This is a genomic window from Bradyrhizobium sp. CCBAU 11361 (assembly GCF_028128935.1).
Taxonomy (GTDB): Bacteria; Pseudomonadota; Alphaproteobacteria; order Rhizobiales; family Xanthobacteraceae; genus Bradyrhizobium; species Bradyrhizobium niftali.
The window spans coordinates 226905-284575 of the sequence record NZ_LBJZ01000198.1 but is presented as its reverse complement, the minus strand read 5'-3'; the positions used below and the strand labels follow the sequence as shown (position 1 = coordinate 284575).

Below are 57671 nucleotides of genomic sequence, written 5' to 3'. Positions count from 1 at the left end.
ACGTCTGCGCCTTGAGCAATCCGCCAACATTGCTGCTAGCCGAAATCAGGTTTCGTCACCGCAGCAAGGTCGCGTTCGCAACCAAGAGAAGCATATCTAGCTTTCACCACATTAGGTTAAGCTGTGTCAAAACCGGAAGACTACGGCTCCCGAATAGGACGAGGATGCCGACCTATTCCCGCTTGAAGTCAGCGCGCCGTTGGCGCCGATCGAACGGCGGCGCGGCTAACGCCCATTCCGGAGCAGCTCTTTCGCGTCTTCGACTTCGGGAAGACTTCGCTCCGCATCGAATTCAGCGAGGACGGGAGCGAGCAATTCGAAAGCCGCACCCGCTCGGCCATTTGCCTTGTGCAGGCGCGCAAGTCCAAGGGCGCTGCGCAGCTCGAAAGTCTTCGCCTGCTGGTGTCGTGCGATTTCCAGCGCTCGGTTGAAGGCATTTTCGGCGCTGGAACCGTCCGGAAGGTCATGACGCGACAAAAGCTCGCCCTGGACGCGATGCAGCTCCGCATCAAGCCAATGCTGACCGGATTGTGCCGCCGATGCGATCAATTCGCTCAAGATTTCCAGCCCGGTTTCGAGCTGGCCCACCTCTGCATCCGCCATCGCGACCTGCATCCCCCAAAACGGTTCACAGAGGTAGCAGTCATTCTCGCGCAGCATGGTCCATCCGCGACGCATTTCCGTCAGTCCGGCCATTCGGTCGCCGGCACGCCAGTTGGCCAGGCCGTTCAGGTAGGTACCGGCGGCCACATACAGCGGCATCGTATGGTCACGCGCAAGACCGAGCGCCAGGATGGTGTCCGTTTGCTGCAACAGGCCCCCGCATAGTCCGTCGAACACAGCGCGATGAACGAGTGCATTGGCCTGGGAAAGCGCCCGTTTTTCTCCTGAAGCGCCCACCGCTTCGGCGGCGAGCCGGCGCGCGCGAGCGATGCTGCCAAGCGGCCAGAGCACCAGAGCAAGAAACCTCATGATCACGAACGGGAGATCCAGCGCCGAGGGCCTGAATGTCGCGGGATCCGGCTCGGCACCATAGATCGCCAGTGCCTGCTCGAGATGCGTTCTCGCGTTCAAATAGTCGCCCCCGAACCAGCAGGTGACGCCGCCCGTCCAATGCGCGACGACGGCGGCCACTGCCGCGTCCGGTCGTCGCTCCGCGGCGCTCAAAATAGAGTCCGCCAGCTCCCGCATCGGGGCAAGTTCGCCGTGGGTCAGGCAGGCATTGAAGAGGCCGGAATGGATCGGCGCAAGTTCAACCGGATCATTGATGTCGGCCGCGAACTGCCGGGCGCGCGTCCATGCAGCGACCGTTTCAGGGGCGCTGTGCCCGAGGCCGCCCCTTAACGCGCGGCCATATGCGATTTGAAGATTCAACCTGCTCATCATCCGGCGAGGCTCATCAGGCAACTCATCGGCGATGGCAATCGCCTTGCCGAGATGCGCAATGGCCTCGGAATAGGCCGAGCGCTTCAGCGCCTGTTGGCCCGCCTTGCGCCACCACTCGAGGGCGACCTCGTTCAGCCCAGCCTCGGTGAAGTGGTGCGCCAGAACTTCCGGCTCGGTCTCGGCCACGACTGGAAACTTTTCGCGCAGGACATCGCCGATGCGGGTGTGAAGCACCTGCCGTTTGCTCTTGAGCAGGCTCTCGTAGGCCGCTTCCTGAACGAGAGCGTGCTTGAAACTATAGTTTGCTTCGGGCGGAGTCCCGCGACATACCAGCAGTCCGGCCTCTTCGAGTTGCCCCAGCGCAGCGCTCAGCGTCAGATCATCGCGTCCCGCCACATATCTCAGCAGCGCGTACGAGAAGTCGCGGCCGATGGCGGCGCCTATCTGCGCCACCTCCTTGACCGGAGCCAGCCGGTCGAGCCGCGCCATCAGCGAATCCTGCAGCGTCGCGGGAATGGCCAGCGGCGGGAGCGGACTCTCGAGGCGATAGCGCCCGGCACCTTCGACCAGCCATCCGGACTCCAGCACCATCTTGGTCAATTCCTCGACGAATAGCGGGACGCCATCCGTCCTGTCGATGATCTGCTTCATCATCTCGCGTGGCAGCTGGCGACCGACGGTCACCTGCTCGACCAGCGCCCGCGTGTCCTGCCGATCGAGCCGGTCGAGCCGCAACAGACTGACGTTGGCAAGGCCCGACCAGGAGGGCTCGAATTCCGGCCGCGATGTCATGAGCACGAGTATCGGCAGTCTCCGGATCCGATCGACCGTGAGATCGAACAGTTCAAGTGTCGTGGCATCGGCCCAATGCATATCCTCGCAGACAATCAGCAGGGGCTGCTCTCGCGCCAATCCCTCAAGCTGATCGAGAAGGGTTGCAAAGGTCTGTCGCCGCTGCTGCGCCGGGCTCAGACCGAGCGGCGGGTAGCGGTCGTCGGTTGGGATCGAAAGCAGTGCCGCAATGAGCGCTGTCGCCCGGGCGACCTGCTGCGTTCCAAGCGCCAGCGTCGCCTCGAGCTTGTCGAGCTTTTGCCCGGGCGTGTCGTGCGAGCAAATGCCGGCCGCGCGCTCGAGCTGCGCGACAAAGGGATGAAGCGCACTGTTGGTGTGGTAGGGCGAACACTGATATCGCACCCGGCGGTGCACTCCCAACGCGGGGCTTTCGGACAGCGTTGCGACCATGCGCGACTTGCCGATGCCGGCTTCGCCGGAAATCAACACCATCTGGCCCTGCCCCTGCCATGCCAACCGCTGGCGCGAGAGCGCGAGTTCGATCTCCTCCTTGCGGCCGACAAAGCCGATCGAGCGCGCCGCGTGAACCGCCTCGAAGCGACTCTCCGATGCGGCCGCTCCCTCGACCGCCCAGACTGCGATGGGTTCGGATATCCCCTTGACCTCGCGGCGGCCGAGGTTGCGAAAAGTGAAGAGATCACCGAGCAGCCGGCGCGTCGACGAGGCAACGACAACCGCTCCCGGCTCCGCCAGGCTCTGGAGCCGGGCAGCGAGGTTTGGTGTGTCGCCGACCGTTGCGTGCTCCTCTGACGCATCTCCGCTGATGAGGTCTCCGACCACCACGAGCCCGGTCGCGATTGCGATCCGCAGCTCAACCCGTTCGTCGCCGCTCGTCTTGAGCTGTCTCATCGCAGCGATGGCGTCGAGGCCCGCGCGCACTGCGCGCTCCGCGTCATCCTCGTGGGCGCGCGGATAGCCGAAATAGACGAGTATTCCGTCGCCGACGAACCTGGCTATGCTGCCGTCATAGGCGGAAATGACCCTCGCGCAGGCGGCGCGATAGGCCCGGATCACTTCCCACATATCCTCGGGATCAAGACGCGCCGAGAGTGCGGTCGAGCCGACCAGATCGCAAAACATGACGGTGAGGTGGCGCCGCTCGGCGTCGTGAGGAGGAGCCGGCGATGCGATCAACGCGGCGGGATCGAGGTCGGCAATAGCACGCAGCATTTTACGGCGATGGCCGAGCAGGACTCCGAGCTTGTCGAAGTCCTCGTCCATCAGCTCGGGAAGGACGCCCATGTCGACGCCATTCTGGGCGAAACGCTCTGCGTATTGCCCAAGCCCCAGCTTCTCGAGCCACTCCGCAATCTGCATTGGCTCCACCGATCGTGTGGTTGGCGGTTAGCAGAATTTTGGACCACGGCGCGCGGACGATATCCCAACATCGCCATGATGGCACGTCTTGTTTATTGCGCGATAATCTAGGTTACTTAGTACCGATACGGCTTCCAGGCAGCGACATGCCCGATGCGAACGGCGACGCCACCAAAAATCGTCAGCACGCAGCGTTGGACGACAGAGGTTGCGATGAGCGTGGCTACTCATTCCATACCTGAAGCCCGCTCCAACACCGCGGCTCGCGCTCGCGTCACAACGCCAGGCAGACGTTTTCCGCGAGCGCAGTCCTTCATTTCTTGTCCATGTACGCTTCGTTGTTGCGAGCCATCGTGCCCGCCGCAACTTGAAGCGAAGAACCAACCACCCAACAGCCGGCAACAAATGCCACCAGGCCATTGGGAGGGTTTTGATCAAGGACAAGGATGCTGACGGACAGAGCTGCGGCAATTGCGGCGCCGAACGTGCCGGCCGCACTCATGATCTCAACCGGCTCGGAACCGTTCCATTCTTCCGAGATGCCCGAAATCGACTTCCGCGCGGCGCTGCCCGATAGATCAATTCCGACATAATAGCTGAGCGCTCCGTAGAGCATCGTTATCAGCACGATCCAGCCGCTTTCAAACAGTCCACCCTTCTCACGCAACAGGGTCGCACCGACGTAGAGGCCGCAAGAGGCCCCAACGGCTGCAAGCCCAATTCTTTCAAGAAGATGGGCAGACTTGATCAGACTGGAACGAGCAATCCGAAGATTGCTGGCGTGCCTTGTTAGAGAAAATGCGCTGAAAACTTCACTGCTGATCTTCATCGGAGGGTCCTTCTCGAGTAAGTAGCGGCCTACCGGCCGACCCCGAATAGAGGGCTGCCTCGTGGACGCGATTCGCGATTCCCTTGATTCCAATTTCTGAAAAATCTGTGCTGAGTGAAGGGCTGGCTTGCTCGTGAGCGAGACGAAAGCCAATCCAAAAAAGCTGCGAGCACGCGGCTTCGCAGGCACTGCATCTCACCCGTGTCTGTCAGGTCCGGGTGCGGCAATTTCTTGCGGGATTGGTAGCTCAGGAAGAGAGTGACGGAGTATGAGATCGTTCACATTCCCGCAGTTCCCTATTGCTCGACCCGGTCACAATTTCCGGAGGACGAGTCTGCACCGTCGCATGACCTGGGAGCGCGCGAGCGGGCGCTGAAAGGTGCGGTCAGTTGGCAAGCTGTCCGGCGTTTCGCCGGCATCCAACCTATCTACACTTGCCTGCTTCCTGCACTTCAACCCATGGGTTCGGACACGTCATCGGAAACGCGCCGCATCCTGCGCGTCTCAGGCCGACCACTCCTCGCCCCACACCTGGACGACGTGACCGGGCGAGACCTCGCGATATTGCCGCACTGGCGGCTGGTAGTCCGGCGCACGCACCGGGCTTCTGATCTCGTCGTTTGCGACCTCGCGCTTCGTGCCACGGCGCGCGGGGTCGGGCACCGGCACGGCCGCCATCAGTTTCCTGGTGTAGGGATGCTGCGGATTGCCGAACAATGCCGCGCGCGGGCCGATCTCGACGATCTCGCCGAGATACATCACCGCGACGCGATGGCTCATGCGCTCGACCACCGCGATGTCGTGGGAAATGAAGAGATAGGCAAGGCCCATGCTGGCCTGAAGATCGAGCATCAGATTGACGACCTGCGCTTTCACCGAGACGTCGAGCGCGGACACGGCCTCGTCGGCGACGATCAGCTTCGGCCCAAGCGTGAGCGCGCGCGCAATGCAGATGCGCTGGCGCTGGCCGCCTGAGAACTCGTGCGGAAAGCGCGCGGCCATGTCGGCGGTCAGGCCGACGCGCACGAGCAGGTCGGCAACCTTGTCGCGCGCCTGCGACGCCGAGGCGAGGCCGTTGGCCAGCAGCGGCGCTGCGATCGACGTCCCCACCGACATGCGCGGATTGAGACTCGCGAACGGATCCTGGAACACGATCTGCATCTGCTTGCGACAGTCGCGCAAGGTGCGGCCGTTCATGCCGAGCACGTCCCGGCCGTCGAGCAGAACCGTCCCGCCGTCCGGCTCGACCAGCTTGAGGATGGAGCGGCCGGTCGTCGACTTGCCGCAGCCGGATTCGCCGACCAGCGCCAGCGTCTCGCCCGCGTGCAAGGTGAAGGAGACGTTCTCGACCGCGTGGACGCGGCCGGAGACCTTGCCGAACAATCCCGAGCGGATCGGAAAGCGCGTGGTGAGATTGGCGACTTCGAGCAGCGGGCGCTCGGCGATCGAGACCGTGTCAGGGGTCTCCGTCGGCTCGTCCGAGGTGCCGGTCACCTTGTCGACGATCGGAAAGCGCATCGGCCGCGGACGCCCGTCCATGGAGCCGAGGCGCGGCACCGCTGCGAGCAGCGCGCGGGTGTAGGGATGCGACGGCGCCGCGAAGATGCGCGAGGTCGCATCAAGCTCGACCGCCTGCCCGCCATACATCACCACGGTGCGGTCCGCGATCTCGGCGACCACGCCCATGTCGTGGGTGATGAAGAGGATCGACATCCCCTCTTCCTGCTGGAGCTCTTTCAGCAGCTCCAGGATCTGGGCCTGGATGGTGACGTCGAGTGCCGTCGTCGGCTCGTCGGCGATCAGGAGCTTCGGCTTGCAGGCGAGCGCCATCGCGATCATCACGCGCTGGCGCATGCCGCCGGAGAAGCGATGCGGATGCTCGTGGAAGCGCGATTTCGCGGCGGGGATGCGGACGCGGTCGAGCAGGCGCACGGTCTCGGCCTCCGCCGCCGCGCGCGACAGGCCGCGATGCTGGATCAGCGCTTCCGCGATCTGGAAGCCGATGGTGAGCACCGGATTGAGGCTCGTCATCGGCTCTTGGAAGATCATGGCAACGTCGTTGCCGCGGATATCCTTCATGCTCGCTTCGGGCAGCGCCAGGAGATCGCGGCCGGTGAGCGTGACGCGCCCCTCGATGCGGCCGCTCTCCTTGGGAATGAGCCGCATGATCGACAGCGCGGTGACGCTCTTGCCCGAACCGGATTCGCCGACGATCGCCACGGTTTCGCGCGGCGCGACGTCGAACGACACGCTGCGGACGACGGGGATCCATTGCCGCTCGCGCATGAAGGACGTGGTGAGGCCGGCGACCGACAGCACCGGCGCCTGTGCTTCGGCGATCACTTGGTCAGATTTGCTTGCGCCGATGCTCATGCGAGTGTCCTAGTAGCCGCGCGAACGATCGACGAGCCCCGGCAGATCCTCGCCGCGGCGGTGACGTGCGATGACGTCGAGCACATAGTCGACGGCCGTATCAGGCGTGGTCATGCTGGCATTGTGCGGCGTCAGCAGGATGCGCGGATGGCTCCAGAATGGATGGCCCGCCGGCAGCGGCTCGGGATCGGTGACGTCGAGGACAGCCCCCGAGAGCACGCCGCTGTCGAGAGCCGCGAGGACATCGGTCTCGACGAGATGCGGGCCACGCCCGACATTGACCAGAGAGGCGCCGCGCGGCAGGCGCGCGAACAGGTCCGCGTTCAGGATGCCGCGGGTCTCGTCGGTCAGAGGCAGCAGGCAGACGAGAATGTCGGTCTGCGCGAGGAAATCGGGCAAAGTGTCGATGCCCGCATAGCAGGTGACGCCCTCGATCTCGCGCGGCGAGCGGTTCCAGCCGAGACGCGGAAAGCCGAACGCCTCGAGGCGTTCGAGCACGGCCTGGCCGAGCTGGCCGAGCCCCATCACGCCGACACGCCGCCGCTTCGCCGGCGTGATCCGGATCTCGCGCCAGACCTGTTGCTTCTGCTGGCTGATGAAGTCCAGGAGATCGCGATGCAGGGCGAGCACGGCCATGGTGACATATTCTACCATGGTCTCGGCAATACCGGGCTCCAGCATGCGCACCAGCGGGATGTGCGGTGGAAGTTTGGTGGCGTCGAACTGGTCGACGCCGGCGCCGACCGAGAAGACCAGCTCGAGGTTTGGAAAGGTCGCCGCGATGTCATCAGGCGGCACCCACGCCACGAGATAGCGCACCTCGGCGGGATCGCCGAAGTCGGGCCAGAGCCGGAACGGCAGATGCGGCGCGCGCTCCGCGAAGAAGCGCGCCCATTCCGCACCGCGCACCATGTTGGCCTTGTAGAGAACCGTCATGCGGCCAAGGCCCTCAGAACGGGCTGACCGGCGCGAGCCGGCGGCCGTCGATCATGCGCTTGTGGCTGTAGGCCGCCGGATCGACCAGCGGCGTCGAGCCGGTCACGATGTCGGCGGCGAGCTTGCCGGCCGCGGGGCCGATGCCAAAACCGTGGCCGGAGAAGCCGGTGGCGAGGAAGAAGCCCGGCAGCGCATCGACCGGCGAGATCACCGGGATCGTATCGGGCGTGCAGTCGATCGTGCCGCCCCAGGCTTCCGCGATCTCGATGTCCTTCAATTCGGGGTTGGACTTAATCAGCGACGCCAGCGCCGCGCTGACCAGCGACATGTCGGGCGCGGGATCGCGCACGCGCTCGGTCTCGAACGGCGACGGCTTGTCGAGGCTCCAGCTGGTGCCGCGCATGAGCTGGTCGAAGAACGACTTGCCGAACGACATCTTCAGTCCGTTGCGGCGATGCAGATAGGTCGGCCAGAAGGTGCGGGCATAGCGGAACAGGTCGGGCGACAGCTCGACCGTGCCGCGATTGCGCAGCGCCAGCGTGAACCCGCCGTCGAGGCGGCGGCGGATGCAGAAGAAGTCGGTGCCGAGCGCACCCGACGTGATCTCCGGCGCCGGCGTGGTCCGGCACGCGGTGGCGTTGACGAGACCGATCGGCAGCTCGATGCCGTGACGGCGGCAGAACAGCGACGACCAGGCGCCGCCCGACAGCAGCACGGATTGCGTGCGGATGGTGCCCTTCTCGGTGACGACGGCGCTGACCCGCCCGCCTGAAGTCTCCAGCCCGCGCGCGGCGCAGCCCTGATGGATGGTGACGCCGTGCTTTCGCGCGGCGGTCGCGAGCGCAGGCACCGCCATCGACGGCTCGGCGCGCCCGTCGCTCGGCGTGTGCAGGCCGCCGACCCATTTGTCGGCATTGCCGGGCAGGCGCTCGGCGACCTCGGCCGGCGTCAGGACGGTGGAGTGAACCTGCTGCTCGCGCGCGATCGCGGCCCAGCGCTCCCAGCCGGCGAGCTCGTCCTTGCTCTTGGTCAGGAACAGCACGCCGGTGCGGCGGAAGCCGGCATCGACGCCGGCGTCGTTCTGCATGTCCTCCCACAGCCGCAGCGCCTCGCGCGCCAGTGGAATCTCCTCACGCGCGCGCCCCTGCTGGCGGCACCAGCCCCAATTGCGGCTCGACTGCTCGCCGCCGACATGCCCCTTCTCGACGAGCGCGACGGAAAGCCCCTTCTTCGCCAGATGATAGGCCGCGGACACGCCGATCACGCCGCCGCCGATGACGACGACATCCACCTGCGTCGGCAGGCGTTCGTCGCTATTTATACGGTTGAGCGGCGGGGACATGGGGCACTCCTGGTCTTCAGTTCGATCGAAGCTCGTCGGCTCGTCATGGGATGTTCATCCTGGGATCGAGCGCGTCGCGCAGGCCGTCGCCGAGGAAGTTGAAGCTCGTCACCGCGAGCGTGATGGCAAGGCCCGGTGCGATCGCGAGCCACGGCGCGCTGGTGAGATAGATCTGCGCATTGTTGAGCATGTTGCCCCAGCTCGCGGCCGGCGGCTGGATGCCGTAGCCGAGATAGCTGACATAGGATTCGAGCAGGATCGCCTTGGCGACGTTCAGCGTCGCCGCGACCACGATCGGCGCGATCGCGTTGGGCACGAGCTCGCGGAACATGATCCGCAGGTTCGACGAGCCGAAGGCCAGCGCCGCCACCGCGAATTCGCGCTCGCGCAGCGAACGCACCTGGGCCTCGACGACACGGGCGACGGCCATCCAGGCCGTTGCCGCGATCAGCACGGTGGTGGTGACGAGGCCGGGCTCGGTGAGCGCGGCCAGTGCGAGCAGGAGGAAGATCGTCGGAAAGCACAGCACGGCGTCGACGAGCCGCATCAGGACCGCACCGACCACCCCGCCATAGAAGCCGGCGAAGGCGCCGACGGCGATGCCGACCGCCATCGCGATCACCATCGCGACGATGCCGATCGAGAGCGACACCCGGCCGCCCATCATCAGCCGCGCCAGCACGTCGCGGCCGAGCTCATCCGTGCCGAGGATGTGCGCGCCCGACAAGGGCGGCGCGAACCGCTTCATGATGTCGATATAGGTGTCGTCGAACGGGAGGAGATATGGACCCAGCGCCGAACCGAGGACGAGGACCAGGATGATCACGGCGCCTGCGAGCGCGAGCCGGTGCCGGCGAAAGCGCCGCCAGGCGGCCTGGCCGGGCGCGAGCTGGTCGGTGGAGAGAACCGCGCTCGTCATCGCTAGCCCACCCGGATGCGCGGATCGACGACGGCATAGAAGATGTCGGCGAGCAGCGAGCCGATCAGCACCATGGTCGCCGAGAACATCAGGATGCCCATCACCACGGGATAGTCGCGATAGCCGATGGAATCGAGGAACAGACGCCCCATGCCGGGCCAGGTGAACACCGTCTCGGCGACCAGCGCGCCGCCGAGCAGCGTCGGAAACTGGAGGCCGGCCACCGTGATCATCGGCAGCAGCGCGTTGCGAAGCGCGTGCACGGTGAGGATCCGCCATTCCGGCATGCCCTTGGCGCGCGCGGTGCGGATGTAATCCTGGTGGATGACCTCGAGCATCGAGGAGCGCATGAAGCGGCCCCACATCGCGGTCTCGACCAGCGCCAGCACCAGGGCCGGCGCGATCAGGTGATGCAGCAGATCGAGGAAGGAGCCGTCGCCGACGGTCTCGCGGTTGCCGGCCGGCAGCCAGCCGAGCTTCACCGAGAAGATGTAGATGGTGACGAGGCCGAACCAGAAGGTCGGGATCGACAGCGCGATCATGGCGCCGACGGTTGCCAGCGTATCGAACAGCGAATAGCGGCGCAGCGCGCCGAGCACGCCGATCCAGCAGCCGAGCAGCACCGCGATGATGGTCGCCGTCGCCATCAGCTCCAGGGTGGCGCCGAGATGCGACGAGATCACGGACAGCACCGCCTCGCCGTCGCGATAGGAGCGGCCCCAATCGCCCTTGAGCATGCGGCCGAACCAGTCGAGATACTGGATCGGCAACGGCCGATCGAGGCCGAGCTGCTTGGTGACGCGGTCGAGATCCTCCTGCGTCATCTGCGCGGAGGCGGCAAACTGCGAGAGCGGACCGCCCGGCGCAAGATGCAGGATGGCGAAGCCGATCGCCGAAACGATCACGAGCAGCATGATCGCCTGCGCCAGGCGATTGGCGACGTAGCGGGCCATCTCAGGCGATCCAGCGCGCCGGAGACATCAGGCCCAATACCATTCGCGCATGTTCCAGGTGTTGATCGACATGTTGATGTTGGGACGGAAGCCTTGCAGCCCCTCCTTCACGCCCTCGGCAATGAAGCTCTGGAACAGCGGCAGGATCGCGAGGTCGTTGCGGATGAGCTTTTGCAGCTCGCCATAGGTCGCCTTGCGCTGCGCCAGGTCGAATTGCTTGGCGCCTTGAGCAAGCAGCCGGTCGGCCTCCGCGTTCTGGTATTGATAAGTGTTGTAGCCGCGGCCGCCCTTGGCGGGAATAGCACCGGAGCCGAAGCGCGGCGTCACGTCGGGGTCGCTGCCCAGCATGAAGTTCACGCCGACGATCACCGAATTGAACTTCGATTGCTGCCAGAAGTCGCCCCAGATCACGGCCGCCGGCATGTTGTTGACGCGCATCGTTGCGCCAATGGCCCGCCAGTCCTGGATCAGGAGCTGCTGGCACTGCTCGCGCACGGCACTGCCCGCCGTCGTCGAGTTGGTGAATTCGAGCTTGACGCCGCCTTTCTCGCGGATGCCGCTGGAGCCGCGGACCCAGCCCGCAGCGTCGAGCAGCGCATTGGCCTTGGCGGGATCGTATTTATGCTGCGGCAGCCCTTGCTGAAACGACCAGGCCTGCTGCGGCACGAAGCTCTCGGTCTGCGTCGGCAGGCCGTAATAGAGCGCGTCGATGATCGCCTGCTTGTTGATGCCGAGATAGAGCGCCTCGCGCACGGCACGGTCGGCAAAGGGACCGAATTCCAGGTTGGGCGCGATATGCTCCACCGAGGAGGTCGAGGAGACGAAGATCTTGCGGCCCTTCAGCGTCTTCGCTTCCTGAACGAAGTTCGGCAGGATGCCCGCGAGGCCCGTATAGTCGACCTGGCCGGTGCGGAACTGCGTGTAGAGCACGGTGAGGTCGGGAATGTATTTGAAGACCACGCGTTCGACGTACGGCCCCTTGCCGTGATAGCCGGTGTGGGCATTCAACTGGATATGATCGCCGGGCACGCGCTCGCCCCAGCGGAACGGGCCGGTGCCGACCGGCGCATTGTGGAACGGCGAAGCGTTCGGATCGGACACCTTCTCCAGGATGTGCTTGGGCACGATGAAGGTGAACGACGCCAGGATCGACATATAGGGCGAATAGGGCGCTTCCATCCGCCAATGGATCTCGTCGGGCGCCACGACGGTGATGTCCTTGACGAGGCTATGGCCGACCCGGCTGCGCGCGCGGAAACCGGGATTGTTGATCAGCTCGATGGAGAATTTGACGTCCTCCGCCGTGAACGGCGTGCCGTCGTGCCACTTCACGTCGCTGCGCAGCTTGATCTTCCAGGTCAACCCGTCGGCCGACAGGCCGCCATTCGCGATGGTCGGGACTTCGCGGGCGAGGTCGGGAACGAAATTCCCGTCGGGATCGATGTACCAGAGCGGCGAAAACACCTGCCAGCAGATGCCCTGATCGACCTCGATGTTTGGCATCAGAGGATGGAAGACGGTCGGCTCCTGCGACAGCGCCGCGATCACCTGCCCGCGCGGCTTGTCCGGCGGATTGGTCGGGCGCTCGGTCTGCGCGAAGGCGCTGCCTGCAAGGCTCCATCCCGCCGCGGCGCCGGCCCCGAGCTGAAAGAATTGACGGCGATTCGGAATGCCGAGATGCACTGCCCCAACGCCGAACTTGCCGGTGTCGCTTGCCATGACCACTCTCCGTTGTCGCACGCGGCACCGTCTCCCGCGCCCCCAGACCCCGGCAGAGGGACAGGAGTGGGCTTTAGTGCTTCTAAATTTTTCAATCAAAAGTTCATCATGACTAAATACAGCTGTCAATGACATTGCTAGGATGCGCGACCTTTTCACTCCGATTGAAGTCTCGGACCGATGCGGTCCAAGGCTGAGATGATGCATGGGAGAGCGACATGGATGGTCGCGGCGATACCAACGGCCCGAAGGACGCTCCAACGGTCGAGGCCGATGATGCCGTCGACCAGCGCCTCGGCGAAACCGTCCGGCTGCTGCGTCAGCGCGCCGGCCTCTCGATCCAGGACGTCGCCAACAAGACCGGCCTCTCCAATGGCATGATCAGCCAGCTCGAACGCGCGCGCGCCATGCCGTCGATCCGCACGCTGCGCCTGCTCAGCATCGCGCTCGAGGTCCCGATCTCCTATTTCTTCGAGACCACCGATCCCGGCGACGTGCAGCGCTACATCGTGCGCAAGAACAGCCGTCGCCTGCTGCGCCTCACCGCCAGCGGCGTCGTCAAGGAAGCCCTCACCCCCGATGGCCAGGGCCAGCTCGAACTTTACGAGCTCACGCTCAATCCCGGCGCCTCGTCCGGCACCGACTTCCTCCAGCACACCGGCGAGAAGGCCGGCTACATCCTGTCCGGCAGCCTGCGGCTGTGGCTCGACAACCAGGCCCATGTGCTCGAGGCCGGCGACAGTTTTCGTTTCCCGAGCATCGTGCCGCACATGTTCGACAACCCGACGCAACAGGTGGCGCGCGCGATCTGGGTGACGACACTGCGCCAGTCCGACTCGCCGGCTGGTTGAAGCCCGAGGCAGGGCGGGCCTCGTCTCCGGGACGGCCGGCCGCCCCGCGCCACCGGAAATTGCCTCTCGACGGAAACGCACGGAATCTGTAGCTCACATGAAGCCGGCCCCCTCGACAGGGCGGGGCCGCGACGGTCCGCGGCTGGCGTCTTGGGTGTGAGACCATGAAACTCAGGGGGGTTGTGACATTTGCGATGGCCGCCCAGGTCGTCGTGACCGCCGCACTCCTTCTCGCCTCCTATGCCGTGACCGGCACCGCCGGCCCGCGCGGGTTCGGCATGGCCCAGCTCATCGCCCTGATGGCGAGCGGTGTCGTTGCGGTGCTGCTCGCGCGTCTCTGCACGCGCGCGATCGCGACGTCGCAGGCCGAGCGGGCTTCCGCGCAACTGGCGAAGGCCGTCGCCGAGAGCGCACAGATGACGCAAGCCATCATCAAGACCGCGCTCGACGCCTTCATTCAGACCGACGAACGCGGCATCGTCGTGGAATGGAGCTTTCAGGCCGAAGCTCTTACCGGATGGTCGCGGCAGGAGGCCATCGGCGCCGACGTCGTCGACCTCCTCGTCGCCGAGCCGCTCCGCGCCGGCTTCAGGCAGCGCATGATGCGGCTGTTGCCGGAACTGTCGGATACGCCGATCGGCATCCGCATCGAAGTGAGCCTGCTGCACCGGAACGGCGATGCGATCCTGGTCGAGGCGTCGAGCACGGCACTCCGGCTCGGCGGGCGCACCATCATCAACAGTTTCGTCAAGGACATCACCCAGAAACGCGCCGCCGAGGAGCAGCTGATCCAGGCTCAGAAGATGGAGGCGGTCGGGCAACTCACCGGCGGCATCGCGCACGAATTCAACAACATGCTCACCGTGATCACCGGCACGATCGAGATCCTTGCCGACGCCGTGAAGGACAATCCGCCGCTTGCGACCATCACCAAGCTGATCAGCGAGGCCGCCGATCGCGGCGCCGCGCTGACCTCGAGCCTGCTGTCCTTTGCAAGGAAGCAGGCGCTCCAGCCGAAGGAGATCGACGTCAACGAGCTGCTCGAAGAGCTCGCAAAACTGCTGCTGGCGACCTTCGACAAGAAGATCGAGATCGTGACGAAGCTCGACAGCAAGGTCTGGCTCGCCCTCGTCGACCGCGGCCAGCTGAGCTCGGCGCTGCTCAACCTCGCGATCAACGCCCGCGACGCCATGCTGGACGGCGGCAGGCTGAGCCTGACGACGCGCAATGTCGTGTTCGGCGTCCGCGAGGCCGTGGCGGTCGGCGCCGGCTATGCCGGCGACTATGTCGAGATCGAAATCGCCGACACCGGCACGGGCATGCGGCAGGCGATCCTGGAGCGGATCTTCGATCCTTTCTTCTCCACCAAGGAGGTCGGCAAGGGCACGGGGCTCGGGCTCAGCATGGTGTTCGGCTTCGTCAAGCAATCCGGCGGCGGCATCAAGGTCGCGTCCGAGGAAGGCCGCGGCACGACATTCACGATCTACCTGCCGAAGGCCGAGACCAGCACGATGCGCCCGGCCGGCTATGACGATCGCAAGGTCGTGGGCGGGCGCGAAACCATCCTTTGCGTCGAGGACGATCGCGACGTCCGCCAATACGTCACGGTCCAGCTCGAGAGCCTCGGCTACAAGGTCATCCCCGCCGCCAACGCCACCGAAGCGCTCGCCATCGCCGCGGAGGGGAAGGCGTTCGACCTGCTGTTCACCGACATCGTGCTGGCCGGCGGCATCAACGGACGCGAGCTCGCCGAGCAGATGGTGGCCGCGCGGCCGTCCCTGCGGGTGCTGTTCACCTCCGGATACGCCTACGACTCGCTGAACGCGCAGGGCCGCGCCGCGATGGGCGCACCACTTCTGACAAAGCCCTACCGCAAGGCCGAGCTCGCGCGCATGCTGCGCCGCTCGCTCGACACCGCCGTCGATTCCGTGGGCGACCCGATCCCGACGCCCTATTCGGTGCAGGCCGATGTCGAGGGTTTTCTACGCAGGCAGGCGGCTGAAGACAGCGGCACGACGCGGTCGCGAAAGTAGGTCTCCGCGCTAGCTCATCCTTCGCCGCAGAGTTGCCGACGGCGTCTCGCCAAATTTTTCACGGTAGGCGCCGGCCATGCGGCCGAGATGCGTGAAGCCGAGATCGAAGGCGATCTCGGTGATGGAGGCATCGGGCGGGGCCTGCGCGAGCCGGGCGTGCAGGCCAGCGAGGCGCATGTCGAGCAGCATCTCCGAGATCGACACGCCGAAATGACGGCGGAAGCCGAGCTGGAGCGCGCGGATGCCGATCCCGGCCGCGCAGGCGAGCTGCGCAAGGTCGAGCGGCTCGCCGGCATTGTCCGCAAGACGGTCCCGCGCCACGCGGAGCGCCCGCGGCAGACGTTCGGCTTGCCCTGAGAACGTCCTGATCGCATCCGACAGGCCATGACGCTGGCCGTTGAGGAGGTGATCGAGCAGCGCCTCCCGCCAGTCGGCCGTCGCGACCGGGGAAAGCCTGCCGGCGGGACCAAGACGTTCGGCGAGCGTCATCAGCCCGGCAAGGCTGGTCCGCAAGGCCTGCCCGGACGGCGCGTCCAGGTCGATCATGGGATCGAATTCGACCGGGCCCGCCACCCTCCCTGACAAGGCCGCGGCGCGCTGCTCGACCATGCGGCGGTCAAGCAACAGGATCACCTGGGCACAGTCGCTCCACATCATCCGGGTCGGGATCGTCGGCGACAGCAGCGACGCCGTCCGGTCCGGTACGGCATCGAATTCGCCGGCGCCGGCCCGAATGCGGGCGCCGCCCGTGAGCGGGACCTGCACGAGGAAGAAGCGCTCGAGGCACCCGGGGTCGATGCTGACCGATCCGCCATAGGCAACGTAGTTGATGGAAAAGCCGTCGAATGCCGCGCAATTGTGCCGGGCGGAGAAGCCGGCCGCCCGCGCCTGTGCCGGCTTGAGATCGTGCGGACAGAAGATGCGTCCGATCTGCTCGGCCGCCTCGTCGACATCATCAGTGGCGACGCGGGCGAAGCCCGCAAGCCGTTCAGCTGCGGACGCACTTGCGCTCATTTCCAGCACGGCTGCGGACATCGTCGACCACGCTTCGCGTCACGGAATTGCTTTAAGCCTATAATGGTTCCCCGGACGCGGAAAGGGCCGCGTCGCAAAATCGTCGTGCTGCATGGCAAAAGCTCCATCCGGATTCGTTTAGCGGATAGACAGGCAGCCGGTCGTTGGCCGAAGCTCCATCCTCGCCGGAATCCATGAGGAGCGAGCCATGACTGCACTCGAAAAGGGCATAACCGCTGTCGGCACTGGCTATGGTGGCAAGAGCTGGAACATCCTTGGTCAGGTCTATTTCCCCAAGGCCGTCACCGACTCCACCTTCGCGTTCGAGACCAACAGCGATCCCGGCCAGTTCGTGCCGGTGCACATCCATCCGACCCAGGACGAGTTCATCCTGGTGCAGGAGGGCACGCTCGATCTCAAGCTCGACGGCCAATGGGTCAAGGCCCATGCCGGCGATCTCGTGCGCATGCCGCGCGGCATTCCGCACGGCTATTTCAACAAATCCGACAAGCCGTGCCGCGCGCTGTTCTGGGTCTCGCCGATGCAGAAGCTGGAAGCGCTGTTCAACCAGCTCCACAATCTGACCGACCCTGCCGAAGTCGTACGCATCTCGGCGCTGCACGAGGTGGACTTCCTGCCGCCCGAGGCCAACGAGTAGGCGGCCGCCTCACCGTCCACTTTCATCTGCTTGCAGGTCCGCCGGCCGCGCATTGCGGCCGAGCGTGGCCGCATGCGCACGAAACACCCTGATTGCGAGCAATCCCATGGTCAGTCCCAAGCATGTTTGCGTGATCGGCGCCGGAGTCTCCGGTCTTGCCGCCGCAAAGGCATTCTCCACCCGCGGCCACCGCGTCACCGTTCTCGAGCGCAGCGGCGATCTCGGCGGCGTCTGGGAGCCGGCGCGCTCCTATCCCGAGGTGCAGACCCAGAGCCCGAAGGATCTCTATCGCTACACCGACCGCGCCATGCCGGACGCCTATCCGGAATGGCCGACCGGGCCGCAGGTCCACGCCTATCTCGCCGATTACGCCAAGAGCTTCGGCCTCGACCGCATGCTGCGCCTCAACACCGAGGTCGCCGGCATGGCGCGGCGCGCCGACGGGAAGCCGGGCTGGACGCTCGCGCTGACGAACAGGGACGGCACGACCACGAACGAGGATTTCGATTTCGTCGCGGTCTGCACCGGGCAGTTCAACGAGCCGCGCGAGCTGCATTGCCCGGGCGAGGACGGTTTCCTGGCGCAGGGCGGCCAGATCCTGCATTCATCGAAATACAGCGACTCCAGCCTGGCGAAAGGACGCCGCGTCGTCGTGCTCGGCGGCTCGAAATCGGCGACCGACATCGCGGTGAACGCGGTGAAGTCAGGTGCACGCGAGGTCACCATCGTGATGCGCGAGCCGGTCTGGCGCATCCCCTATTTCATCGGCGGGCTCGTAAACTTCAAGCGCATCCTCTACATCCGCGCGCAGGAGGAGATGTTTCCGGGCTGGGGCGCAAGCCCCATGGCGCGGCTCGCGCTTCGTCTCGCCGCGCCGCTGATCTGGGCGAACTGGCGCGGGCTGGAGAGCCTGTTGAAGGCGCAGCTCAAGCTTGGCCGGTGCAAGATGGTGCCGAAGGAGCGGATCGAGGACGGCGTCAACTGCTCGGTGCCGATCGCAACGCCGGGCTTCCATCCGATGGTCGCCGACGGCCGCATCAAGGCGGTGTTCGGCACGTTCGACCATTACGAGGGCGACAGCATCGTGATGAGCGGCGGCGAGCGCATCGGTGCCGACGTCGCGGTGCTCGCGATCGGCTACAAGCTCGGCGTGCCGTTCCTTCCCTCAGCCTATCAGCAGAAACTGGTCGATGCGGACGGTCAGTACCGGCTCTATCGCCTGATCGCCAACCCTGATCTGCCGGAGATGGGCTTCGTCGGCTTCAACTCGTCGTTCTGCACCGTGCTCTGCGCCGACCTCGCCGCCAACTGGCTGGTGCGCTATGCCGACGGCCGGCTCGCGAACCAGCCGACGGCCCAGGCGATGCACGACAACATCGAGATGATGCTGCACTTCAAGCGCGTCGAGCGGCCGGCCGCCGGGGTCTATGGCGGCTTGTGCGTCGCGCCCTATCACTACCGCCATTTCGACGAGCTCATGGCCGATATCGGCGCCAAGGACCAGAAGCGCGGCGGGCTCGCCGGACACTTCCAGCCGCCGGATGCGGATGCCTATGCGAAGTTCCTGGCGACGGCGCCGGATTACCGGGCCGCAGCGTGAGGTCGGAGAACCCGGGCTGAGCGGGATTTGCAACTCGCCAGTCCGCGCGTTTGATGTTTACGATCCCCATGACCGACGAATCTCCGGCACATGGGAACCCGCCATGGGACTACGATGTCACGCCGCCGCAGCCATGGCGGTGCTTGGGCTGATCGTCACGACGTTTGCGGTCAGCCAGGCACAAACGCTTAACGCAAAGCAATCGGAGGCGCTTGCGGCCTACGATCGCGCGCTCGGCGATTTCAAATCCATCCTCGCCGAGCGGCGCCCACAGATCGAGGCGAAGGAGCCGCTGCCGAATTTGCCGGGACAGGCGCTCTATCTCGCACGCGTCGCTGTCATTAGTAGCTACAAGGATCTCACCGACGCCATGCCGTCGCGGATCGGCAAGCCCAACAAGTTCGAGATTCCGCCGGCCTATTTCGATGCCGAGATCGAGCCGCTGGTCGACGAATACGCTGGGCTGTTCGACATCATGGAGGCGCCGCCGGCCAATGCGCAGAACTCGCCGACGCCGTTCAAGGACGTCGTCGATCTCGCCGTCGCGATTGCACGCGCGAAGGGTCTTGCAGCTGAACACGCCGAAGCTGCCGGCCGCATCAGCCTCGGGCTGTTCTTTGCGGAGACGAACGGCAAGCAGAATGTCCGCAACGGGCGCTCGAACACCTATATGGGCAGCTTCCAGACCGGCCCCTCCGAGGACCGCAACGGCCGCAGGAAATGGGAGGCTATCAAGGGAGAGATCGCGGCGGCCGATCCCGAATTGAGCGCGCGCGACGACAAGGAAGAGGCGCGCGCCCGCGGCACCGATCACCGCTTCAACCACTGGACCAACGTGCGCGACGGCCTGATGAACGCGCATGCCGATGTCTTCCGGGAGATCCCCGCGATCGTGAAGACGCTGCCCGACCCGATCGACCAGATGAAGCTGTTCGAGCTGATCCAGATCGTTCCCACTCCGACGCGGTCCGCGCTCAAATCAAGCGATCTCCTGAACTACCGGGTGTCCAGCCCGACGATCATGAGGCACCTGCGCAACAACAGCATCTTCGCCTTTGGACAGGCCGACAGATCGCGCAGCTCGGCCAGCTTCCGCGAGATCCTCGCTGCGATGTGGCTGTTCAACCGCAAATTCGAACGCGCGATGGCGAAATACGCGGAGATCAGGGCGCACTGAGCGACCGGTTGCAACCTGCCCTGCGCCGCCTGCCCTATTCGGTGCGGATCGGCGAGTCCTTCAGGCCATTGTTGTCATAGGCCTTGCGCAAGGTGCCGTTCGTCGTGGCGTCCGTCATGAACGTCGTCACGAACGCCAATGCCTGGCTGTGGCCGAGCCGCACGGCGACGGCCGTCACCGTCTTCTTGAACGTCTCGTCCAGCACCTTTGTACCGGGAATCTTCTGCGCCATCTTGTTGAGCTGGTCCCGCGATAGCGCGAAGGCGTCGATCTCGCCGCTCTTCAGGAGGCCGAAGATCTCGTCATAGGTCTGATAGCCCGTGACCTCAGCGTTCTTCAGATGCGCGATCGCGCCACGCATGGTGGTGGTGGCGTTGACGGCCGCGACCTTGATGCCGGGCTGGTCGAGCGAAGCGAAATTGGTCACGCTCGAACCAGGCTTGACGATGTAGGTGGCGTCCGCGACCTCGTAGATCGGGCCGAACATCATCTTGCTCTCGCGCTCGGGGTCCTTGGGTAGCCAGGTGACGTCCCAAGCACCTTTTTCAAGAGTGCCTTTGCCAGCCGCGTCGGTGATCTGCCCGGAATTCTGGTGCACGACATATTCGACGCCAACGCCGAGCCGGGCCGCCATCTCCTTGCCGAGGTCCACCGGCACGCCGGCATAACCGGCTTCCGTCTTGGTCGACCAGAACGCGCCGCCCGCGGGGCTGATTGCGATCGCGACCCGCAGCTTGCCGGTCGGCGCGATCTCGTCCTTCAGGCCATCGGCTAGCGCAGGCATGGCAACCGCCGCTGCAAGGAGGAGGCCGGCAAGGGCCGATCGAAGCGAACTGGGCATGTCATGCTCTCCTCACCTTTTCTTCTTGGCTTCTTGGCTTCCTGGCTTCTTCTCTTCGTCCCGGCCGCTTCGCTTTCGTGACACGGCCATTGACACAATTCTGGTCGATCGTGCGCGCGGTGAAAAGCGGTTTGTCATGACAAACCTGTCAAAGGCCACACCGCCGTTTGCAGTGCAAGGCCGGTGACTGCCATGGCTATGGTGTTCCACGGCCGGGCATTTGTTGCTAGCCTGCCGCACCGACAGACAGCAATCGGGGGCCACCGAATGACCTGCGCGAATCCCGCATCTCCCGCCCATCGCAACGACGCGTGGAGACATGTCGGACGGGCGCTGGCCGCCGCGAGCGCCGTGATCGCGCTCGCCGGCTGCGAGGACAAGAACGCCTACGTGGCACCGCCGCCCCCCAAGGTGGACGTCGCAACACCGGTACAGCGCCCGGTGACGCGCTATGTCGAAGCCACCGGCAACACCGCCCCGATCAAGAGCGTCGACCTGGTTGCGCGCGTGCAGGGTTTTCTGCAATCGATCGACTATCAGGACGGCACCTTCGTCAAGCAGGGCACCCAGCTCTTCACGATCGAGCCGGAGACCTACAAGCTCAAGGTCGAACAGGCGAAGGCCGCGGAGGTCGGCGCGCAAGCCACGGTCAAGCAGGCCGAAGCCGATTTCAAGCGGCAGGCCGAGCTCGTGCAGCGCCAGGCGGTCTCGCAGTCCACCCTCGACACCTCGACATCGACCCGCGACAACGCCCAGGCCAGTCTCCAGCAGGCCCAGGTCAATACCAGGCTCGCCGAGGTCAATTACGGCTACACCAATGTGACCGCGCCGTTCGACGGCGTGGTCAGCGCGCATATGGTCTCGGTCGGCGAGCTGGTCGGCGTCTCCTCCCCCACCCAGCTCGCGACCATCGTCGCGATGGACCCGATCTGGGTGAACTTCACGGTCAACGAGCAGGACGTCCTTCGCATCCGCGCCGAAGCGGCCCGCCGCGGGCTGACCGTCAACGACCTCAAACAGTTGCCGATCCAGGTCGGCCTCCAGACCGAAACCGGCTATCCGCACGAAGGTAAGCTCGACTACGTCTCGCCGACCCTCAATCAATCGACGGGCACGCTGGCGGTCCGCGGCGTCGTCCCCAACGACAAGCGGGTGCTGCTGCCCGGCTATTTCGTCCGCGTCCGCGTGCCTTTCGACCAGGAGAAGGCCGCGCTCCTCGTTCCCGACACCGCGCTCGGCAGCGACCAGGGCGGCCGCTATCTGCTGGTGGTCAACGGCGACAACGTCGTCGAGCAGCGCAAGGTGCAGATCGGCCCCGTCGACAACGGCCTGCGCGTGATCGAGAGCGGCCTGAAGCCTGACGACCGCGTCGTGATCGCAGGCCTGCTCCGGGTGATCCCGGGCCAGAAGATCGACCCGCAGGTGACGAAGATCGGACAGCCGCAGGCGTCTGCCAAGTAAGGAGCGCCGGCCATGATCTCAAAGTTCTTCATCGAGCGGCCGGTCCTCTCGAACGTCATCGCACTGCTGATGATCCTGATCGGCGGCGTCGCGCTGTTCAACCTCGCGATCGCGCAATATCCCGACGTGGTGCCGCCGACCGTGCAGGTCACCACACGCTATCCCGGCGCCAGCGCCAAGACGGTGATCGACACCGTGGCGCTGCCGATCGAGCAACAGGTCAACGGCGTCGAGGACATGCTCTACATGCAGTCCTACAGCGGCTCCGACGGCACCTACACGCTGACCGTGACCTTCAAGATCGGCACCGATCTCAACTTCGCGCAGGTGCTGGTGCAGAACCGCGTCTCCAGCGCGTTGTCGCAATTGCCGCAGTCGGTGCAGAACCAGGGCGTCACCGTGCAGAAGCGATCGACCTCGATCCTGCTGTTCGTGACGCTGACCTCGCCGGATTCCCGGTATGACAGCCTGTATCTGAGCAACTACGCCACCATCAACATCCGCGACGAGCTCTCGCGCCTGCCCGGCGTCGGCAACGTCACGGTGTTCGGCGCCGGCCAGTATTCGATGCGGGTCTGGCTCGATCCCAACAAGCTGCAAGTCCGTGACCTCGTGCCGCAAGACGTCATCAACGCAATCCAGCAGCAGAGCCAGCAGGTCTCGGCCGGCCAGGTCGGCGCGCCGCCGACGCCGCCGGGCCAGGCGTTCCAGTACACGCTCAACGTCAATGGACGGCTCGACGACACCAGCCAGTTCGAGAACATCATCGTCAAATCAGGCACCAGCGGCGACGTCACGCGGGTGCGCGACGTCGGCTGGGTCGAACTCGGCGCGCAGACCTACAGCCAGATCTTCTCGCTCAACAAGCAGCCCGCCACCGGCATCGGCGTGTTCCAGTCGCCCGGCGCCAACGCGCTCCAGGTCGAGCAGGCCGTCGAGAAGAAGATGGCGGAGCTCGCCAAGCGCTTTCCGGAAGGCATCAAATACGACACGCCGTTCGACACCACCAAATTCGTCGAGGCCTCGGTGCACGAGGTCTATATGACGCTGATCGAGGCCGGCCTGCTGGTGCTGGTCGTGATCCTTGTTTTCCTGCAGGACTGGCGCGCCATGCTGGTGCCGGCGACGACCGTGCCTGTGACCATCATCGGCGCCTTCGCCGCGATGGCGGCGCTCGGCTTCACCATCAACATGTCCACGCTGTTCGCGATCGTGCTCGCGATCGGCATCGTCGTCGACGACGCCATCGTCGTGGTCGAAGGCGCCGCGCACAACATCGAGCAGGGCATGAACGGCCACGACGCCGCGATCAAGGCGATGGACCAACTGTTCGCGCCGATCGTCGGCATCACGCTGGTGCTGATCTCGGTGTTCCTGCCGGCCTCGTTCCTCGCGGGCCTCACGGGCCGCATCTACTCGCAATTCGCGCTGGTGATCGCGGCGACCGCGCTGCTCTCCGCCATCAACGCGGCGACCCTGAAGCCGACGCAATGCGCGCTGTGGCTGCGGCCGGCGGTGCCGCCGGAACAGCGCAACTTCTTCTATCGCGGGTTCAACAACGTCTATGACCGGGTCGAGCGCGGCTACACACGGCTGATCACCTTCCTGGTCAGGCACGCCACCGTGTCGGTCGCGGTCGCACTGGTGCTGATCGGAATCGGCGGCTACGGCCTGTCGCGGGTGCCGACCGGCTTCCTGCCGATCGAGGACCAGGGCTATCTGATCGCTGCCATCCAGCTGCCCGACGGCGCCGCGCTGGAGCGAACCCAGACGGTGCTCGACAGAGCGAGCGAGCTCATCAAGGACACCCCGGGAGTCCAGCAGGTCATCACCATCGCCGGCATCTCCGCGCTCGACAACAGCGCGAGCCTCGCCAATGCCGGTGTCGCCTACATCATCCTGAAGGACTGGGGAGCCCGTAAAGGGCCCGGCGAGGATCTGCGCTCGTTGGTCTTTGGACTGAACGACAAGCTCGCGACCATCATGGAAGCCCGCACCATCGTGCTGCCGCCGCCGCCGATCCAGGGCATCGGCAACGCCGCCGGCTTCTCGATGCAGGTCGAGCTGCGCGACGGCAACAGCGATTTCGCCAAGCTGCAGGCCATCACCGGCGCGGTGGTCAGCAACGGCCAGAGCCAGAGCGCGCTCCAGCGCGTCCAGTCCTCGTTCCGCTCGTCGGTGCCGCAATTCAACGTCGAGATCGACCGCGTCAAGACCCAGACCTTGCACGTCACCACCGATCAGGTGTTCTCGGCGCTGTCGACCTATCTCGGCTCGTCCTACGTCAACCAGTTCAACAAGTTCGGCCGCGTCTTCCAGGTCTATACGCAAGCCGATCCGGCGTTCCGCGTCACCGAGCGCGACATCGCCAACATGCAGGTGCGCAACTCGAACGGCGACATGATCCCGATCGGCACGGTCGCCACGATCACGCCGGCCACCGGCCCGTCGCTGATCAGCCTCTACAACCTCTATCCATCCTCGACCATCATCGGCCTGCCGGCGCAGGGCTACTCGTCCGGCCAGTCGTTGAAACTGATGGAAGAGATCGCGGACAAGACGCTGCCGCAGGGCACGGGTTATGAATGGACCGCGATGTCGTATCAGGAGAAGGCGGTCTCGAACCAGATCTACTGGGTGTTCGGCCTCGCCATGCTGCTGGTCTATCTCGTGCTCGCCGGCCAGTACGAGAGCTGGTACGCGCCGATCTCGGTGATCCTCGCCGTGCCGCTGTCGCTGATCGGGCCGATGCTGATCCTCAACGGCCTCAAGATCGACAACAACCTCTATTGTCAGATCGGCCTGATCCTGCTGATCGCGCTGTCGGCCAAGAACGCCATCCTGATCGTCGAGGTCGGGCTCGAGCTGCACGGCCGCGACGGCAAGCCGATTCTGGAATCGGCGATCGAGGCGGCCCGCGCCCGCTTCCGCCCGATCCTGATGACCTCGTTCGCCTTCATCCTCGGCGTGGTGCCGCTGGTGATCGCAACCGGCGCCGGCGCCAGCGCCCGCAAGTCGATCGGCATCACCGTGTTCTCGGGCATGCTGGCCTCGACCTGCCTCGCGGTGCTGTTCGTGCCCGCCTTCTTCGTGGTGGTGCAGCGGTTCGAGAACTGGCTGGCGTCGAAGAAGGCGCCGAAGGCGCAGCCGGTGGCCGAGGTGAAGCCGTAGTCAAACTCGGGCACCGACCGGCGCACCTGACCCCCGACCGACAGCATGGCGGTGGCGTTGACATCGGCTCATCCATCGCCGGCACGATCGCTGCAAGACCAGCACCTGATCTTTGTGGTGCGCCCAACGGGGTCCGCGGTGCTGGTGGACAAATAAGTGTCACATTCGCTCCGCGTGCGTTGTTGAAAAATTCGTCCAGAGGGTGAACCGGAATGCTCCGTGCGCGTTGAAGGTGCTTCCGTGCGCCGATTCTGGAGCGCTGATGTCTGACTCAGCCAGCCTTGCCGAAGCCGCCGACTTCTCCAAGCCGGTGATCGACACCGGCATCGTCGCACTGGCCATCCTTGCAGCGGTCCACGAAAAGCCCATCGACGTCGAGCAGACGCGGCGCGAACATGTCGAGCCTGGGGCGTTCGCCGACCGCGACGACCTGCTGCGGGCGGCGAAGGCCGAAGGGTTCAAGGCGCGTTACATCACGACCGATTTTGCCCGGCTCGCGCGTTCACCGCTGCCGGCGATCGCCGAAGCGGTGGATGGCGGTTTCTTCATTCTGGCGCGGGTCGATCCGGACGGCGTGCTGGTGCAGGAAATCGGCAAGCCAACCGCGCGTTGGACCGAAGCAGAGCTGGCGTCGCGCTGGCGTGGCGGGCTCATCGTCGTCACCTTGCGCGAAGCTGCCGGCGGCGGATTTGCCCGCTTCGGGATGACCTGGTTCCTGCCGGTGATCGTCCGCTTCAGGCGCGTGTTCGGCGAGGTGCTGCTGGTCTCGCTGTTCATGCAGATCGCAGCGCTCGCAACGCCGCTGTTCTTCCAGGTCATCATCGACAAGGTGCTGGTCCACAAAGGCGTCAGCACGCTGACCGTGGTGATGATGGCGCTGGCCGGGCTGGCCGTGCTGGAAATCACGCTCAGCGGCGTCCGCACCTACCTGTTCGCCCACACTACCAGCAGGATCGACGCCATTCTCGGCGCCAAGCTGTTTCGACACCTGGTCGGCCTTCCGATCGCCTATTTTGAATCTCGTCCGGTGGGCCAGACGGTGGCGCGGGTCCGCGAACTCGAGAACATCCGCCAGTTCCTGACCAGTTCCGGACTGATGCTGATCATCGACATCGTCTTCACCGTGGTGTTCTTCGCGGTGATGGCGCTGATCGCGCCCATGCTCACCTTGATTCCGCTCGCCGCCATCCCGTTCTACATCCTGGTCTCGATCGTCGTGACGCCGATCCTCAAGGCACGGATTCAGGAACGTTTCGCGCGAGGGGCGCAGAATCAGTCGCTGCTGGTCGAGATGCTGACCGGAATGGAGACGGTGAAGGCGATGGCGATCGAAACCCAGGCGCGGCGGCGCTGGGAGCGTCAGCTCGCGGGCTATATCACCGCCTCGTTCCGCACCGTCAGTCTCGGCACCGTCGGCTCGCAGAGCGTGGCGCTGATCAACAGGCTCTCGATGGCCTTGATCCTGTGGCTTGGCGCCTCGGCCGTGATGGACGGCAGCCTGACGATCGGCCAGCTCGTCGCCTTCAACATGCTGGCGGGCCAGGTCAGCCAGCCGATCGTCCGGCTCGCGCAGATGTGGCAGGACTTCCAGCAATTCCGCATCTCGATCGAGCGGCTCGGCGACATCATCGACACGCCGGCCGAGACGGTGCGCGCCAGCGTCCGTCACGATCTGCCGCCGCTGCGCGGCGACATCAGGTTCGAGCACGTCGTGTTCCGCTATCGGCCGGCCACGCCGCCGGCGCTCGAGGACGTCTCGCTGAAGGTCTCGCCGGGCGAGGTGATCGGCGTGGTCGGCCGCTCGGGCTCCGGTAAATCGACGCTGATGAAACTGGTACAGCGCTTCCATATCCCCGAGGCCGGCAAGGTGCTGGTCGATGGCGTCGACGTGGCGTTGATCGATCCGGCGTGGCTGCGGCGCCAGATCGGCGTGGTGCTTCAGGAAAACGTCCTGTTCAATCGGACGGTGCGCGAGAACATCGCGCTTGCCAATCCGGCGATGTCGCTGGAGCGGGTGATCCAGGTCGCCAAGCTCGCCGGCGCGCATGATTTCATTCTCGAGCTTCCGCATGCCTACGACACCGTGCTGGAGGAGCGCGGCGCCAACCTGTCCGGCGGACAGCGCCAGCGCGTGGCGATCGCCCGTGCGCTCGCCACCGACCCGCGCGTCCTGGTTTTCGACGAGGCGACATCGGCGCTCGACTACGAGAGCGAGCGGATCATCCAGGCCAACATGCGCGCGATGTGCCGCGGTCGCACCGTCCTCATCGTGGTGATGGATCGGGGCCGCTGCGTCGAGCAGGGCACCCACGAGGAGCTGCTCCGCCAGGGCGGCTTCTATGCCGGGCTGGTCCGTCAGTCAGCATCGGATCGTGGCGATGAGCAGGGAGGGCAAGCCGCGTGAAATTGCAGTAGCTCGTCCGTCAATTCGCGCGGCCAGCACGCCACGACGCGCTGGAGCGGGCCTTCCTGCCGGCGGCGCTGGAGATCGTCGAGACGCCGCCGTCGCCGACCTGGCGCGTCACTGGTCTGGTGATTGTCGGGTTTCTCGCCGGCTCGCTGTTCTGGGCGGGGCTGAGTCACATGGACATCATCGCCGTGGCCGAGGGCAAGTTCGTTCCGGTCGGACAGGTCAAGGTGGTGCAGCCGCTCGAAACTGCCGTGGTCAAGGCAATCCATGTCGAGGAAGGGTCGCACGTCCGCCTGGGCGACACCTTGATCGAACTGGATCCCACCGACACGTCGGCAAATCTCGGCAGCCTGCGCTACGACCGCAGCCAGGCGCTGCTCGATGCCGAAGCCGCACGCATCCTGCTGGCGGGTCGCGGCGTCGACGGGTTTACCGCACCCGAGGGTGCGAACCCGGTGCTCGCCGCCGCGGTTCAGGACCAGACCCGCGAGGAGCTCGCCCGCTTCGACGCCTCGATGGCGGCGATCGATGCGCAACGCCTGCAGCGTGAGGCAGCGATCCGCTCCGCGCGCGCACAGCAGGATGTGCTGGCAGAAGTCATTCCGCTGCTCACCGAGCGTTATGAGGCGCTCAAGGGATTGTTCGAGCGCGGCAACGGCCCGAAGCCGCCGGTCCTCGCCGTGCAGCAGGAATTGACCGAGAAGAAGGGCAATCTGATCAGCCTGCAACAGCAGGAACAGCAGGGACAGGCCGACCTCGTCGCGTTGGAGGCCACCAAGCGCGGCACACTCACCCAATTCCGCGCCGGCGCATCCGATCGACGCCTCAAGGCGTTGCAACGCGCGACCCAACTGGAGCAGCAGATCGCCAAGGAGGAGATGCGTGACGAGCGTCGGCGCCTGGTCTCACCGGTTAGCGGCACGGTGCAGGAGCTCAAGACCCATACCGTGGGTGCGGTGGTCACGACCGCGGACAAGCTGATGATCGTGGTGCCGGACGGCACGCCGCTGTTGATCGAGGCCTATGTCGAGAACCGCGACATCGGATTCGTTCGCGAAGGACAGGCAGCCGCAGTGAAGATCGATGCCTACCCGTTCACGCGCTACGGGACGGTAGAGGCAAGGCTCGATCAGATTGGCAAGGACGCGGTGGAGGAGAACGGCAAGGGCCTGCGCTTTCCAGCGCGACTCGTTCCCGCCAGCATGGAGATTCCGATCAATGGCGAACTGCGTCCTCTGATGCCGGGCATGAGCGCAGCGGTCGAAATCAAGACCGGGCGACGCACGGTGCTCGATTTCGTACTGGCACCGATCAAGGAGACGTTGCATGGCGCCGGCCATGAACGTTGACCCGATGCGATTGGCCGCAGGAACCGCGAGCAGATCATGGCTTCCATGCAGATCGATATTTCACGAAACCGCCCTTCATTTCCCGCGTTCGTCAGCCAAGACGGTTGGGTCATAAGATCGCGCGATAGCTGGCAAGCGGCGGTGGGAGAAAACGCAGATGGACGAAGTGAGCGACAGTTCAAACACTTCCGCGCCCGAGACGACCGCGATGGGGGCGCGACCTGCTTCAACCGGCCAGTTGCGACTGTCATCGCAACAAGACCCTTCGAACGGCAGCGACCTGTTTGATGACAGATTCTTGACGGGCACGTCCGCCGACGGTGGACGTGCCTTACCCTTAAACGGTGATGGCGGTGTCAACGCGCTTGCCTTGGGCGCTGCGACGCCAGGCGCGACCGAGCTGCGCATGGCAGGTGACTTGGCAGGTGACGGAGTGTCGTCAATTGGCACAGCCCAGGATCAGGTCTTGACCATAACCGACTCCTCGGCCTCGCGCCTTGGCGACATGCTTCAGTCCGGGCCGGTCGCAGCGCCATTGCTCGGCGACGCGCGGGCATCGCGACACGCGCCCACCTCGACCTCCCTTGTCGACCGCACCACGGCGGCGAATGACGTGTTGGATCCGCCATCGACCGGGCCGGTCAACCCATCACAGCATGCGGACCATCCAATATCTCCGGCGCACGACGTTCTGCCGCTGGACAACATCCTTGACCCGGCCCCGCATCACAATTCCGCAGCGGGTGATCACCATAACGCGCCAGCGAATGACGATGCGAAGCCTGCACACGCCGACGTATTGAAGATTGACAACGCGGCCAAGCCCTCCGGTCACGTCAACGCCAATCCCAACGACGCCGCAAGCTCCGACGCGACCGTGCCGGCTTCCGATGGCGCAACGATCCATCAGGCACAGACAACCCCACCATCCACCGGCGCGCTGGTCGAAGACGGCACCAAAGCGATCCTGCTCGCAACGGACGAATCGCCAAACCGGATCGGGCCACACGCGAGTGCGGCGGATTTCGCGCTCAGTGCCGGGCCAGGCCACGTCCATTCTTCTGCCCATGCAACTGCGGCGTTCAGCCCAGGCGTCATCGGAGCGCGCGACCAGCTTGCCTCGGCGATCGCGACGGCGACACAGGAGGCCGCGGCCATGACCACATTGCCGCCGCCTCAGATGACCGGCGCGGGGATTCCGACGCTCGGCGGCGACATGCACGCGCTACCGAAACATGCCGCCTGAAGCATGATGCGGAACGGCGGGAACGACTCCTGAAGGAAGGTCATGTTCAAACAATGAACCGAGCGGGATTTCAGACATGGCCATTCCGCTCGTGACAAGATTAGGCTCAAACTCGGCCATCATTCGTGGCATAAATGGCCGGGGGCCCGCTGACAGGACGCCGACCGCAACGACAAGTGGTTTGAGATCGCGAGCCTCCCGGCAATTCCCGACGCGGGACACAAGAGGACGTAGATATGATGGATCGTCACCTGGCCTTCGCCCTGTTCGAGCGGCCCGTCGTCCTCGATCTTGCGGCGATCGTCGATGTGCTGCGCAAACGACATCCCGGAATTGACATTGACCTGCCCGGAGCGGCGCCGGGAGCAGCGGCGCCGGTGATCCGTTGTGCCGGTCAGAATATCGTGCTGATGGTCATGCCGATGCCGGTCCCGCGCGAGAGCTGGGATTTGCCCGGCCGTCGCGCCGCCGCGACCTGGCCGGCGGCGCTCGATGTCCTCGGCGGGCATGCCGCCCACGTCGTGGTCTCGACAGTCGGACAGGCCGAGACGCCTGCACAGCAACTCCAGGCCGCGCGCGCCGTGACCGCGGTCACCGGCGGCTTGATTGCGCCCATCCCGGCCGCTGCGGTCTTGTGGAATGGGCTCGTTGCGCATTCCGCCGAACGCTGGGAGCAGCTGTCGCGCGAGGCCTTCGCCGGATATCCGCGCATTCCGTTTCCGCTGTGGGTCAGCATTCATCCCTTCCGCGACGGCCAGATCGTCGGCGCGATCACGTTCGGCCTGACGCCGTTCGGCGGCCGGGAGATCGAGTTCGAAGGCAAAGGCGCCGACCCGAACGAGATCCTGACCAAGGTCGCCGGCCTCATCGTCTACGTGCTCGAACATGGCGCCGTGCTGCGCGACGGCGACACGCTTGGCGCCGGCGAGTCCGATCGCATCCGGATCCACCACGTGGTCTCGCGTCGCGTCGAGGGGCTGCCGGTGTTGCAGGCCACCGTTCCTGCCGCGGCCTAGGGGAGCATCAGCGATGGCGAAGGCACCACGACGGGTCTACGAAATCACGCCGGCATGGCCATTCGGCACGCCGGTGGTGGTGCAAGTGGCCGGTTGGAACGTGCCGCTGACGGCGTCGGTCGGTTTAGCGGAGATTGAACGCTGGTACGACAAGCCGCTTCCCTCCGAGGCACGCTTGCTCTCGAAGCCGCGCAAGCAGATCCCGGAGTTGATCCTGACCGGCGCCAGGACGCCGGTGGTCAGCGCCGGAATGAAATCCGTGCTGGAGCGCGACGCAGCCGGGCAGAGCGAATTCCGCCCCTTCACCCTGCAGTGGGAAGACGGCACAGCGGTGCCGGGCGAATGGCATTTATGCAACTTGCTCAAGCGCATTGATTGTTTCGATTACGCCACGATGAAAATGGAGCCACCGGATCCGGTGGCCGTCGAGAAATCGCTTGAGCAAAAGCGAACCGACCCGATGAGCGCGGAGGAATACTGGCTGCGCGAGGGCTACATCAATCGAATGATGGGCCCAAGATATGTCGACCTCGCGGCCATAGGCGACGCGCAGATCTGGCGGCCGAGGTGGCATCCGGCGTCGATCTTCGTCACCGACAAGCTTCTGGCCGCGCTCAAAGCTGCCAAGGTTCGCGGGGTACAGGCGGAACGGCTCGGCACGCGCGAGGAGCCGCTTCCGACGTTGGCAGAGATTCGCGACAAGGCGAAGTTGGCCGGCCTGAAGCCTGAAAAACCATCCACCAAAACGGAGGCCTGATCATGCCCAAATCCGTGCGTGGCTTTAACGGTCTGCTCGACATTCCCACGGATTATCAGGCCCATCACCGGATTCCGCTGCAATTGTCCGAGGATCCGTTCCTGAAGCAGCTCGGCGGAGCGGTCGATTTGCACGACTTCAGCACCAACGGCATCGCGCTGCCCAAGGATGTGGCGACGGCCTTGGCGGGAGGCCAGACCCCCCATCTCGGCTCGCATCCGGCCTACACCGATTTTATCCGGGGCCTGCTCGACACGGCGGCATCGAAATACGATGTCAGCGTGCCGCTGACCGCCGCGCAAAGCACTGAGCTTGCCGGCCGCGTCAATACGATCCAGGCCTATTCGCGGATGGCGCTGTCCGGCCTGCTTCCCCGGATTCAAACGTTACGTCGAGCGGACGCGTGCCGTTGAACTCCCGGGATCCGATGATTTTATCGAGCGACCCGGCAGAGGTCAGGGCGTTTTTTGATGACTTGCGAGGGGAGCTGCAGAGCAAGGGCATTACAACACCGGAGAGCCTCGACGGGCTTGTCGATTTTCCGCGCTATGAACTGCTCAACCAGGCGGATGCTTTCAATCCGAATCTGACGGCAGCACAACGAAGCGATCTTGTGCGCAACGTCGATGACGTCCGCGCCTCGCTCGATGCCAGCGGGCGGACTGATCTCACCAGCGCGCTGAACGACGCCGGCCGCAGTCGCTACACGCTGGGCGGGGCGACACAATCCACTGGCCCAGCCGGTGCCAGTCCGGAGCTGCTGCAAGGGGTCGAGAGCGCGACCGGGCGATCCTTCGCCACGGGACTGACCGCCCCGGAAAGTTTCGGAACGACTGCAACGCCCGATCTTGCGCCGCTCCCATCTGTCACATCGCCCGACGTAGCGGCGCTGCCGCAAATCGAGCAGCCCGCGCCGTTGCCGGACGCGGCTCCCATCGTCCAGGACAATGCTCCCATCATCCAGGACAATCCGGTTGTCCCGGACAATCAGGCGCCAGTGCGGACGACAACCACGGAGCTGCCGGAGATGCGCGCGCCTGGCATTGCGGAGGTGCCGGAGATTGGTTCGGCGCTGCCCGAGGCCCCCGCGTCTTCGGAGCTTTCGCCGACCACCTCGCCGGCGCGTGAAAGCGCGTCCGTCCCCGACCTGACGAGGGCTCCGGCGTCCGAGCTTCCGGCGGAAATCACTGGCGCTGCGACCGGACGGTTCACGCCGAGCTTCGTCGGCGTGATCGGCCAATCGCCGACCGCATCGAAGATCTTCACCGGCGCCGGCGTCCTTGGCGCAGTCGGCCTCGCTGCCGACGCCGGGATCACCGGCTACAACGCCTATCAGATGTACGATCAGGGCGACACGCTGGGAGCGGGCCATGAGGTCGCCGGTTTCGGCGGTCGCCTCGGCGGCTCACTGACGGGTGCTTATCTGCTCGGTGAAGCCGGCGCGCTTGGCGGACCGTGGGGTGCGCTGGGCGGGGCGATCGTCGGCGGCATCGGCGGCGCCATCCTCGGCGACAAGGGCGTCAAGTCGCTCTACGACAGTCTCACCGGCTATCAGCCGCCGGCGGCGGCCGCCGCGCCGACACCGGCCTGGCCGGATCAATTCGCCGCCGAGTTCGATCTCAGCAATGGCGGCGGGCCGTTCAGCGATCCGATGACCGGCTTCCAGGTGGAAAGCCAGGCCGACTACGACGCGCGGCGGCAAGCCTACGTCGATTCCAAGATGGCGGATCAGCAGACCCAGGGTCAGCAGATGCTGGATACGCTGAGGCTGACGCCCGGCGTTGACCCGAACGCACTGCCTGCCTACCCCACGGCGAACCCACTTCCCGCGGCGCCGACGGCGCCGGTATCGGACGCGCCGCTGGATACGCCTGCCGATACCGGCTCGTCCCTTACGCCCTCGAACGCGGAGCCGGAAGCAATTGACGGGCTCACCCCCACCTCCATTGGTTTTGACGGCAATCTCGGCGGCGTGACGACGGCGGCGCCTGCTTCGCCGCTGTCGCTGGACACGACCGGCCGGCCGCTCGACGGCGGTTTGAATACCGGGATCGACCCAGGCCTTGGTTCTTTCGACACCGGTCTGAATTCGAACCTTGGTCTGAGCTCCAGCCTCGACACCGGATTGACCTCGAACCTGAATGGCGGCGCCACCCTCGGTTTGAACTCGGGACTGGATGGCAGCTTCTATTCGGGCCTCGACGGCAGCTTCAACTCCGGCCTCGACAGCAGCTTCAATTCGAACCTCGGCAGCAGCTTCAACTCCGGCCTCGACAGCAGCTTCAATTCGAACCTCGGCAGCAGCTTCAATTCGAACCTCGGCAGCAGCTTCAACTCGGGCCTGGACAGCAGCTTCAATTCGAATCTCGACAGCAGCTTCAACTCCAGCCTCGACAGCAGCTTCAATTCGAACATCGGCAGCAGCTTCAACTCCGGTCTCGACAGCAGCTTCAATTCGAGCCTCGACAGCAGCTTCAGTTCCGGCAGCAGCTTCGACAGTGGTCTCGGCTCGTCATCGGGCTTCAGCGATTTCGGCGACAGCAGCTTCGGCGGCGACTCGTTCAGCAGCGGCTCGTTCGGCGGCGACATGGGGCCGGTGGTGCTCGACCTTTCCGGGCAGGGCGTCCGGATCACCGGCTTGAACGATTCCCGCGCCGCGTTCGACGCGGATGACAACGGCGTGCCCAATCGGATTGCCTGGACCGCGCCTGACGATGGCCTGCTCGCATTCGACGCCAACGGCTCGGGCACCGTCGACCAGACCCGCGAACTGGCGCTGCGAGAGTGGACGCCCGGCGCCCGGACCGACCTCCAGGGCCTCGGCATCTTCGACACCAATCACGACGGCGCGCTCGACTCGCCGGATCAGGACTTCGGCCGCTTCGGCATATGGCGCGATCGCAATAGCAATGGCGTCAGCGACCCCGGCGAGCTCAGTTCGCTGGTCGAAGCCGGCGTGAGCGCGATCTCGCTCGCCTCCGATGGCGTGCAGAGCCGCCTCGCGGATGGCTCGACGATCTATGGTCAGGGCTCGTTTACCCGCACCGACGGAACCAGCGGTCGGCTGGCCGACGTGGCCCTCGCCTTTGCGCCGGACATCAGTGCCGCACGCGATCAACTCGTCGGCGCGATGGCTGTCGGGCCCGGCGGGTCCGCGGGAGCGACGGCGCCGATGTTGCCTCCCGTCGCGGCGATCGGGCCGATGCTCGGAGCCGACGTCGCATCGCCGCTTCATGCAAGACCTGGGTAGCGCCCACAAGATCGACGTCAGCACCGGTGCACCGCAGGTCGCGTTTCGAGCGCGTCACGAGCTAGGCTTCTGCTGCGGCTCGCCGTGCTCCAACAAAAAAACGCGAAAACAACCCCATGCACAGTAGAACGGCATTGACGGCGTTGAGTTTTTTCAACCGCTCCGACGTTTGACTCGTCGGGCAAGACACCGGCAGAATGGCATCATGGGCAGGCATGCACGACGTGCCTCCTCATCCCCGTCATTGCGAGCGCAGCGAAGCAATCCAGAGTCCCTCCGCGGAAAGATTCTGGATTGCTTCGCTGCGCTCGCAATGACGAGGGCGCGCCCCGGAATGACGATGGGGCGTCAAACCGCCTGCGGCGTCCGGATCTCGCGCGGCAGGATCAGCGCGGCGGCGATCGCGAGCAGGCAGAGCGCGGCGAAGGCGTGCAGCATGGTGACGAAGCCGCCCTGCTCGTAGAGCCAGGCGACCAGGCCCACGGAAGCGCCCGCCGCGGTGAAGCCGACGAAATAGCGCACCGCATAGGCACGCGAGCGCCACTCTTCCGTGGTGTACTTGCCGACCATGGCGTCGTTGACCGTGACCTGCCCGAACGCGCCCATGACGATGCCGATCGAGACCACGATCAGCGGCAGATTGGACAGGCTCGCGGCAAGATACAGGAACGGCGCCAGCATGAAGGACAGCGGCAACGCCACCGTCTTCAGCGAATAGCGGTCGAGCAGCCGGCCGATCGTGTACTGCGTCATCGCGCCGAACACGTAGACGCAGGCCGCGATCACCCCGAGCAGCGCCGGGCTCTTGGTGAGATCGGCGAGCCGCTCCGCGAACAGCTTTGGCAATGCGACGGTGACGGCATTGAACGTGGTAGAGATCGCGATCACGACGATCAGCAGCGCCAGGATCACGCGCCACATGTCGTGCTTGGCGACGCGCGCCTGCGCCGCCGCCTGCTTCGAGCCCTTGCGGTCCTCGTGCACGACCATCATCGCAAACGCGATGCCGATCAGGATGGTGACGACGCCGGGAACGACGAAGGCAAAGCGCCAGCCGAGATACTGGCCGATCACGCCGGTGACCAGCGCGGAGGAGGCGACGCCGAGATTGCCCCAGACGCCGTTCAGCCCCATCTCGCGGCCGAGCCTGTCGGCATAGGACACGATCATGGCGGTGCCGACGGGATGGTAGATCGAGGCGAAGATTCCGATCGCCAGCAGTGCCGCGCCGAGCTGGGCCGGCGTCTGCACGAAGCCGACCGCGATCATGGAGGCACCGATGCCGAGGAAGAAGATCAGCATCATGTGGCGGCGGCTCCAGCGGTCCCCGAGCCAGCCGGTCAGCAGCGAGCCCGCGCCGAAGGCGATAAAGCCCGGCGTCGCATAGGGCAGAAGTTCCGAATAGGCCATGCCGAGCGCCGGGCCCATGATGATCACGGCGGCGGCGAAGATCAGCATCGAATAATGGTCGATGAAATGGCCTGCATTGACGAAACTGATGACCCGGCTGGGGCTGTTCATACGAATCCTCTCCTGCTCCGAAATGAGTTATATGTCCTGGGCATGACGAGATGCTGCCAATGACTGTCGTGGAAACGCCAATCCTCCGGGCGGTCCGGAGCAATCATCGCTCGCCCGCGGGCGTGCACCTGGTCGCCCGCGACTATCCCAAGGGCATGCGGATCGACCCGCACCTGCACCGCGAGGCGCAGCTGATCTATGCCGCGAAGGGCACGATGCAGGTAACGACGCCAGGGGGACGCTGGCTGGTGCCGCCGGACCGGGCCGTCTGGGTGCCGGCCGGGCTCGAGCACGCCCTCGACCTGCTCGCCGACATCGAGATGCGCACGCTGTATTTCGACCTGTCCTGGCTGAAGCGCGAGCAGCGCTATGACGGCCTGACCAGGGAATTCGTGGTGCGGGTGTCGCCGCTGCTCAACCAGGCGATCCTGGCGCTGTTCGACGCGCGCAACACCGATGAGCGCACCGAGCTGCTGGTTCGCCTCGTCATGCTGGAATTGCACCAGGCCGAGGATTCCGCGACCTTCGTGCCGCTGCCGCGCGAGCCGCGCTGCCGCCGTGCCGCGATGATCGTGCTCGACGACCCCACCGGCCTGCACGACATCGACACGCTGGCGCGCGAGGTCGGAACCTCCGCGCGCACGCTGTCGCGGCTGTTCTCGACGGAGACGCAGCTGAGCTTCAAGAGCTGGTGCCAGCGCGCCCGGATCGCCGCGGCGATCCAGCGGCTGTCGACGGACGCCAATGTGTCGGTGAAGCAGCTCGCCACCCAGCTCGGCTATGCCAGCGTGCCGGCGTTCTCGGCCGCGTTCCGGCAGGTGACGGGACGGACGCCGACGGAGTTTGCGGGGAAGGGATAGCTCCAACCGCGTCATTGCGAGCGCAGCGAAGCAATCCAGAGTCTTTCCGCGGCGGCAGTCTGGATTGCTTCGCTGCGCTCGCAATGACGGCGTATGAGGCAGCCGCCTCGTTCTCCAAATGCCACCGGCGGGACATGACAGCGTGCTTGGAACGCATGGCACCACGAAAGATACAAAATTCCTCTGCTTGATTGTGATCGGCTTCCGCCTAAATCCCGTGTAAGCTTCCGCAGCGCACAAACCGGAATCGAAAAGCCCAGATGGCCAACGCCTTCTTCTCAGACCTGCTCGCCACAATCTCCGATCGCGGCCGCACGCTGCTGCGCCGCGGGGATTCCGACGACACCAAGCACGATGCCGACGGGCTGATCGAGCTCTGCGGTGCGCTGCTGTCCGGTCGTGGCGAAGCTTCGGGCACTGCCATGGCGCGTGAGGTGCTCGACATCTACCAGGAGTTGGATGCGGCAGGACGCCGCGCCTTCTTCGAAGCCCTGGTGCGCGATTTCGGTCCCGATCGCGAACGCCTGTCCAAGGCGATCGAAAAATGGCGCGCCAGGCCCAGTGACGAAGACGCGAGCTCGCTGCACTTCGCCTCCGAGCCGCGGCGGCAGGAGCTGATCCGCCGTCTCAACCGCGCGCCCGGCGGCACCGGCGACCTCGTCAACATGCGCGCCGATTTGCTCGGCATGATGAACGGGCACACCGATCTTGCCGCGCTCGATCGCGACGTCTCGCATCTGCTCTCTTCGTGGTTCAACAGGGGGTTTCTCGTGCTGCGCAGGATCGACTGGTCAACTCCGGCCAACATCCTCGAAAAGATCATCCGCTATGAAGCCGTGCACGAGATCAGCGACTGGGACGATCTGCGCCGCCGCATCGATCCGGTCGACCGCCGCTGCTACGCCTTCTTCCATCCCGCGATGGTGGACGAGCCCCTGATTTTCGTCGAGGTGGCGCTGACCGAAACGATCCCCGGCGCGATCGCGCCGCTGCTCGCGGTCGACCGCCAGCATCTGCCGATCGAGCGCGCGCGCACCGCGGTGTTCTATTCGATCTCCAACACCCAGCGGGGCCTGGGCGGCATCTCCTTCGGCAGCTTCCTGATCAAGCAGGTGGTGGAAGAACTGCGCCGCGAGACGCCAAAACTCGACACCTTCGTGACGCTGTCGCCGGTGCCGGGCTTCATGCAATGGGTGAAGCAGGACAAGGACCTGCCGCTCTCGGACGAGGACCGCGAGGTGCTGAAGCGCCTCGACGATCCCAAATGGTTCGAGAACCCCGAGACGACCGCGCTGCTACGCGCCGTGATCGAGCCGCTCGCGGCCTATTACTTCCTGAAGGCGCGCACGCCGAAGGGCAAGCTGATCGATTCCGTCGCCCGCTTCCATCTCGGTAACGGCGCACGGCTCGAGCGCATCAACTGGCTCGGCGACCTCTCGCCAAAGGGCGTGCGCGAGTCCGCTGGCGTGATGGTCAACTACCTTTACCGCCTCGACGACATCGAGAAGAACCACGAGGCCTATGCCAATGACGGCGAGGTCGTGGCGTCGAGCGCGGTGAAGAAGCTGCTGAAGGGCGAAGGCCGGCGACTGCTGGACATGCGGTTGTCGTAAGAGGACGAAATACGCCAAGGCGCAATTGGAATTCATACCGCGATGACTTCCGATGGCGCCGCATCTCCCCGGCCAACAAATGCTACGGAGCGAATTGACGCGATCGACGTGTTGCGCGGCGTCGCCCTGTTCGGCGTCATGGCCATCAACCTCGTCATGGAATTTCGCATTTCGATCTTCGAGCAATTTCTTGGCCCCAAGACGCTCGCCTCGCCGATCGATCGCGCCATCGAAACGATCCTGACACAGGCGGTCGAACTCAAGGCGTTTGCGCTGTTTTCGCTGCTGTTCGGCGCAGGCCTTGCCATTCAATTCGATCGGCTGACGAACAGCGAGCGCCGCATTTCGCTCCTCATGCGCCGGCTCGCTGTGCTGCTGGTGTTCGGCGTCATTCACTTATGCCTGATCTGGAACGGCGATATCCTCACCGAATATGCTTTGGCGGGGTTCATCGTGCTGCCGTTCCTGTCTGGTTCGCGCTGGCTACTGACGCTCTCCGCGCTGGCGTTCCTGGCGCTGTACCTGGCAATGCAGGCCTTTCCGCCGGCTGGATTGTTTCCCAGCAGGGCTGCGATCTGGCGGGACGTCATGGATGCAAATCGCATTTATGCGACGGGCGGCCTCCTCGACGTATTAGCGTTCCGTCTCCGCGAAATTCCTCTCATCGCGTCTCTGCACGCGTTCGTCTTTTTGCGCACGATCGGGCTGTTTCTTGTCGGAGCGCTCGCGTGGCGCAGCGGAATTTTGCAGAATGTCCGTGGCCTGCTCGTCATCGCGCCCCTCTGCATCGGTTTTGGCGCCGCATTGATGTATATCGGCAGGGAGCCACTTGGCACCATCCTGCTGGCGCTGGGCTATGGCGCCGCCATTCTTGGCATCGCCAGTTTCGAGCACGGCAAGAGGCTGCTTGGCTGGGCCGCGCCGTTGGGCCGGATGGCGTTCACCAACTACGTCGCACAATCCCTTATCTTCGGCTGGATATTTTACGGCTACGGCCTTGGTCTGTTCGGGCGGCTTGGCATCACCCAGGCCCTCGCCATCGGCATCACCGTCTACGTTGGACAGGTGCTGTTCAGCGCATGGTGGCTGCGCCACTACCGATACGGCCCGATCGAATGGCTATGGCGAACGCTGATGTATGGTGTACGGCAGCCGATGGTGGCGACACAGATGGCGGTGGTGGGGTGACGACCCCGTGCGCAATTGCGCACTAGGCGGAGCATGACAGCGGAGTTTGAGGATGCGTTGCGCGAGATGCGAGCTGCCTCCTCAACGTCGTCCCGGCGAAGGCCGGGACCCATAACCACAGGATTGGATTTGGCGAAGATTCGGAGTTGCCAGTTCGCCCCATAACACCTCCCTGGGGTTATGGGTCCCGGCCTTCGCCGGGACGACACTGAATAACTAGCGCGGCCTTCGCGCTCCAATACTACTCCGCCAGCGTCTTCATCTCCTTGTAGAGATCCGATTTGCCCTCGAAGCCGATGCCGGGAAGATCCGGCATGGTGATGTGGCCGTTCTCGACGCGGACGCCATCCGGGAAGCCGCCATAGGGCTGGAACAGGTCGGGGTAGCTCTCGTTGCCCCCTAAGCCGAGGCCGGCGGCGATGTTGAGCGACATCTGGTGGCCGCCATGCGGGATGCAGCGGCTCGGCGACCAGCCATGGGTCTTCAGCACTTCGAGCGTACGCTGGTATTCGCACAGGCCATAGGACAGCGCGCAGTCGAATTGCAGCCAGTCGCGATCAGGACGCATGCCGCCGTAGCGGATCAGGTTGCGGGCGTCCTGGTGACTGAACAGGTTTTCGCCTGTCGCCATCGGGCCGGGATAGAATTCGGCGAGCGCGGCCTGCAGCGCGTAGTCGAGGGGATCGCCGACCTCCTCGTACCAGAACAAGGGATAATCCCGCAGCATCTTGGCGTAGGCGATGCCGGTTTCCAGGTTGAAGCGGCCGTTGGCGTCGACGGCGAGCTGCGCGTCCTTGCCGATCTCCTTCAGCACCGCCTCGATGCGGGTGCGGTCCTCGTCGATATCAGCGCCGCCGATCTTCATCTTGACGACGTTGTAGCCGCGGTCGAGATAGCCGCGCATCTCGCCGCGCAGCATCGAGAGATCCTTGCCGGGATAGTAGTAGCCGCCGGCGGCGTAGACGAACACGCGCGGATTGGCTTTGACGCCGTGACGTTCGGCGAGCAGGCGGAACAGCGGCTTGCCCGCGATCTTCGCCACCGCGTCCCACACCGCCATGTCGATGGTGCCGACCGCGACCGAGCGCTCGCCGTGGCCGCCCGGCTTCTCGTTGGTCATCATCGCGGCCCAGACCTTGTCGGGGTCGAGATTGTCGCCGGCCGCATCCAGCAGCGATTTCGGATCGGCCTCCAGGATGCGCGAGGCGAAGCGCTCGCGGATCAGGCCGCCCTGCCCGTAGCGACCGTTGGAGTTGAAGCCGTAGCCGACGACGCGCTTGCCGTCCGCTACGGCGTCGGTGACGACGGCAACGAGGCTCGTCGTCATCCTGGTGAAGTCGATATAGGCGTTGCGGATCGGCGATGAGATCGGCTTGGTGATCTCGCGGACGTCGACGATGCGGACGGACATGGGGTGTGGCCTTTCACTTTCGTCATTGCGAGCGCAGCGAAGCAATCCAGACTGTCACGGCGGAAAGATTCTGGATTGCTTCGCTTCGCTCGCAATGACGGGGAGAGAGCGTGCGCCTTGCAATGACGTGTGGAGAGGCTGTGCGAGACTACTTCTTGTCCCTGAAATACGGCTCCACCGGCCCATGCACCTTGATGGTCAGCGGGTTGCCGTAGCGGTCCTTGGCGTTGCCGGCGGTGACGCGGACCCAGCCTTCGCTGATGCAGTACTCCTCGACATTGGTCTTCTCAATGCCCTTGAAGCGGATGCCGACGTCGCGCGCCAGGATGTCCGCGTTGTAATAGGGGCTGTTCGGATCGACCGACAGGCGGTCCGGAAATTCGTCGCTCATGATTGTCTCGCTCATAACAGGGTCTCGATTTGCTGCCGCAATCCTTCGGGCCGTGCGGTCGGCGCGTAGCGCGCGATCACCCGACCGGCACGGTCCACCAGGAATTTGGTGAAATTCCATTTGATGGAGGCGCCCAACAGGCCGGATTGCTGGCGTTTCAGGTACTCATACAAGGGATGCGCATTGGCGCCGTTGACGTCGATCTTCTCGAACAGGGGAAAGGTGACGTCGTAATGGGTCGAGCAGAATTCCTGGATCTCGCTCGCCTGCCCCGGCTCCTGCGCGCCGAACTGGTTGCAGGGAAAGCCCAGCACCGAGAAGCCGCGCGGCGAGAGATCGCGATAGAGATCCTCAAGGCCGCGATATTGCGGCGTGAAGCCGCATTTGCTCGCGGTGTTGACGATCAGGAGCACCTGCCCCTCGAAGCGACGCAGGGCGACTTCCTCGCCGAGAAGCGAGTTGGCCTTGAAGTCGTAGATCGCGGACATCGCTAACCCACGGGATCGATCGGCGACGGCGGCACGCCGCCCGCCTCGATCGCTTCGCCGGCAAGCAGACACAGATCCTCGCGGTAGCGGCCGGACACAATATGCACGCCGACCGGCGCCTTGCCGACGAGGCCGGTGGAGACGACGAGGCCCGGCAGGCCCATGAACGGAATCGCGATCTGCGGCAATTGCGCCTCCCAGACCCGCTTGAAGGACTCCTCGTCCTTGCGGTCGAGATGATCCGGGAACGGCAATTCGCCGGAGACCGGCGTCAGCAGCACCGCATACTTCTCGAAGAACAGCATCCAGTCGCGGGTCAGCGTGGCGCGGCGGGTCAACGCCTTTGCGTAATTCGCCTGGTCCATTGGCGTCACCCTGCCGCGGTTGCCGCGCAGGCAGGCCAGCGCGCCGGGATCGCCCTCGCGCTCGGCCGCCTCTAACTGCGCCTCATAGCCGTCGCCGAGCCAAAGCTTGATCTGCCACTCGACCGCTTCGCGCATCGGCGGGGTGTTCTCGATCACATCGACGGTCCACCCGGCACGCCCGAGGCGCTTGCCGGCATCGGTCACCGCCGCCTTCACCTCCGGCGTGGTCGCAAGGCCGTCCGGATTGAGACAGAGCGCGGCGCGCTTCGGCCGCGCGGGGCCTTCCAGCGGCGCCGGCACATACCAGGGGTCGCGCACGTCGCGGGCCGCCATGGCCGCGAGCGAAATCCTGATGTCGTTGACGGTGCGCGCCAGGGGGCCCGACACAGCCATGATCTGCGGGCCGATTGGACGCTCCGGCAGCGCCGGATTGAAGGCGGGGATGCGGCCGAGGGTCGGGCGCAGGCCATGCACGCCGCAGGCATAGGCGGGATAGCGGATCGAGCCGGCGATGTCGGTGCCATGGGCGATGTGGCCGATGCCGGCCGCGACCGCCGAGCCGGCGCCACCGGACGAGCCGCCCGGCGTCAGCGCGGCATCGCGGGGGTTCTTGGTGTCGCCATGGACCAGGTTGGTGGTGAACCAGCGATAGGAGAAGGCCGGGCAATTGGTGCGGCCGAGCAGGATCGCGCCGGCTTTGCGGAAATTGGCGACCACCGGGTTGTCCTCGCGCGCGATCAGGTCGCGCTGGAGTTTCAAGCCGTTGGTGGTGGCAAAGCCCTCCTGGTCGACATTGGCCTTGATGGTGACGGGGACGCCGGCCAGCACGCCGGGGTCCTCGCCCCGGCTAATTGCGGCATCGACGGCGTCGGCCTGCTTGAGCACGTCCTCCGGCCGGTGGTCGATCACGGCGTTAAGCTTTGGATTGACGGCGTCCAGGCGGTCGAGGCCGGCCTTGGCCGCCTCCCTGGCGGACACCTTTTTGGCCTTGACGAGGGTGGCGAGGTCGGCGGCCGACAGGCGCCAGAGATCTTGCATGACTTGCTCCGTATGACCGGCGTCTTTTAGCGCCGGGAACGCGGCAAAGCCATGCGGATTTCGCGGGGGCGAAGGGCGGGTTTGGGTTCGGATGGCGCCTCATTTTCCGTCATTGCGAGCGAAGCGACTTGTCCGCCGAAGCTTTAGCGAAGGCGGAAGCAATCCAGACTGTCTCCGCGGAGGGATTCTGGATTGCTTCGCTGCGCTCGCAATGACGGTGGAGGGAGCTGGGGGCCTCAGTGTCTGGTCGCGGACTGAACCGGCATGTCCAGCAGCGCCTCGGTGAAGGGGAACTCCAGCACGACCTCGCCGTCGACGTCGGTGACCTCGATGACCGCCTCCATCAACGCCGGCTGGGTCCCCTCCGATTTCAGGACCTCCAGGATCATCTGGCGGGCGACCTCCCAGGCGCGATCGGGGTTGCGCAGGTCCTCGCCGTCGGGATCCACGATCAGTTCGTCGCCAATACGGGTGTTGAAGAAATATCTGGGCATGCCTCGATCCAATGGGGTCGCCTGTAGCCGATTGGAAGCCGTTCTATCCTCACAACTGGTTTATCCGGGACAGGGATCACGACCTATCGGCTATTTTTCTTATGTCATTGGCTCATCTTTAAGGCCGCAATACGCTCTCTTTGCAATGCAGCAATTCCGGCGGCCTACTACTTAGGTCGGGAAAATTTCACTGGCGAACTTTTCCCCCCGCAGTAGTTTAGCCCGTGGGCGGATACGTCCGAATTCATAAAAATGGAGAGCCAAATGGCCTGGAAAGCCCCGAAGATCGTCGAAGTGCCCTGCGGCATGGAAATCAACATGTATGTGAGCGCCACCCGCAAGTAAGCGGTTGGTGAGTTTGCGTTCTGCGCAGGTGGTTCTTTCGGTCGAGCACTCTCGGTTGCGCTGTCTTCCGGTCACGATGCGTTTCCGGAAGATAGATTTTGTGTCGACCTGAGATCCACCTCGCGACGTTGCCTCCAGGAGACGGATCATGCTTCGCGTCGTCGTCCTGGGCGCCGGGGCCGGCGGCGGAGTGCCGCAATGGAACTGCGGCTGCGAAGGTTGCCGCGCGGCCCGTGCCATCGGCGATGAGCTTTTGCGAACCCAGGCCTCGGTCGCCTTCAGCGGCGACGGCGAGCATTGGTTCCTGATCAACGCCTCTCCCGATCTTCGCCAGCAATTGAATGCCACGCCGCAACTGCACCCCAAGGCGGGCGCGTTGCGTCATACGCCGGTCGCGGGCGTGATCCTGACCAATGGCGAGGTGGATGCCGTGGCGGGGCTGCTGTCGATGCGCGAGGGCTCGCCCTTCACGATCTATGCGCATGAGAAGGTGCTGGCGATCCTCAGCGCCAACAGCATCTTCAACGTGCTGAACGAAAAGAACGTGCGGCGGCAGCCGATCGCCATCGGCGAGCCGTTCGAGCCGCGGCTGCCTGACGGCGCGCGGTCCGGAATCGAGGTGCTGCCCTTCGCGGTGCCGGGCAAGTCGGCCTGGTATCTGGAAGGCAAGGCACATCCGGGCGGCGAGACCGGCGACGGCGATACGCTGGGCCTGAAGATCACCGACAAGACGACCGGCAAGTGCTTCTACTTCATAGCCGCCTGCGCCGAAGTGACCGACGCGCTCAAGGCCGAGATCGACGGCGCCGCGCTGGTGTTCTTCGACGGCACGGTCTGGCAGGACGACGAGATGATCAGGGCCGGGCTCGGCCACAAGACCGGCAAGAGCATGGGACACGTCGCGATGTCCGGCGACGACGGCGCGATCGCGCGGCTGGCCGATCTCGATATCGACAGGAAGCTGTTTCTGCATATCAATAACTCGAATCCGGCGCTGCTGCCCGCTTCACCCGAGCGGAAAGCGGCCGAGCAGGCGGGCTGGCAGATACCCGCTGATGGAACGGAGATCGTGCTGTGAATGCCGCATCACTGACTGGAATGACCGCGCTCTCGATCGGCAAGGATATCAGGCTCAACTCGGCCGAGGAGCTGGAGGCGACGCTGCGCCATATCGGCGCGACCCGCTATCACAGCCTGCATCCGTTCCATAAGCTGCTGCACGGCGGCAAGCTGAACAAGGGCCAGGTGCAGGCCTGGGCGCTCAACCGCTACTATTACCAGAGCACGATCCCGATCAAGGACGCGGTGGTGATCTCGCGCTTCCGCGACCGCGCCACGCGCCTGGAATGGCGCCACCGCATCGAGGACCATGACGGCGATGTCGGCTCCGAAGGCGGCATCGAGCGCTGGCTGAAGCTGACCGAAGGACTCGGGCTCGACACCGCCTATGTGGAATCGACGGAAGGCATTCTCCCCGCCACACGCTTCGCGGTGGAGGCCTATGTGCACTACTGCCGCGAGAAGAGCCCGCTGGAGGCGATCGCCTCCTCGCTCACGGAACTGTTCGCGCCGAACCTGCACGAAGAGCGCATCGCCGGCATGCTGGAGCACTACGACTTCGTCAATCCAGACATCATGAGCTACTTCAAGCGGCGCCTGGCGCAGGCACCGCGCGATGCCGGCTTCGCGCTCGACTATGTCAAGGCGCATGCCACGACGCCGGAACAGCGCGCGCAGGTGTGCAACGCACTGATCTTCAAGACCAACGTGCTGTGGGTGCAGCTGGATGCGCTCCAGCACGCCTATGTCGAGGGCCACATTCCGCCGGGCGCTTTCGTGCCCAAGGCGAGCTGAAGAGGAACCGTCATGGCCGGGCCGCGTCATATCAGTGTCAGCGAGGCCAGCCGCCCCGTGCTGCCCCGGCATGCCAAGCTGAAATACGACGAGACGCGCAAAGTCTGGGTGATCCTGGCGCCGGAACGCGTGCTGGCGCCGGACGAGATCGCGGTCGAGGTCTTGCAGCTCTGCAATGGCGAGCGTAGCGTCGGCGACGTCTCCGACCAGCTGGCGGCGAAATACGCCGCGCCGCGCGAGGCGATCCTGACCGACGTCATCGCCATGCTCCAGGATCTCGCCGACAAGGGCTTCCTCACCGAGGCCCGGGAGAAGACGTCATGAGCGATGTGCTCGGCAGTCCCACCGTTCCGCCCGACGCCAGCGACAGCCTCGCGGTGCTGGAGAAGCAGCGTTCGACGGCGGAGACCTTTGGCATTCCGCTCGCCGTGCTGCTCGAGATCACGCATCGCTGCCCGCTGCAATGTCCCTATTGCTCCAACCCGGTCGAGCTCGACCGCTCCGGCAAGGAGCTGACCACCGAGGAATGGAAGAAGGTGCTGAGCGAGCTCGCCGAGATCGGCGTGCTCCAGGTGCATTTCTCCGGCGGCGAGCCGACGGCGCGGAAGGACCTCGTCGAGCTGGTCAAGCATGCCAGCGATGTCGGCCTCTACACCAACCTCATCACTTCGGCCGTGCTGCTGACGCGCGAGAGGCTGGGCGAACTGGCGGATGCCGGGCTCTGTCACGTGCAGATCAGCTTCCAGGGCGTCGAGGAGGGCCCCGCCGATCGCGTCGCCGGGTACCGAGGCGGCCACCGCAAGAAGCTCGAAGTGGCAAAATGGACGCGCGAGCTCGATCTGCCGCTCACCGTGAATGCGGTGATGCACCGGCAGAACCTGCACCAGCTCCCCGACATCATCCAGATGTCTATCGATCTCGACGCCGACCGGCTCGAGGTCGCCAACGTGCAATATTACGGCTGGGCGCTGAAGAACCGCGCCGCCTTGATGCCGACGGTGGCGCAGCTCGACGAATGCACCCGCCTCGTCGAGGAAGCGCGGGAACGGCTCAAGGGCCGACTTTCGATCGACTACGTGGTGCCGGATTATTACGCGCTGCGGCCGAAGAAGTGCATGGGCGGCTGGGGCCGGCAGTTCTTCAACATCTCGCCGGCCGGCAAGGTGCTGCCCTGCCACGCCGCCGAGAGCATCACCGGGCTCGACTTCGAATCCGTGCGCTCCAACCATTCGATCGCCTGGATCTGGCAGAACTCCGACGCCTTCAACCGCTATCGCGGCACCGGCTGGATGAAGGAACCGTGCAAGTCCTGCGAATTCCGTGAGATCGATTTCGGCGGCTGCCGCTGCCAGGCCTTCGCGCTGACCGGCGATGCCGCCAACACCGACCCCGCCTGCGCGCTGTCGCCGCTGCACGAGACCATCTTCAAGCAGGCCGAGCGCGAGGCCGAGGGCGAGACCAACCGCTTCCTCTACCGCAACTTTGCCGGTGGCACCCTGGAATCCGAGAATGGCGCCTGACGCCGACGCGGCCAGTTCGGTCAAACGCGCCGATCCCTTTGCGCCGCTGACCTCCGAGATGCTCGACGTCGGCGACGGCCACGAGCTCTATGTCGAGAGCGTCGGCCGCACCGACGGCATTCCCGCGATCTACCTCCATGGCGGGCCCGGCAGCGGCTGCCAGCCCGATCATCGCCGCCTGTTCGATCCCGACCGCTTCTGCGCCGTGCTGTTCGACCAGCGCGGCTGCGGCCGCAGCCGGCCGAAGGGCTCGCGCGCGCACAACACCACGGCGCATCTGATCGCCGACATGGAAAAGATCCGCGAGAAGTTCGGCTTCGAACGCTGGATCGTGGTCGGCGGCTCCTGGGGCGCGACGCTGGCGCTGGCGTATGCAGAGGCGCATCCCGAGCGCGTCCGCGGCATCGCGCTGCGCGCGACGTTCCTGGGCACGCGGGCGGAAGTCGAAGCCGGCTTCACCGTGCGCCTGCCGCATTTCTATCCCGGGCTTCACGAGGATTTTCTCAGCGTGCTGCCGCCCGAGGAGCGGGACCGGCCGGTGGTCGCCTATTGGCGCCGCATCCTCGATGCCGATCCGGCCGTGCACGGACCGGCGGCGCGGGCCTGGCACGATACCGAGCGCGCCCTGTCCGAGCACAAGCCCGCAAGGACGCGGCTCGACCTCGCCTCGCTGAACGTCTGGCGGACATTGCCGGCGACGCCGTTCATGGAAGCGCATTACTTCGTCAACGACAGCTTCATGACCGCAAACCAGCTGCTGCAGAATGCGGGGAGGCTCGCCGGCATTCCCGGCATCATCGTGCAGGGCCGCTACGATCTGTTGTGTCCTCCTGAGACATCCGAGCGGCTAGCGAAAGTCTGGCAGGGTTCCGAGATTCGCATCGTGGAAGAAGCCGGGCATTCGCTCTATGATGCCGGCGTGAGGGACGCGGTCATGAAATCGATCGCCGACCTCGCTTCGAAGACCGCGCGATGAGAGGACAAGAAAAATGCCGCTCGCCGGGAAAGGCATGCTGCTGACGTCGATGAATATCGACGCGGCCGATGAGGCCGATTTCAACCGCTGGTACGATCGCGAGCATCTGGAAGAGCGTGTCGCGATCGAGGGATTCCTGGAAGCACGGCGCTATGTCGCGCACGCCGCCAATCCCAGATATCTCTGCCTCTATTCGACCGCGACGCTCGACGTGCTCGACGGCCCCCCTTACAAGGCGCGGCTCGCGAGCCCGACCGACTGGTCGCGGCAGACCATGGCGCGTTTCAAGGACATGCTCCGCGTCGTCGCGCGCGTCACCATCAGCAACGGCACCGGACGCGGAGCTGCGCTCGGCGTGGTGCGGCTGCGACCGACGCCCGACAATGCCGCGCCATGGCGTGATGCACTGCAAGAAAAGCTGGCGCCGGACAAGCGCGACGGCATCATCTCGATGCATCTGCTCGAGAGCGAGCCGGAATTGTCGGGTGCAATGCCCGAGATTCCGGCAGTGCGCAACGAAGGTGCACGCGACTGGTTCGTGCTGATCGACCGCACGCATGTCGGCGCGGTCTCGGCTGTCATTGCCGAACGCTTCACCGGCCCCGCCGCATCGCCCTTCCCGCTTCCCGTCTCCGTCGGCACCTACGCGCTGATGTGGGACCTTGCGAAGAGCGACATCGCGCACCGCTAACGCGCCTACATGCACCGCAACATATTGCACCGCCGCATTGCCGCGCGCGGCCGTTAATGCTGTGCGCGCGCAGCTCCTATGAAAGCGGATGATCCCCCAATTTTGCCGTTGTACTTCGGACCGGTTCTAATAAGCTAACTCAATGACGTCATTCAGAAACCAGATCGAAGCGCATTAGCGTTCGCCAAGCTCAAGAAAAGGCCGCGGGGTCTTTGGGCCTGCGCGGACAGGGTAGGAATGAAACCGACCGATATCGCGGCCCCCGACTACTTTCACAAAGTGGTCGATTGCCAGTGGGCCTGTCCTGCGCACACCCCGGTTCCCGAATATATCCGACTGATCGCACAAGGCCGCTACAGCGACGCCTACATGATCAATTGGCAATCGAACGTGTTTCCCGGAATTCTGGGACGCACCTGCGATCGTCCATGCGAGCCGGCGTGCCGGCGTGGACGCGTCGAGGAAACACCGGTCGCGATCTGCCGCCTCAAGCGCGTCGCAGCCGACTTCAAGGACGACATCACGCAGCGCCTGCCGAAGCCGTCGCCGAAGAACGGCAAGCGCGTCGCGCTGGTCGGCGGCGGTCCGGCCTCGCTGACGGTTGCGCGCGATCTGGCGCCGCTCGGCTATCACTGCACCGTGTTCGACGGCGATCCGGAAGCCGGCGGCATGATGCGCTCGCAGATCCCGAAATTCCGCCTGCCCAATTCGGTGATCGACGAGGAGACCGGCTACATCCTCAATCTCGGCGTCGACTTCAAGGGCGGCCATCGCATCGAGAGCATGAAGGCCCTGCTCGCGGAGAAATACGACGCGATCTTCGTCGGCTCCGGCGCGCCGCGCGGCCGCGAGCTCGACATTCCCGGCCGGAAGGAGGCCGCCGCCAACATCCATATCGGCATCGACTGGCTGTCCTCGGTCTCGTTCGGCCACATCGACAAGATCGGCAAACGCGTGATCGTGCTTGGCGGCGGCAACACCGCGATGGATTGCTGCCGAACCGCGCGCCGCCTCGGCGGCGAGAAAGTCACGGTGATCGTGCGCTCCGGCTTCGAGGAGATGAAGGCCTCGCCCTGGGAGAAGGAGGACGCGATCCACGAGGATATTCCGATCCTCAACTACATGGTGCCGGTGGCATTCAAGCATGTCGCCGGCAAGCTCATCGGCGTCACCTTCCAGCACGTCAAAGCCGAATACGACGCCAAAGGCCGCCGCAATCTGGTGCCTTCGGGCGACCCCGATCAGACCATTCCCTGCGACGACGTGCTGGTCGCGGTCGGCCAGGAGAACGCCTTCCCCTGGATCGAGCAGGATTGCGGCATCGAGTTCGACAAATGGCACATGCCCAAGGTCGACCCCAAGACCTTCGCCTCGACCAACCCGAAAGTCTTCTTCGGCGGCGACGCCGCCTTCGGTCCGAAGAACATCATCTGGGCGGTCGCGCACGGCCATGACGCCGCGCTGTCTATCCACAAGCTGCTGTCGGGCGAGGACATCACCGAGCGGCCGCTGCCGGAGGTGCATGTCTCGTCGCAGAAGATGGGCATCCACGAATGGAGCTATGACAACGACATCTCCAACGACAAGCGCTTCAAGGTGCCGCATCGCGACAAGGTGATCGCGCTGAAGGACATCCGCACCGAGGTCGAGCTCGGCTACGACGTCAAGCTCGCGCTCGGCGAAGCCCATCGCTGCCTGAACTGCGACGTACAGACCGTGTTCTCGACCTCGCTCTGCATCGAATGCGACGCCTGTGTCGACATCTGCCCGATGGACTGCATCACCTTCACGGAGAATGGCGAGGAAGCCGATCTGCGCCAGCGCCTGAAGGCGCCGTCGCCGCATCCCGACCAGGACCTCTACGTGTCCTCCGATCTCAAGACCGGGCGCGTGATGGTGAAGGACGAGGATGTCTGCCTGCATTGCGGGCTGTGCGCAGAGCGCTGTCCCACCGGAGCCTGGGACATGCAGAAGTATTTGATCGAAATGACTCACGCAGGTTCAGCATGTCCGACAAAAAGCCGATCAGCAGCGTAAACGACTTCGTCGTCCGCTTCGCCAACGTCAACGGATCGGGCTCGGCCAGTGCCAACGAAATGTTCGCGCGCGCGATCCTGCGCCATGGCGTGCCGGTGTCCCCGCGCAACATCTTCCCCTCCAACATCCAGGGCCTGCCGACCTGGTACGAGGTGCGGGTGACCGAAGACGGCCATCTCGGCGCCCGCGGCGGCGTCGACATGATGGTGGCGATGAACCCGCAGACCTGGGACAAGGACGTCGCCGGCATCGAGCCGGGCGGCTATCTGTTCTACGATTCCACCAAGCCGATGCCGTCGACGAAATTCCGCGACGACATCACCGTGATCGGCGTGCCGCTCACCGCGATCACCAACTCGACCTACACCGATCCGCGCCAGCGCCAGCTGTTCAAGAACATCATCTATCTCGGCGCGCTCTCTGCCCTGCTCGACATGGACCCGAAGCTGATCGAGCAGCTGATCGGCGAGCAGTACAAGGGCAAGGAAAAGCTGCTCTCCTCCAACGTCCACGCGCTGCATCTCGGCCGGGACTGGGCGCTCCAGAACCTGAAATGCCCGATCGGGCTGCGGGTGAGGAAGTCCGACAAGGTCGGCGACAGCATCTTCATCGAGGGCAACAGCGCCGCCGCGCTGGGCGCCGTCTATGGCGGCGCCACCGTGTGCGCCTGGTATCCGATCACGCCATCCTCGTCGGTGGCGGAAGCCTTCACCGCCCATTGCAAGAAGTACCGGCACGATCCTGAGACCGGCAAGGCGAAATACGCCATCGTGCAGGGCGAGGACGAGCTGGCCTCGATCGGCATCGTGATCGGGGCGTCCTGGAACGGCGCCCGCGCCTTCACCGCGACCTCCGGCCCCGGCATTTCCTTGATGACCGAGTTCATCGGCCTTTCATATTTTGCCGAGATACCCGCGGTGATCATGAACATCCAGCGCGCCGGGCCCTCCACGGGCATGCCGACCCGCACCCAGCAATGCGACATCATCGCCTGCGCTTATGCCTCGCATGGCGACACCAAGCATGTGCTGCTGTTCCCGGAGGATCCGGCGGAGGCCTTCGAGTTCGCGGCGGCCGCCTTCGATCTCGCCGAGCGGCTCCAGACCACGATCTTCCTGATGCTCGATCTCGACATCGGCATGAACCACCGTCTCTGCCGTCCGCTGAAGTGGGACGATGCCCGGCAATATGACCGCGGCAAGATCATGACCGCGGAGATGCTGGAGGAAGGCCGCGACTTCGGCCGCTATCTCGACGTCGACGGCGACGGCATCCCCTACCGCACCTATCCCGGCACGCATCCGACCAAGGGCTCCTATTTTACCCGCGGTACTTCCCGGGATCGCTATGCGCGATATTCCGAGGAAGGCCCGGTCTATGCCGACAACATGCAGCGCCTGGTGCGCAAGTTCGAGACCGCGCAGGACCTCGTGCCGCGACCGCTCCAGGCCAATGCGGAACGGCCGACCAAATATGGCGTGATCTATTTCGGCTCGACCTCGCCGGCGATGGACGAGGCGATCGGCCTGCTCGAAGCGCGCGGCCACCAGCTCGATCGCCTGCGCATCCGTGCCTTCCCGTTCCATTCGAGCGTGGCGAGCTTCCTCGCCGAGCACGACTTCGTCTACGTGGTCGAGCAGAACCGCGATGCCCAGTTGCGGCAGCTCATCGTCAACGAGAACGGCATCGACCCCGTCCGCCTCGTGCCGATCGTGCATTACGACGGCTCGCCGATCACCGCCCGTTTCATCGCAAAAGCCATTGGCGACCACCAGGATCACCTCAAGGTGACCCCGCTCCGCAAGGCCGTGTCATGACCTATATTGCCAAGCCGAAATTCCATCATCCCGGGCTCAAGAAGAACGAGCTCGGCTACACGCATCGCGACTACGAGGGCAAGATCTCGACGCTGTGCGCCGGCTGCGGCCACGATTCGATCACGGCCTCGATCATCGAGGCCTGCTATGAGCTCTCGATCGAGCCACACCGGGTGGCGAAGATCTCCGGGATCGGCTGCTCGTCGAAGACGCCGGACTATTTCCTCGGCAATTCGCACGGCTTCAACTCCGTGCACGGCCGCATGCCGTCGGTGCTGACCGGCGCCAATCTCGCCAACCGCGACCTGATCTATCTCGGCGTCTCCGGCGACGGCGATTCCGCCTCGATCGGCTTCGGCCAGTTCGCGCATTCGATCCGGCGCGCCGTCAACATGACCTATATCGTCGAGAACAACGGCGTTTACGGCCTGACCAAGGGCCAGTTCTCGGCGACCGCCGACCGCGGCTCGAAGTCCAAGAAGGGCGTGACCAACACCGACAACGCCATCGACCTCGTCGCGATCGCGCTGCAACTGGGCGCAACCTTCGTGGCGCGCTCGTTCTCCGGCGACAAGACCCAGCTCGTGCCGCTGATCGCGGCCGCGATCCGCCACAAGGGCGCATCCTTCATCGACGTCATCAGCCCCTGCATCGCCTTCAACAACCATGCCGGCTCGACCAAGAGCTTCGACTATGTCCGCGAGCACAACGACGCGGTGAACCGGCTCGACGTGCTGGTCGGCCGCGACCCGATCGCTGTCGACTACGCGCCGGGCACGGTGCAATTGGTCGAGCAGCACGACGGCAGCAAGATCGCGCTGCGCAAGATCGACGCCGACTACGATCCGCATGACCGGCTCGGCGCCCAGACCTTCCTCCAGAAGCACGCCGCCAAGGGGCAGATCGTCACCGGCCTGCTCTATGTCGACCCCGATGCCGACGACCTGCACGCGCATCTCAACACGGTCGAGGCGCCGCTCAACACGCTGGAAGCGGACACGCTGTGCCCGGGCTCGGCGGCGCTGGACAAGTTCAACGCCAGCATGCGGTGATCATTTGCCGCGCTGAGGCGGAGGCCTGACGCGCACGGTGATCTTCTCCGACACGACCGGCGGCTCGAACGGATAGTGCTTGGCGTCGCCCAGCACCAGTTGAAGGGTATGGGTCCCGGGCGGAAGCTCGAGAAATGTTTCGGTCTGCCCTGCCCCGAAATGCAGATGCGACTTGTCCTGCGGGATCGGCTCCTTCGGATCGATGGGGTCGCTGACGTCGACCAGCAAATGATGATGGCCGGCGTTCTGGTAGTCGTCGCCGGCATGCGTCACGCCCATGTTGCGCAAGCCGAACCGGACCAGGAAACCGGCGCGCACCCTTTGCCCGTCATACGGGGTGATGAAATAAACCTTTGCGTCCTTTGGCGCTGCCTTACCCTGCGAGAAGGCCACGCCCGGGAGCAATGCGAGCACCGCCGACAGCGCAACGCAGCGAAGGATTTGCATCAGATCTACTCCTGCACTCAGGGACTGAGCGCGACCCGGAACCCATGCGTCGGGTAACGAACGTTGGTATCGTAACCGTCGCGGTTGGATGGCCGCACGTATCTCGAATCGTTCTTCCAGGAGCCCGAGCGCAGGACGTGCGAACTGCAGTCCCCACCGCTCCATGCCGACCCGTCATTGGGCGCGCCTTGATAAGTCCTGTGCCAGCAATCGGCGACCCACTGATCGACGCCGCCGCCCATATCGTAGAGTCCGAATGGATTGGGTTTGAAGCTACCGACTTTCGCCGGCTGCTCGGCGGCTGCGTCACCGCAATCCTTGCACCCGGCCATGCCCGGCTGGAGCTTGTCGCCCCACCAATATTTGGTCTGCGTTCCACCGCGCGCCGCATATTCCCATTCCGCTTCGCTCGGAAGCCGATACGACTTCTTCGTCGCCTGCGCGAGCCAGGCCGCATATTGCTGGGCATCGGTCCAGCTTACATTCGTGACGGGGGCGTCGTCCTTCCCGATCGCTGTAAAGCCACACGCCTTTGCAGCGGCGCATTCGTTCCACTCCCGCACCGTCACAGGGTATTTGCCGATCGAGAATGGCTTGATCGCGACCTGGTGAACAGGGCGTTCGGTCGGATCATCGTTGCTTCCCATCGTGAAGTTACCGCCGCGAACGACGATCATTTCGGGCTCGCTGGCGGGCGTCGGCGATTGGCTGGGCGTCGGCGTCGGTGCCGGCGGCGCAGGTGAAGCCAACGAGGGCGACGGTTGCGGCGTCGGCACGGACGTTTCGCGTGCCGGAGGCTGCTGGACAGGAGATGCGGCCGGAGATGCGACCGGAGCGGCAGGCGGCGTGGCGGCCTGCTCGCTTCCCTTGCCGGGGGGCTGCGCCAGAAGATACCAGAGCACGCCGGCGGCGCTGACCAGCAAGGTCAAGGCGAGGAGAAAGATCAAGGTATTCTCGCGCCGGCCTCGCGTCCCGCCGACGGCATCTGCGTCGGGCAGGACGCGATAGATGCGTACGGGGTCGGTGATGTTCTTCACCTTGCGGTCGCCAAGGGCCTCGTAGCCGCACACGACCTTGTGCTTGATCTGCTCGTAGATCGCGCCCGAGATGTAGACCTGACCGGGCTCGGCAATGCCCTCGATACGCGTGGCGATGTTGACGCCATCGCCGTAAACGTCGTCCGGCTCGATGATGACATCACCGAGATTGACGCCAATTCGGTACTCGATCCGGGAAGCCTTCGGAAGCGAGGCATTGCGGCCGATGAGATTCTGCTGGATGACGATGCTGCAACGAACGGCCTCGACAGGACTATCGAAAATAGCGATGAAGCCATCGCCCGTCGTCTTCACCAGGTTTCCATGGTGCTCGACGATGCTGGGTTCGATGAGGTCCCGCTCGATCCGCTTGACGCGGACATGCGTGCCTTCCTCGTCGGCCTGCATCAAGCGGCTGTAGGACGCGATGTCACCGACAATGATTGCTGCGAGACGACGAGGCATTGCGCCGTGCGAAGGCGGCTCGTTCTGATTCCCGGATCTGAAGTTGCGAATTTCGCCCATTGCGCGGGGACTCCACAAACTTGCACAGGCGGCCCCAGCCTACGACTTCGAGAAGCAATCGTCTGTGAAGGCTATCACATTGACAAACTGGGACAATGTCGAAGGACTCGCGACATCGAGTTCCAGGGAGCGAGGGCCTTGAACCCTTCTGGCCCAACCGGCGACTAAAGCGCCGCTCTCAGGGCGACGAAGTCCGCCACTGGTTCAGCCAACACACATCGGGCTTTAATGGACAGGCTCGGGCTCAGTTGCGGCGCGACCCGAATATGCCAACCGGCCGGCCGCCCAGTATTGCTTGCAGGTCTCGAACAGCGTTTCGCCGTCCATGGTCAGGCCGCCCGTGACGAGCACGCCGTCCGCGCCAATGGGCTTGTTCAGCAGCGACAAGACGCGCTTCAGAAAGCCGCCTTCGAACCGCTCGGCAAGAAGAGGATCGACCTGAAGAACGACGATCCTCTGGCTGCGATACCGAAAGATCGATATGTCCCTCACCGATCTCCACGAGATGGTGTCATCGGCGATCCTGGTGTCGCGAATGCCG

At 64.8% G+C, this 57671-nt stretch carries 46 protein-coding genes (1 of these 46 only partly in view); 27 read left to right on the top strand and 19 right to left on the bottom strand.

What is annotated here, in order from left to right:
- Positions 1 to 225: 225 nt before the first annotated feature.
- The 8 genes from XI08_RS41110 to XI08_RS41075 all read right to left on the bottom strand — a co-directional run bounded on the left by XI08_RS41110 (position 226) and on the right by XI08_RS41075 (position 12626).
- Entirely contained in the window at positions 226 to 3555 is a 3330-nt protein-coding gene (locus XI08_RS41110) for an adenylate/guanylate cyclase domain-containing protein (RefSeq protein WP_271578814.1), read from the bottom strand.
- A gap of 313 nt (positions 3556 to 3868) precedes the next feature.
- Positions 3869 to 4384 carry a hypothetical protein gene (locus XI08_RS41105; protein ID WP_271578813.1) on the bottom strand — a complete coding sequence of 172 codons (516 nt, stop codon included), beginning with the start codon at positions 4382 to 4384 and terminating at the stop codon, positions 3869 to 3871.
- 504 nt (positions 4385 to 4888) lie between these two features.
- Complete coding sequence (locus XI08_RS41100; protein ID WP_271578812.1) at positions 4889 to 6757, bottom strand: ABC transporter ATP-binding protein; 1869 nt, start codon at positions 6755 to 6757, stop codon at positions 4889 to 4891.
- A gap of 9 nt (positions 6758 to 6766) precedes the next feature.
- Complete coding sequence (locus tag XI08_RS41095) at positions 6767 to 7693, bottom strand: 2-hydroxyacid dehydrogenase (RefSeq protein WP_271578811.1); 927 nt, start codon at positions 7691 to 7693, stop codon at positions 6767 to 6769.
- 13 nt (positions 7694 to 7706) lie between these two features.
- Positions 7707 to 9035 carry an NAD(P)/FAD-dependent oxidoreductase gene (locus XI08_RS41090; protein WP_271578810.1) on the bottom strand — a complete coding sequence of 443 codons (1329 nt, stop codon included), beginning with the start codon at positions 9033 to 9035 and terminating at the stop codon, positions 7707 to 7709.
- Between the two features lie 43 nt (positions 9036 to 9078).
- A complete protein-coding gene (locus XI08_RS41085) occupies positions 9079 to 9954 on the bottom strand; it encodes an ABC transporter permease (protein WP_027547321.1) in 876 nt (291 codons plus the stop codon).
- 2 nt (positions 9955 to 9956) lie between these two features.
- Positions 9957 to 10907: an ABC transporter permease gene (locus tag XI08_RS41080; protein ID WP_027547322.1), complete on the bottom strand. Its 951-nt coding sequence runs from the start codon at positions 10905 to 10907 to the stop codon at positions 9957 to 9959.
- A gap of 27 nt (positions 10908 to 10934) precedes the next feature.
- Positions 10935 to 12626, bottom strand: coding sequence for a peptide ABC transporter substrate-binding protein (locus XI08_RS41075; RefSeq protein WP_271578809.1), 1692 nt, complete (start codon positions 12624 to 12626; stop codon positions 10935 to 10937).
- 218 nt (positions 12627 to 12844) lie between these two features.
- Here XI08_RS41075 and XI08_RS41070 point away from each other — a divergent pair, with 218 nt between their 5' ends.
- Complete coding sequence (locus tag XI08_RS41070) at positions 12845 to 13477, top strand: cupin domain-containing protein (RefSeq protein ID WP_271578808.1); 633 nt, start codon at positions 12845 to 12847, stop codon at positions 13475 to 13477.
- A 164-nt stretch (positions 13478 to 13641) separates the two neighbouring features.
- Positions 13642 to 15510 carry an ATP-binding protein gene (locus tag XI08_RS41065; protein ID WP_271578807.1) on the top strand — a complete coding sequence of 623 codons (1869 nt, stop codon included), beginning with the start codon at positions 13642 to 13644 and terminating at the stop codon, positions 15508 to 15510.
- Positions 15511 to 15519: 9 nt separating this feature from the next.
- On the opposite strand, the gene XI08_RS41060 is transcribed toward XI08_RS41065, so the two are convergent.
- Positions 15520 to 16545 (bottom strand): AraC family transcriptional regulator, encoded by a 1026-nt coding sequence (locus tag XI08_RS41060; RefSeq protein WP_271578806.1) that lies wholly within the window; start codon positions 16543 to 16545, stop codon positions 15520 to 15522.
- A gap of 187 nt (positions 16546 to 16732) precedes the next feature.
- Here XI08_RS41060 and XI08_RS41055 point away from each other — a divergent pair, with 187 nt between their 5' ends.
- From XI08_RS41055 to XI08_RS41045, 3 genes are all read left to right on the top strand, one after another.
- The gene (locus XI08_RS41055) at positions 16733 to 17182 is read left to right on the top strand and encodes a cupin domain-containing protein (protein WP_027547327.1); all 450 of its coding nucleotides are present in this window, start codon (positions 16733 to 16735) and stop codon (positions 17180 to 17182) included.
- Positions 17183 to 17288: 106 nt separating this feature from the next.
- Positions 17289 to 18782, top strand: a complete 1494-nt coding sequence (locus tag XI08_RS41050) for a flavin-containing monooxygenase (RefSeq protein WP_271578805.1) — start codon at positions 17289 to 17291, stop codon at positions 18780 to 18782.
- Between the two features lie 103 nt (positions 18783 to 18885).
- Entirely contained in the window at positions 18886 to 19959 is a 1074-nt protein-coding gene (locus XI08_RS41045) for a hypothetical protein (protein WP_271578804.1), read from the top strand.
- 34 nt (positions 19960 to 19993) lie between these two features.
- Here the strand turns inward: XI08_RS41045 and XI08_RS41040 are convergent, their stop codons facing one another.
- Complete coding sequence (locus XI08_RS41040) at positions 19994 to 20800, bottom strand: ABC transporter substrate-binding protein (RefSeq protein ID WP_271578803.1); 807 nt, start codon at positions 20798 to 20800, stop codon at positions 19994 to 19996.
- Between the two features lie 267 nt (positions 20801 to 21067).
- On the opposite strand from XI08_RS41040, the gene XI08_RS41035 reads away from it, so the two are divergent.
- From XI08_RS41035 to XI08_RS40995, 9 genes are all read left to right on the top strand, one after another.
- Positions 21068 to 22261, top strand: a complete 1194-nt coding sequence (locus XI08_RS41035; protein WP_271578802.1) for an efflux RND transporter periplasmic adaptor subunit — start codon at positions 21068 to 21070, stop codon at positions 22259 to 22261.
- A gap of 12 nt (positions 22262 to 22273) precedes the next feature.
- Positions 22274 to 25432, top strand: a complete 3159-nt coding sequence (locus XI08_RS41030) for an efflux RND transporter permease subunit (RefSeq protein WP_271578801.1) — start codon at positions 22274 to 22276, stop codon at positions 25430 to 25432.
- Positions 25433 to 25694: 262 nt separating this feature from the next.
- Positions 25695 to 27836: a type I secretion system permease/ATPase gene (locus XI08_RS41025; protein WP_271578800.1), complete on the top strand. Its 2142-nt coding sequence runs from the start codon at positions 25695 to 25697 to the stop codon at positions 27834 to 27836.
- 50 nt (positions 27837 to 27886) lie between these two features.
- On the top strand, positions 27887 to 29191 hold the full coding sequence (locus tag XI08_RS41020; protein ID WP_333929394.1) for an HlyD family type I secretion periplasmic adaptor subunit: 1305 nt from the start codon (positions 27887 to 27889) through the stop codon (positions 29189 to 29191).
- Positions 29192 to 29348: 157 nt separating this feature from the next.
- A complete protein-coding gene (locus XI08_RS41015) occupies positions 29349 to 30437 on the top strand; it encodes a hypothetical protein (protein ID WP_271578799.1) in 1089 nt (362 codons plus the stop codon).
- 236 nt (positions 30438 to 30673) lie between these two features.
- Entirely contained in the window at positions 30674 to 31453 is a 780-nt protein-coding gene (locus XI08_RS41010; protein WP_271578798.1) for a DUF4261 domain-containing protein, read from the top strand.
- 13 nt (positions 31454 to 31466) lie between these two features.
- The gene (locus XI08_RS41005; RefSeq protein ID WP_027547336.1) at positions 31467 to 32210 is read left to right on the top strand and encodes an imm11 family protein; all 744 of its coding nucleotides are present in this window, start codon (positions 31467 to 31469) and stop codon (positions 32208 to 32210) included.
- Between the two features lie 2 nt (positions 32211 to 32212).
- A complete protein-coding gene (locus XI08_RS41000; protein WP_271578797.1) occupies positions 32213 to 32623 on the top strand; it encodes an AHH domain-containing protein in 411 nt (136 codons plus the stop codon).
- A gap of 62 nt (positions 32624 to 32685) precedes the next feature.
- Positions 32686 to 35460 (top strand): hypothetical protein, encoded by a 2775-nt coding sequence (locus tag XI08_RS40995; RefSeq protein ID WP_271578796.1) that lies wholly within the window; start codon positions 32686 to 32688, stop codon positions 35458 to 35460.
- A gap of 348 nt (positions 35461 to 35808) precedes the next feature.
- Here XI08_RS40995 and XI08_RS40990 read toward each other — a convergent pair whose 3' ends face one another.
- The gene (locus XI08_RS40990; protein ID WP_271578795.1) at positions 35809 to 36981 is read right to left on the bottom strand and encodes an MFS transporter; all 1173 of its coding nucleotides are present in this window, start codon (positions 36979 to 36981) and stop codon (positions 35809 to 35811) included.
- Positions 36982 to 37040: 59 nt separating this feature from the next.
- Between XI08_RS40990 and XI08_RS40985 the strand changes: the two genes are divergently transcribed.
- The 3 genes from XI08_RS40985 to XI08_RS40975 all read left to right on the top strand — a co-directional run bounded on the left by XI08_RS40985 (position 37041) and on the right by XI08_RS40975 (position 40642).
- On the top strand, positions 37041 to 37841 hold the full coding sequence (locus XI08_RS40985) for an AraC family transcriptional regulator (protein WP_027547339.1): 801 nt from the start codon (positions 37041 to 37043) through the stop codon (positions 37839 to 37841).
- 260 nt (positions 37842 to 38101) lie between these two features.
- Positions 38102 to 39454 (top strand): malonyl-CoA decarboxylase, encoded by a 1353-nt coding sequence (locus XI08_RS40980; protein WP_027547340.1) that lies wholly within the window; start codon positions 38102 to 38104, stop codon positions 39452 to 39454.
- A 42-nt stretch (positions 39455 to 39496) separates the two neighbouring features.
- A complete protein-coding gene (locus tag XI08_RS40975; protein WP_271578794.1) occupies positions 39497 to 40642 on the top strand; it encodes a DUF418 domain-containing protein in 1146 nt (381 codons plus the stop codon).
- Positions 40643 to 40883: 241 nt separating this feature from the next.
- On the opposite strand, the gene tarD is transcribed toward XI08_RS40975, so the two are convergent.
- The 5 genes from tarD to XI08_RS40950 all read right to left on the bottom strand — a co-directional run bounded on the left by tarD (position 40884) and on the right by XI08_RS40950 (position 44829).
- The gene (gene tarD, locus XI08_RS40970) at positions 40884 to 42053 is read right to left on the bottom strand and encodes a D(-)-tartrate dehydratase (protein WP_271578793.1); all 1170 of its coding nucleotides are present in this window, start codon (positions 42051 to 42053) and stop codon (positions 40884 to 40886) included.
- A gap of 148 nt (positions 42054 to 42201) precedes the next feature.
- Positions 42202 to 42459 (bottom strand): DUF3297 family protein, encoded by a 258-nt coding sequence (locus XI08_RS40965; protein ID WP_027548492.1) that lies wholly within the window; start codon positions 42457 to 42459, stop codon positions 42202 to 42204.
- Positions 42456 to 42932: a glutathione peroxidase gene (locus tag XI08_RS40960; RefSeq protein WP_092184958.1), complete on the bottom strand. Its 477-nt coding sequence runs from the start codon at positions 42930 to 42932 to the stop codon at positions 42456 to 42458. Before XI08_RS40960 ends, XI08_RS40965 begins: the two co-directional genes overlap by 4 nt.
- A gap of 2 nt (positions 42933 to 42934) precedes the next feature.
- Positions 42935 to 44335, bottom strand: coding sequence for an amidase family protein (locus tag XI08_RS40955; RefSeq protein WP_271578792.1), 1401 nt, complete (start codon positions 44333 to 44335; stop codon positions 42935 to 42937).
- Positions 44336 to 44571: 236 nt separating this feature from the next.
- On the bottom strand, positions 44572 to 44829 hold the full coding sequence (locus tag XI08_RS40950; RefSeq protein WP_027546873.1) for a DUF6894 family protein: 258 nt from the start codon (positions 44827 to 44829) through the stop codon (positions 44572 to 44574).
- 264 nt (positions 44830 to 45093) lie between these two features.
- On the opposite strand from XI08_RS40950, the gene pqqA reads away from it, so the two are divergent.
- The 10 genes from pqqA to XI08_RS40900 all read left to right on the top strand — a co-directional run bounded on the left by pqqA (position 45094) and on the right by XI08_RS40900 (position 55121).
- Complete coding sequence (pqqA, locus tag XI08_RS40945) at positions 45094 to 45174, top strand: pyrroloquinoline quinone precursor peptide PqqA (RefSeq protein ID WP_007595659.1); 81 nt, start codon at positions 45094 to 45096, stop codon at positions 45172 to 45174.
- Between the two features lie 148 nt (positions 45175 to 45322).
- Positions 45323 to 46252 (top strand): pyrroloquinoline quinone biosynthesis protein PqqB, encoded by a 930-nt coding sequence (gene pqqB / locus XI08_RS40940; protein ID WP_271578791.1) that lies wholly within the window; start codon positions 45323 to 45325, stop codon positions 46250 to 46252.
- A 20-nt stretch (positions 46253 to 46272) separates the two neighbouring features.
- The gene (gene pqqC / locus XI08_RS40935) at positions 46273 to 47028 is read left to right on the top strand and encodes a pyrroloquinoline-quinone synthase PqqC (protein ID WP_371090218.1); all 756 of its coding nucleotides are present in this window, start codon (positions 46273 to 46275) and stop codon (positions 47026 to 47028) included.
- A 12-nt stretch (positions 47029 to 47040) separates the two neighbouring features.
- Positions 47041 to 47352: a pyrroloquinoline quinone biosynthesis peptide chaperone PqqD gene (gene pqqD, locus XI08_RS40930; protein WP_027546876.1), complete on the top strand. Its 312-nt coding sequence runs from the start codon at positions 47041 to 47043 to the stop codon at positions 47350 to 47352.
- The gene (gene pqqE, locus XI08_RS40925; RefSeq protein ID WP_271578790.1) at positions 47349 to 48548 is read left to right on the top strand and encodes a pyrroloquinoline quinone biosynthesis protein PqqE; all 1200 of its coding nucleotides are present in this window, start codon (positions 47349 to 47351) and stop codon (positions 48546 to 48548) included. Before pqqD ends, pqqE begins: the two co-directional genes overlap by 4 nt.
- Entirely contained in the window at positions 48538 to 49524 is a 987-nt protein-coding gene (pip, locus tag XI08_RS40920; RefSeq protein WP_271578789.1) for a prolyl aminopeptidase, read from the top strand. The genes pqqE and pip overlap by 11 nt, the downstream gene beginning before the upstream one ends.
- A 13-nt stretch (positions 49525 to 49537) precedes the next feature.
- Positions 49538 to 50215 (top strand): DUF4286 family protein, encoded by a 678-nt coding sequence (locus tag XI08_RS40915; protein WP_271578788.1) that lies wholly within the window; start codon positions 49538 to 49540, stop codon positions 50213 to 50215.
- 237 nt (positions 50216 to 50452) lie between these two features.
- Entirely contained in the window at positions 50453 to 52252 is a 1800-nt protein-coding gene (locus XI08_RS40910) for an FAD-dependent oxidoreductase (RefSeq protein WP_271578787.1), read from the top strand.
- Positions 52222 to 54069: a 2-oxoacid:acceptor oxidoreductase subunit alpha gene (locus tag XI08_RS40905; RefSeq protein WP_271578786.1), complete on the top strand. Its 1848-nt coding sequence runs from the start codon at positions 52222 to 52224 to the stop codon at positions 54067 to 54069. Before XI08_RS40910 ends, XI08_RS40905 begins: the two co-directional genes overlap by 31 nt.
- Positions 54066 to 55121 (top strand): 2-oxoacid:ferredoxin oxidoreductase subunit beta, encoded by a 1056-nt coding sequence (locus XI08_RS40900; RefSeq protein ID WP_271578785.1) that lies wholly within the window; start codon positions 54066 to 54068, stop codon positions 55119 to 55121. The genes XI08_RS40905 and XI08_RS40900 overlap by 4 nt, the downstream gene beginning before the upstream one ends.
- On the opposite strand, the gene XI08_RS40895 is transcribed toward XI08_RS40900, so the two are convergent.
- The 3 genes from XI08_RS40895 to XI08_RS40885 all read right to left on the bottom strand — a co-directional run.
- Positions 55122 to 55568, bottom strand: a complete 447-nt coding sequence (locus tag XI08_RS40895; protein ID WP_271578784.1) for a DUF4399 domain-containing protein — start codon at positions 55566 to 55568, stop codon at positions 55122 to 55124. It lies immediately after the preceding gene.
- Positions 55569 to 55585: 17 nt separating this feature from the next.
- Positions 55586 to 57130 carry an SUMF1/EgtB/PvdO family nonheme iron enzyme gene (locus XI08_RS40890; RefSeq protein WP_271578783.1) on the bottom strand — a complete coding sequence of 515 codons (1545 nt, stop codon included), beginning with the start codon at positions 57128 to 57130 and terminating at the stop codon, positions 55586 to 55588.
- Between the two features lie 225 nt (positions 57131 to 57355).
- Positions 57356 to 57671: the 3' portion of an STM3941 family protein gene (locus XI08_RS40885; RefSeq protein ID WP_027546885.1), read on the bottom strand. Its footprint extends 254 nt past the window's final position; 316 of the gene's 570 nt are visible here — the last part of the coding sequence; its start codon lies off the right edge, out of view; the stop codon is at positions 57356 to 57358.

Excerpts from the sequence above, each read along its gene's own strand:
- XI08_RS41110 (WP_271578814.1), bottom strand. The coding sequence starts at position 3,555 with ATGCAGATTGCGGAGTGGCTCGAGAAGCTGGGGCTTGGGCAATACGCA.
- XI08_RS41105 (WP_271578813.1), bottom strand. The coding sequence starts at position 4,384 with ATGAAGATCAGCAGTGAAGTTTTCAGCGCATTTTCTCTAACAAGGCAC.
- XI08_RS41100 (WP_271578812.1), bottom strand. The coding sequence starts at position 6,757 with ATGAGCATCGGCGCAAGCAAATCTGACCAAGTGATCGCCGAAGCACAG.
- XI08_RS41095 (WP_271578811.1), bottom strand. The coding sequence starts at position 7,693 with ATGACGGTTCTCTACAAGGCCAACATGGTGCGCGGTGCGGAATGGGCG.
- XI08_RS41090 (WP_271578810.1), bottom strand. The coding sequence starts at position 9,035 with ATGTCCCCGCCGCTCAACCGTATAAATAGCGACGAACGCCTGCCGACG.
- XI08_RS41085 (WP_027547321.1), bottom strand. The coding sequence starts at position 9,954 with ATGACGAGCGCGGTTCTCTCCACCGACCAGCTCGCGCCCGGCCAGGCC.
- XI08_RS41080 (WP_027547322.1), bottom strand. The coding sequence starts at position 10,907 with ATGGCCCGCTACGTCGCCAATCGCCTGGCGCAGGCGATCATGCTGCTC.
- XI08_RS41075 (WP_271578809.1), bottom strand. The coding sequence starts at position 12,626 with ATGGCAAGCGACACCGGCAAGTTCGGCGTTGGGGCAGTGCATCTCGGC.
- XI08_RS41070 (WP_271578808.1), top strand. The coding sequence starts at position 12,845 with ATGGATGGTCGCGGCGATACCAACGGCCCGAAGGACGCTCCAACGGTC.
- XI08_RS41065 (WP_271578807.1), top strand. The coding sequence starts at position 13,642 with ATGAAACTCAGGGGGGTTGTGACATTTGCGATGGCCGCCCAGGTCGTC.
- XI08_RS41060 (WP_271578806.1), bottom strand. The coding sequence starts at position 16,545 with ATGTCCGCAGCCGTGCTGGAAATGAGCGCAAGTGCGTCCGCAGCTGAA.
- XI08_RS41055 (WP_027547327.1), top strand. The coding sequence starts at position 16,733 with ATGACTGCACTCGAAAAGGGCATAACCGCTGTCGGCACTGGCTATGGT.
- XI08_RS41050 (WP_271578805.1), top strand. The coding sequence starts at position 17,289 with ATGGTCAGTCCCAAGCATGTTTGCGTGATCGGCGCCGGAGTCTCCGGT.
- XI08_RS41045 (WP_271578804.1), top strand. The coding sequence starts at position 18,886 with ATGGGACTACGATGTCACGCCGCCGCAGCCATGGCGGTGCTTGGGCTG.
- XI08_RS41040 (WP_271578803.1), bottom strand. The coding sequence starts at position 20,800 with ATGCCCAGTTCGCTTCGATCGGCCCTTGCCGGCCTCCTCCTTGCAGCG.
- XI08_RS41035 (WP_271578802.1), top strand. The coding sequence starts at position 21,068 with ATGACCTGCGCGAATCCCGCATCTCCCGCCCATCGCAACGACGCGTGG.
- XI08_RS41030 (WP_271578801.1), top strand. The coding sequence starts at position 22,274 with ATGATCTCAAAGTTCTTCATCGAGCGGCCGGTCCTCTCGAACGTCATC.
- XI08_RS41025 (WP_271578800.1), top strand. The coding sequence starts at position 25,695 with ATGTCTGACTCAGCCAGCCTTGCCGAAGCCGCCGACTTCTCCAAGCCG.
- XI08_RS41015 (WP_271578799.1), top strand. The coding sequence starts at position 29,349 with ATGGACGAAGTGAGCGACAGTTCAAACACTTCCGCGCCCGAGACGACC.
- XI08_RS41010 (WP_271578798.1), top strand. The coding sequence starts at position 30,674 with ATGATGGATCGTCACCTGGCCTTCGCCCTGTTCGAGCGGCCCGTCGTC.
- XI08_RS41005 (WP_027547336.1), top strand. The coding sequence starts at position 31,467 with ATGGCGAAGGCACCACGACGGGTCTACGAAATCACGCCGGCATGGCCA.
- XI08_RS41000 (WP_271578797.1), top strand. The coding sequence starts at position 32,213 with ATGCCCAAATCCGTGCGTGGCTTTAACGGTCTGCTCGACATTCCCACG.
- XI08_RS40990 (WP_271578795.1), bottom strand. The coding sequence starts at position 36,981 with ATGAACAGCCCCAGCCGGGTCATCAGTTTCGTCAATGCAGGCCATTTC.
- XI08_RS40985 (WP_027547339.1), top strand. The coding sequence starts at position 37,041 with ATGACTGTCGTGGAAACGCCAATCCTCCGGGCGGTCCGGAGCAATCAT.
- XI08_RS40980 (WP_027547340.1), top strand. The coding sequence starts at position 38,102 with ATGGCCAACGCCTTCTTCTCAGACCTGCTCGCCACAATCTCCGATCGC.
- XI08_RS40975 (WP_271578794.1), top strand. The coding sequence starts at position 39,497 with ATGACTTCCGATGGCGCCGCATCTCCCCGGCCAACAAATGCTACGGAG.
- tarD (WP_271578793.1), bottom strand. The coding sequence starts at position 42,053 with ATGTCCGTCCGCATCGTCGACGTCCGCGAGATCACCAAGCCGATCTCA.
- XI08_RS40965 (WP_027548492.1), bottom strand. The coding sequence starts at position 42,459 with ATGAGCGAGACAATCATGAGCGACGAATTTCCGGACCGCCTGTCGGTC.
- XI08_RS40960 (WP_092184958.1), bottom strand. The coding sequence starts at position 42,932 with ATGTCCGCGATCTACGACTTCAAGGCCAACTCGCTTCTCGGCGAGGAA.
- XI08_RS40955 (WP_271578792.1), bottom strand. The coding sequence starts at position 44,335 with ATGCAAGATCTCTGGCGCCTGTCGGCCGCCGACCTCGCCACCCTCGTC.
- XI08_RS40950 (WP_027546873.1), bottom strand. The coding sequence starts at position 44,829 with ATGCCCAGATATTTCTTCAACACCCGTATTGGCGACGAACTGATCGTG.
- pqqA (WP_007595659.1), top strand. The coding sequence starts at position 45,094 with ATGGCCTGGAAAGCCCCGAAGATCGTCGAAGTGCCCTGCGGCATGGAA.
- pqqB (WP_271578791.1), top strand. The coding sequence starts at position 45,323 with ATGCTTCGCGTCGTCGTCCTGGGCGCCGGGGCCGGCGGCGGAGTGCCG.
- pqqC (WP_371090218.1), top strand. The coding sequence starts at position 46,273 with ATGACCGCGCTCTCGATCGGCAAGGATATCAGGCTCAACTCGGCCGAG.
- pqqD (WP_027546876.1), top strand. The coding sequence starts at position 47,041 with ATGGCCGGGCCGCGTCATATCAGTGTCAGCGAGGCCAGCCGCCCCGTG.
- pqqE (WP_271578790.1), top strand. The coding sequence starts at position 47,349 with ATGAGCGATGTGCTCGGCAGTCCCACCGTTCCGCCCGACGCCAGCGAC.
- pip (WP_271578789.1), top strand. The coding sequence starts at position 48,538 with ATGGCGCCTGACGCCGACGCGGCCAGTTCGGTCAAACGCGCCGATCCC.
- XI08_RS40915 (WP_271578788.1), top strand. The coding sequence starts at position 49,538 with ATGCCGCTCGCCGGGAAAGGCATGCTGCTGACGTCGATGAATATCGAC.
- XI08_RS40910 (WP_271578787.1), top strand. The coding sequence starts at position 50,453 with ATGAAACCGACCGATATCGCGGCCCCCGACTACTTTCACAAAGTGGTC.
- XI08_RS40905 (WP_271578786.1), top strand. The coding sequence starts at position 52,222 with ATGTCCGACAAAAAGCCGATCAGCAGCGTAAACGACTTCGTCGTCCGC.
- XI08_RS40900 (WP_271578785.1), top strand. The coding sequence starts at position 54,066 with ATGACCTATATTGCCAAGCCGAAATTCCATCATCCCGGGCTCAAGAAG.
- XI08_RS40895 (WP_271578784.1), bottom strand. The coding sequence starts at position 55,568 with ATGCAAATCCTTCGCTGCGTTGCGCTGTCGGCGGTGCTCGCATTGCTC.
- XI08_RS40890 (WP_271578783.1), bottom strand. The coding sequence starts at position 57,130 with ATGGGCGAAATTCGCAACTTCAGATCCGGGAATCAGAACGAGCCGCCT.